The 55,922-nt window shown below is 58.4% G+C and carries 56 protein-coding genes and 2 pseudogenes (2 of these 58 cut by a window edge); 23 read left to right on the plus strand and 35 right to left on the minus strand.

Annotated elements, in window-relative coordinates:
• Both ACA071_RS12865 and ACA071_RS12870 read right to left on the minus strand, forming a co-directional pair.
• Positions 1-397, minus strand: the beginning of a protein-coding gene (locus ACA071_RS12865) for a heavy metal sensor histidine kinase (RefSeq protein ID WP_497644692.1). Its footprint begins 1,043 nt before the window's first position; the window shows 397 of its 1,440 coding nt (coding positions 1-397); it begins with the start codon at positions 395-397; its stop codon lies off the left edge, out of view.
• Positions 394-1,068, minus strand: coding sequence for a heavy metal response regulator transcription factor (locus ACA071_RS12870; protein WP_497644693.1), 675 nt, complete (start codon positions 1,066-1,068; stop codon positions 394-396). The genes ACA071_RS12865 and ACA071_RS12870 overlap by 4 nt, the downstream gene beginning before the upstream one ends.
• 548 nt (positions 1,069-1,616) lie before the next feature.
• On the opposite strand from ACA071_RS12870, the gene ACA071_RS12875 reads away from it, so the two are divergent.
• From ACA071_RS12875 to ACA071_RS12895, 5 genes are all read left to right on the plus strand, one after another.
• Positions 1,617-2,768 carry a TolC family protein gene (locus ACA071_RS12875; RefSeq protein ID WP_497645299.1) on the plus strand — a complete coding sequence of 384 codons (1,152 nt, stop codon included), beginning with the start codon at positions 1,617-1,619 and terminating at the stop codon, positions 2,766-2,768.
• Between the two features lie 51 nt (positions 2,769-2,819).
• Complete coding sequence (locus ACA071_RS12880; RefSeq protein ID WP_497644694.1) at positions 2,820-4,031, plus strand: efflux RND transporter periplasmic adaptor subunit; 1,212 nt, start codon at positions 2,820-2,822, stop codon at positions 4,029-4,031.
• 39 nt (positions 4,032-4,070) lie between these two features.
• Positions 4,071-7,229: a CusA/CzcA family heavy metal efflux RND transporter gene (locus ACA071_RS12885; RefSeq protein ID WP_497644695.1), complete on the plus strand. Its 3,159-nt coding sequence runs from the start codon at positions 4,071-4,073 to the stop codon at positions 7,227-7,229.
• Between the two features lie 146 nt (positions 7,230-7,375).
• Complete coding sequence (locus ACA071_RS12890; RefSeq protein WP_497644696.1) at positions 7,376-7,576, plus strand: co-regulatory protein PtrA N-terminal domain-containing protein; 201 nt, start codon at positions 7,376-7,378, stop codon at positions 7,574-7,576.
• Positions 7,577-7,664: 88 nt separating this feature from the next.
• Positions 7,665-7,994 carry a DUF2790 domain-containing protein gene (locus ACA071_RS12895; protein WP_497645300.1) on the plus strand — a complete coding sequence of 110 codons (330 nt, stop codon included), beginning with the start codon at positions 7,665-7,667 and terminating at the stop codon, positions 7,992-7,994.
• A gap of 193 nt (positions 7,995-8,187) precedes the next feature.
• On the opposite strand, the gene ACA071_RS12900 is transcribed toward ACA071_RS12895, so the two are convergent.
• Complete coding sequence (locus ACA071_RS12900) at positions 8,188-9,513, minus strand: OprD family porin (RefSeq protein ID WP_497644697.1); 1,326 nt, start codon at positions 9,511-9,513, stop codon at positions 8,188-8,190.
• Positions 9,514-9,817: 304 nt separating this feature from the next.
• Between ACA071_RS12900 and ACA071_RS12905 the strand changes: the two genes are divergently transcribed.
• Positions 9,818-10,072: a hypothetical protein gene (locus ACA071_RS12905; protein WP_497644698.1), complete on the plus strand. Its 255-nt coding sequence runs from the start codon at positions 9,818-9,820 to the stop codon at positions 10,070-10,072.
• Between the two features lie 6 nt (positions 10,073-10,078).
• Here ACA071_RS12905 and ACA071_RS12910 read toward each other — a convergent pair whose 3' ends face one another.
• Positions 10,079-10,339, minus strand: coding sequence for a hypothetical protein (locus tag ACA071_RS12910; RefSeq protein WP_497644699.1), 261 nt, complete (start codon positions 10,337-10,339; stop codon positions 10,079-10,081).
• Positions 10,340-10,714: 375 nt separating this feature from the next.
• On the opposite strand from ACA071_RS12910, the gene ACA071_RS12915 reads away from it, so the two are divergent.
• Together ACA071_RS12915 and ACA071_RS12920 are read left to right on the plus strand one after the other, a co-directional pair.
• Entirely contained in the window at positions 10,715-11,779 is a 1,065-nt protein-coding gene (locus tag ACA071_RS12915) for a hypothetical protein (protein ID WP_497644700.1), read from the plus strand.
• Between the two features lie 18 nt (positions 11,780-11,797).
• Positions 11,798-12,151: a DUF1428 domain-containing protein gene (locus tag ACA071_RS12920; protein ID WP_497644701.1), complete on the plus strand. Its 354-nt coding sequence runs from the start codon at positions 11,798-11,800 to the stop codon at positions 12,149-12,151.
• Between the two features lie 14 nt (positions 12,152-12,165).
• Here ACA071_RS12920 and ACA071_RS12925 read toward each other — a convergent pair whose 3' ends face one another.
• Positions 12,166-12,360, minus strand: a complete 195-nt coding sequence (locus ACA071_RS12925) for a hypothetical protein (RefSeq protein ID WP_123409727.1) — start codon at positions 12,358-12,360, stop codon at positions 12,166-12,168.
• A gap of 60 nt (positions 12,361-12,420) precedes the next feature.
• Between ACA071_RS12925 and thpR the strand changes: the two genes are divergently transcribed.
• Positions 12,421-12,987, plus strand: coding sequence for an RNA 2',3'-cyclic phosphodiesterase (gene thpR, locus ACA071_RS12930; RefSeq protein WP_497644702.1), 567 nt, complete (start codon positions 12,421-12,423; stop codon positions 12,985-12,987).
• Positions 12,988-13,197: 210 nt separating this feature from the next.
• Here thpR and ACA071_RS12935 read toward each other — a convergent pair whose 3' ends face one another.
• The 5 genes from ACA071_RS12935 to ACA071_RS12955 all read right to left on the minus strand — a co-directional run bounded on the left by ACA071_RS12935 (position 13,198) and on the right by ACA071_RS12955 (position 18,568).
• Positions 13,198-14,295 (minus strand): polyamine ABC transporter substrate-binding protein, encoded by a 1,098-nt coding sequence (locus tag ACA071_RS12935; protein ID WP_497644703.1) that lies wholly within the window; start codon positions 14,293-14,295, stop codon positions 13,198-13,200.
• A gap of 215 nt (positions 14,296-14,510) precedes the next feature.
• On the minus strand, positions 14,511-15,395 hold the full coding sequence (locus ACA071_RS12940; RefSeq protein ID WP_497644704.1) for an ABC transporter permease subunit: 885 nt from the start codon (positions 15,393-15,395) through the stop codon (positions 14,511-14,513).
• On the minus strand, positions 15,392-16,306 hold the full coding sequence (locus tag ACA071_RS12945; RefSeq protein WP_497644705.1) for an ABC transporter permease subunit: 915 nt from the start codon (positions 16,304-16,306) through the stop codon (positions 15,392-15,394). The genes ACA071_RS12940 and ACA071_RS12945 overlap by 4 nt, the downstream gene beginning before the upstream one ends.
• Positions 16,303-17,445: a polyamine ABC transporter ATP-binding protein gene (potA, locus tag ACA071_RS12950; RefSeq protein ID WP_123409722.1), complete on the minus strand. Its 1,143-nt coding sequence runs from the start codon at positions 17,443-17,445 to the stop codon at positions 16,303-16,305. Before potA ends, ACA071_RS12945 begins: the two co-directional genes overlap by 4 nt.
• A gap of 361 nt (positions 17,446-17,806) precedes the next feature.
• The gene (locus ACA071_RS12955; protein ID WP_497644706.1) at positions 17,807-18,568 is read right to left on the minus strand and encodes a gamma-glutamyl-gamma-aminobutyrate hydrolase family protein; all 762 of its coding nucleotides are present in this window, start codon (positions 18,566-18,568) and stop codon (positions 17,807-17,809) included.
• A 280-nt stretch (positions 18,569-18,848) separates the two neighbouring features.
• Between ACA071_RS12955 and ACA071_RS12960 the strand changes: the two genes are divergently transcribed.
• From ACA071_RS12960 to ACA071_RS12980, 5 genes are all read left to right on the plus strand, one after another.
• The gene (locus ACA071_RS12960) at positions 18,849-20,225 is read left to right on the plus strand and encodes a glutamine synthetase family protein (RefSeq protein WP_054051136.1); all 1,377 of its coding nucleotides are present in this window, start codon (positions 18,849-18,851) and stop codon (positions 20,223-20,225) included.
• A 251-nt stretch (positions 20,226-20,476) separates the two neighbouring features.
• Positions 20,477-21,967 (plus strand): aldehyde dehydrogenase, encoded by a 1,491-nt coding sequence (locus tag ACA071_RS12965; RefSeq protein WP_497644707.1) that lies wholly within the window; start codon positions 20,477-20,479, stop codon positions 21,965-21,967.
• 52 nt (positions 21,968-22,019) lie between these two features.
• On the plus strand, positions 22,020-23,306 hold the full coding sequence (locus ACA071_RS12970; protein WP_497644708.1) for an NAD(P)/FAD-dependent oxidoreductase: 1,287 nt from the start codon (positions 22,020-22,022) through the stop codon (positions 23,304-23,306).
• A gap of 416 nt (positions 23,307-23,722) precedes the next feature.
• Positions 23,723-24,271, plus strand: a complete 549-nt coding sequence (locus ACA071_RS12975; protein ID WP_201189038.1) for a cupin domain-containing protein — start codon at positions 23,723-23,725, stop codon at positions 24,269-24,271.
• A gap of 78 nt (positions 24,272-24,349) precedes the next feature.
• A complete protein-coding gene (locus ACA071_RS12980) occupies positions 24,350-24,796 on the plus strand; it encodes an NUDIX hydrolase (RefSeq protein WP_497644709.1) in 447 nt (148 codons plus the stop codon).
• A 118-nt stretch (positions 24,797-24,914) separates the two neighbouring features.
• Here the strand turns inward: ACA071_RS12980 and ACA071_RS12985 are convergent, their stop codons facing one another.
• The 13 genes and pseudogenes from ACA071_RS12985 to ACA071_RS13045 all read right to left on the minus strand — a co-directional run bounded on the left by ACA071_RS12985 (position 24,915) and on the right by ACA071_RS13045 (position 35,799).
• On the minus strand, positions 24,915-25,442 hold the full coding sequence (locus ACA071_RS12985; protein ID WP_497644710.1) for a hypothetical protein: 528 nt from the start codon (positions 25,440-25,442) through the stop codon (positions 24,915-24,917).
• 164 nt (positions 25,443-25,606) lie between these two features.
• Positions 25,607-27,259, minus strand: a complete 1,653-nt coding sequence (locus ACA071_RS12990; protein WP_497644711.1) for a hypothetical protein — start codon at positions 27,257-27,259, stop codon at positions 25,607-25,609.
• Between the two features lie 568 nt (positions 27,260-27,827).
• Positions 27,828-28,340, minus strand: a complete 513-nt coding sequence (locus ACA071_RS12995; RefSeq protein WP_133835971.1) for a hypothetical protein — start codon at positions 28,338-28,340, stop codon at positions 27,828-27,830.
• On the minus strand, positions 28,340-29,635 hold the full coding sequence (locus tag ACA071_RS13000) for an ATP-binding protein (protein ID WP_133835972.1): 1,296 nt from the start codon (positions 29,633-29,635) through the stop codon (positions 28,340-28,342). The genes ACA071_RS12995 and ACA071_RS13000 overlap by 1 nt, the downstream gene beginning before the upstream one ends.
• 341 nt (positions 29,636-29,976) lie before the next feature.
• A complete protein-coding gene (locus tag ACA071_RS13005) occupies positions 29,977-30,267 on the minus strand; it encodes a fructose-bisphosphate aldolase (RefSeq protein ID WP_497644712.1) in 291 nt (96 codons plus the stop codon).
• Positions 30,268-30,827: 560 nt separating this feature from the next.
• A complete protein-coding gene (locus ACA071_RS13010; RefSeq protein WP_163914171.1) occupies positions 30,828-31,028 on the minus strand; it encodes a PLDc N-terminal domain-containing protein in 201 nt (66 codons plus the stop codon).
• A gap of 59 nt (positions 31,029-31,087) precedes the next feature.
• Positions 31,088-31,291 (minus strand): hypothetical protein, encoded by a 204-nt coding sequence (locus ACA071_RS13015; RefSeq protein WP_497644713.1) that lies wholly within the window; start codon positions 31,289-31,291, stop codon positions 31,088-31,090.
• Positions 31,292-31,422: 131 nt separating this feature from the next.
• Positions 31,423-33,129: an amidase gene (locus tag ACA071_RS13020; protein ID WP_497644714.1), complete on the minus strand. Its 1,707-nt coding sequence runs from the start codon at positions 33,127-33,129 to the stop codon at positions 31,423-31,425.
• Positions 33,130-33,255: 126 nt separating this feature from the next.
• Positions 33,256-33,714 carry a metallophosphoesterase family protein gene (locus tag ACA071_RS13025; protein WP_497644715.1) on the minus strand — a complete coding sequence of 153 codons (459 nt, stop codon included), beginning with the start codon at positions 33,712-33,714 and terminating at the stop codon, positions 33,256-33,258.
• Positions 33,711-34,205, minus strand: a complete 495-nt coding sequence (locus ACA071_RS13030; RefSeq protein WP_497644716.1) for a PaaI family thioesterase — start codon at positions 34,203-34,205, stop codon at positions 33,711-33,713. Before ACA071_RS13030 ends, ACA071_RS13025 begins: the two co-directional genes overlap by 4 nt.
• 43 nt (positions 34,206-34,248) lie before the next feature.
• Positions 34,249-35,096 (minus strand): annotated as a pseudogene (locus tag ACA071_RS13035) (GGDEF domain-containing protein).
• A gap of 253 nt (positions 35,097-35,349) precedes the next feature.
• Positions 35,350-35,583, minus strand: a complete 234-nt coding sequence (locus ACA071_RS13040) for a hypothetical protein (protein WP_497644717.1) — start codon at positions 35,581-35,583, stop codon at positions 35,350-35,352.
• A gap of 18 nt (positions 35,584-35,601) precedes the next feature.
• Positions 35,602-35,799, minus strand: coding sequence for a DUF1737 domain-containing protein (locus ACA071_RS13045; RefSeq protein ID WP_497644718.1), 198 nt, complete (start codon positions 35,797-35,799; stop codon positions 35,602-35,604).
• Positions 35,800-35,982: 183 nt separating this feature from the next.
• Here ACA071_RS13045 and ACA071_RS13050 point away from each other — a divergent pair, with 183 nt between their 5' ends.
• Positions 35,983-36,330 carry a hypothetical protein gene (locus ACA071_RS13050; protein ID WP_497644719.1) on the plus strand — a complete coding sequence of 116 codons (348 nt, stop codon included), beginning with the start codon at positions 35,983-35,985 and terminating at the stop codon, positions 36,328-36,330.
• Positions 36,331-36,340: 10 nt separating this feature from the next.
• Positions 36,341-36,976: pseudogene (locus tag ACA071_RS13055) on the plus strand (LysR substrate-binding domain-containing protein); the annotation flags it as partial.
• A 210-nt stretch (positions 36,977-37,186) separates the two neighbouring features.
• On the opposite strand, the gene ACA071_RS13060 reads toward ACA071_RS13055, so the two are convergent.
• A complete protein-coding gene (locus ACA071_RS13060; RefSeq protein ID WP_497644720.1) occupies positions 37,187-37,435 on the minus strand; it encodes a hypothetical protein in 249 nt (82 codons plus the stop codon).
• A gap of 227 nt (positions 37,436-37,662) precedes the next feature.
• Here ACA071_RS13060 and ACA071_RS13065 point away from each other — a divergent pair, with 227 nt between their 5' ends.
• On the plus strand, positions 37,663-39,582 hold the full coding sequence (locus tag ACA071_RS13065) for a tyrosine-protein phosphatase (protein WP_497644721.1): 1,920 nt from the start codon (positions 37,663-37,665) through the stop codon (positions 39,580-39,582).
• Positions 39,583-39,632: 50 nt separating this feature from the next.
• Here the strand turns inward: ACA071_RS13065 and ACA071_RS13070 are convergent, their stop codons facing one another.
• On the minus strand, positions 39,633-40,568 hold the full coding sequence (locus tag ACA071_RS13070) for a helix-turn-helix transcriptional regulator (RefSeq protein WP_497645301.1): 936 nt from the start codon (positions 40,566-40,568) through the stop codon (positions 39,633-39,635).
• 180 nt (positions 40,569-40,748) lie between these two features.
• On the opposite strand from ACA071_RS13070, the gene ACA071_RS13075 reads away from it, so the two are divergent.
• Positions 40,749-41,141 carry a GFA family protein gene (locus ACA071_RS13075; protein ID WP_497644722.1) on the plus strand — a complete coding sequence of 131 codons (393 nt, stop codon included), beginning with the start codon at positions 40,749-40,751 and terminating at the stop codon, positions 41,139-41,141.
• Positions 41,142-41,155: 14 nt separating this feature from the next.
• Here the strand turns inward: ACA071_RS13075 and ACA071_RS13080 are convergent, their stop codons facing one another.
• From ACA071_RS13080 to ACA071_RS13090, 3 genes are all read right to left on the minus strand, one after another.
• A complete protein-coding gene (locus tag ACA071_RS13080; protein ID WP_497644723.1) occupies positions 41,156-41,839 on the minus strand; it encodes a hypothetical protein in 684 nt (227 codons plus the stop codon).
• 13 nt (positions 41,840-41,852) lie between these two features.
• Complete coding sequence (locus ACA071_RS13085; RefSeq protein ID WP_497644724.1) at positions 41,853-42,677, minus strand: suppressor of fused domain protein; 825 nt, start codon at positions 42,675-42,677, stop codon at positions 41,853-41,855.
• 81 nt (positions 42,678-42,758) lie between these two features.
• Positions 42,759-43,763 (minus strand): LacI family DNA-binding transcriptional regulator, encoded by a 1,005-nt coding sequence (locus ACA071_RS13090; protein WP_497645302.1) that lies wholly within the window; start codon positions 43,761-43,763, stop codon positions 42,759-42,761.
• Positions 43,764-43,943: 180 nt separating this feature from the next.
• Here ACA071_RS13090 and ACA071_RS13095 point away from each other — a divergent pair, with 180 nt between their 5' ends.
• The 3 genes from ACA071_RS13095 to ACA071_RS13105 are packed head-to-tail and all read left to right on the plus strand — an operon-like array spanning position 43,944 to position 47,499.
• Positions 43,944-45,110, plus strand: a complete 1,167-nt coding sequence (locus ACA071_RS13095) for a Gfo/Idh/MocA family protein (RefSeq protein WP_497644725.1) — start codon at positions 43,944-43,946, stop codon at positions 45,108-45,110.
• Positions 45,107-46,210: a sugar phosphate isomerase/epimerase family protein gene (locus ACA071_RS13100; protein WP_497644726.1), complete on the plus strand. Its 1,104-nt coding sequence runs from the start codon at positions 45,107-45,109 to the stop codon at positions 46,208-46,210. Before ACA071_RS13095 ends, ACA071_RS13100 begins: the two co-directional genes overlap by 4 nt.
• A gap of 56 nt (positions 46,211-46,266) precedes the next feature.
• Complete coding sequence (locus tag ACA071_RS13105) at positions 46,267-47,499, plus strand: nucleoside permease (RefSeq protein WP_497644727.1); 1,233 nt, start codon at positions 46,267-46,269, stop codon at positions 47,497-47,499.
• Positions 47,500-47,567: 68 nt separating this feature from the next.
• Here ACA071_RS13105 and ACA071_RS13110 read toward each other — a convergent pair whose 3' ends face one another.
• Positions 47,568-48,404 carry an NAD(P)H-binding protein gene (locus tag ACA071_RS13110; RefSeq protein ID WP_497644728.1) on the minus strand — a complete coding sequence of 279 codons (837 nt, stop codon included), beginning with the start codon at positions 48,402-48,404 and terminating at the stop codon, positions 47,568-47,570.
• 156 nt (positions 48,405-48,560) lie between these two features.
• Here ACA071_RS13110 and ACA071_RS13115 point away from each other — a divergent pair, with 156 nt between their 5' ends.
• Positions 48,561-49,247, plus strand: coding sequence for a TetR/AcrR family transcriptional regulator (locus ACA071_RS13115; protein ID WP_497644729.1), 687 nt, complete (start codon positions 48,561-48,563; stop codon positions 49,245-49,247).
• Here ACA071_RS13115 and yghU read toward each other — a convergent pair.
• From yghU to ACA071_RS13130, 3 genes are all read right to left on the minus strand, one after another.
• Positions 49,244-50,083, minus strand: a complete 840-nt coding sequence (gene yghU / locus ACA071_RS13120; RefSeq protein WP_497644730.1) for a glutathione-dependent disulfide-bond oxidoreductase — start codon at positions 50,081-50,083, stop codon at positions 49,244-49,246. The genes ACA071_RS13115 and yghU overlap by 4 nt on opposite strands.
• Before the next feature lie 71 nt (positions 50,084-50,154).
• A complete protein-coding gene (locus tag ACA071_RS13125) occupies positions 50,155-50,826 on the minus strand; it encodes a class I SAM-dependent methyltransferase (protein WP_497644731.1) in 672 nt (223 codons plus the stop codon).
• Positions 50,827-50,920: 94 nt separating this feature from the next.
• Positions 50,921-52,336 carry a purine-cytosine permease family protein gene (locus ACA071_RS13130; protein WP_497644732.1) on the minus strand — a complete coding sequence of 472 codons (1,416 nt, stop codon included), beginning with the start codon at positions 52,334-52,336 and terminating at the stop codon, positions 50,921-50,923.
• Between the two features lie 356 nt (positions 52,337-52,692).
• Here ACA071_RS13130 and ACA071_RS13135 point away from each other — a divergent pair, with 356 nt between their 5' ends.
• Positions 52,693-53,604 (plus strand): LysR family transcriptional regulator, encoded by a 912-nt coding sequence (locus tag ACA071_RS13135; protein ID WP_497644733.1) that lies wholly within the window; start codon positions 52,693-52,695, stop codon positions 53,602-53,604.
• Positions 53,605-53,620: 16 nt separating this feature from the next.
• Here ACA071_RS13135 and argE read toward each other — a convergent pair whose 3' ends face one another.
• The 3 genes from argE to ACA071_RS13150 form a co-directional block, all read right to left on the minus strand.
• Complete coding sequence (gene argE, locus ACA071_RS13140) at positions 53,621-54,769, minus strand: acetylornithine deacetylase (RefSeq protein ID WP_497644734.1); 1,149 nt, start codon at positions 54,767-54,769, stop codon at positions 53,621-53,623.
• Positions 54,766-55,443, minus strand: a complete 678-nt coding sequence (locus ACA071_RS13145; RefSeq protein WP_497644735.1) for a DUF1028 domain-containing protein — start codon at positions 55,441-55,443, stop codon at positions 54,766-54,768. The genes argE and ACA071_RS13145 overlap by 4 nt, the downstream gene beginning before the upstream one ends.
• A gap of 215 nt (positions 55,444-55,658) precedes the next feature.
• Positions 55,659-55,922, minus strand: the 3' portion of a protein-coding gene (locus ACA071_RS13150; protein WP_497644736.1) for a RidA family protein. Its footprint extends 153 nt past the window's final position; 264 of the gene's 417 nt are visible here — the last part of the coding sequence; its start codon lies off the right edge, out of view; the stop codon is at positions 55,659-55,661.

Here is a 55,922-nt window from a genome sequence, read left to right on the forward strand (position 1 = left end):
AATGCCGGCCCTGATCATCGGTGCTTTTGGAGTACGACAGTTTGTCGATGGCGGCCCCTGCCGCCTTCAACTCCACCCTTGGGTCTGCGAGCCCCGTACCGAATTTCAGCAGCGGTGAGCGTAGATTCTCCAGGTCATACAGGGTCAGGTTGAGGTTGTCGTGGCCCATCACTTGATCGAGCAACGCGTGCGGTTCGGTGTTGATATCGGCGGGTTTTTCATAGCTCGACAGGCTGTGCTCGACCTGTTGCATTTTCGCGTCAAGGCTGCCTTTTGACAGCGTTTCCAGCTCATGGCTGAGGGCAATAAACGCCAGCACCGCCAGCAACACCACCAGCAACGCCCCCAGAATACTCACGGTCAAACCCAGTCGCATCGACAGGCTCGCCGGCTTCATTCCCGGGCCTCCAGCACATAACCAACGCCGCGCAGGGTATGGATCAACTTGTTATCGAACGGATCGTCGATCTTGGCCCTCAACCGACGAATTGAAACCTCGACCACGTTGGTGTCGCAGTCGAAATTCATGTCCCAGACCAGCGAAATGATCTGCGTGCGTGACAGCACCTCGCCCGACTGACGCATCAGCAGGTGCAGCAGGGCAAACTCCTTGGTCGTCAGGTCGATGCGCTGCTCGCCACGAAACGCCCGATGGCGGCCCTGATCGAGTTCCAGGTCGGCGACTTTCAACACCTGCGGCACCGGAATGTGCTCGCTGCGGCGCATCAGGGTCCGCACCCGGGCCAGCAGTTCCGGAAACTCGAATGGCTTGACCAGATAATCATCGGCGCCCAGGTCCAGGCCGCGGATCTTGTCCGCCAGACGCCCGCGAGCGGTCAGCATCATGACCCGGGTGTTGCTGCTTTGGCGCAGGTGCTCAAGCACACCCCAGCCATCAAGTTGCGGCATATTGACGTCAAGTATCACCAAGTCGTAGACCTGTTGACGCGCCAGATGAAGTCCATCGGCACCATTACCTGCACGGTCAACTACATAGCCACTTTCAGTCAGTCCCTGATGCAAGTATTCGGCAGTTTTAAGCTCGTCCTCGACTACAAGGATTCGCATGGCATGTCACCCTTTTAATGAACAAAAATAATGGAATGATTCAGAAAAGTTAGTCTTTGTTTTAGGGTTTTCTGAGCGAATGAAGAGGGCATTTGAAATACGTTGCTGATCGTCACCGTAAAGCCTGTAGCTGCTTCAGGGTCAAGCGAAAGCCTTGTTCTTGAGGTGTTTGCGACAACATGTCGCATGAGTCTGGGCGGTTTGCAGGGTTGTGAAGTTTCGACAAGTGCTGTTCGGCAGATAAGTGTCTGGCATTTGTTTCTTCATATTGCTTGTGTGGTTATTCGAATTTCTACCCGAGCCATGTTAATGCAAAAAATACAGCTGAAACGCTGGATAACGTATTTGTAATGTTGCAGTCACCTTGTTGATAGCTGCACAACTCTACATTGATGCCATTGAATTATTAGTGCTTTAAAGGAAGTCTGAAAGTGCGTTGGCATCGAACGTTAATAGTTCCCTTGAATATCTCCGCAATCCTCGGTTTAAGTTGCTTGCTCTCATGGACGGGCACCGTTGCCGCGGCTTCGTCCACGCCGGCGCTGACCATGGATCAAGCCCTGCAAACGGCATTTGCCAATAACCCCGATCTGGCGGCGGCGCAGTGGGACATCGGCATCGCCCAGGGCGATCGACAGCAAGCGGGGTTGATCCCCAACCCCGAAGTGTCCTGGGAGGCGGAAGACACCCGGCGCAACTCGCGCACCACCACGGTGATGATCAATCAACCCATCGAGCTGGGCGGTAAACGCGGGGCCAGGATCGACGTTGCCAGTCGCGCCCAGGACGCGGCGGGCATCGAGTTGGAGCGCAAGCGCAACGTGTTGCGGGCCGATGTCATCCAGGCGTTCTACAGTGCCTCGACGGCGCAGCAACGGCTGTCGCTGTCGCGCCAGTCGCTGGAGCTCGCGGAACGCGGCGTACGGGTGGCTCAAGGGCGCATCGACAGTGGCAAGTCATCGCCGGTGGAAGGGACGCGCGCCGAAGTCCAACGCTCGGAAGTGCGCCTGGAATTGCGGCGGGCTGAACGCGACGAGGCCAGTGCCTGGCAGCGACTTGCGCAGGTCATGGGCGCGCCGTTGCCGACCTTTGTCAGCGTCGCCGATACCGGGCGCTCGATGCCCGAAGTGCCGCCAGCTACACGGCTGCTGGCACGCATCGAAGACACCGCCGAACTGCGTCTGGCCAAGCTGCAGATCGATCAGCGCGAAGCGTCCCTGGGTCTGGAGAAGGCGCAGCGGATTCCGGACCTCACGGTAAGCGTGGGCAGCCAATACAGTGAGCTGGAGCGCGAGCGGGTCAACGTCGTCGGGCTGTCGATGCCGATCCCGCTGTTCAACCGCAATCAGGGCAACATTCTCGCCGCCGCGCGCCGCACCGATCAGGCCCGGGACCTGCGCAATGCCAGTGAGCTGCGCTTGCGCACGGAGATCCAGACCACTCTGGATCAATGGCTGACCGCCAACACCGAAATCCAGTCGTTCGACCGCTCCATCCTGCCGGCTGCGCAAAGTGCAGTGGATACCGCGACCCGTGGTTTCGAGATGGGCAAGTTCAACTTCCTCGACGTGCTCGATGCCCAGCGCACCTTGATCAGCGCGCGTTCGCAGTACATCCAGGCCATCGCTGAGGCGACCGATGCCTGGTCGCGTATTGAACGCATTTTCGGCGATGTCGAGGCGCTCACGCGCCCCCGTTGATTTCATCTTTTTTTATCGCTGCCCGGCCAACGGGACGGCGCAGGAGTCTCCATGGAAAAAAAACAGCTGTTTGTCACCGCACTGACCCTCGCGGTGGGCATCGGCCTTGGTTCGTTCTGGCTGGGCAGTGTGTCGTCGTCGACGGCTATTGCTCAGACTCAGGATGAACAGGGCCACGACGATCACGCCGGCGAAGGGCAAGCGAAAGCCTCACACGCTGAAGGCGAAACCGAAGAAGGGCACCTGGCTCTCAACGCCGAGCAGATCGCCTCGGCCGGTATTCAACTGGCCGAAGCCAAGGCCCGGGACATCAGCCTTTCATTGCCATTTCCGGGTGAAATCCGCTTCGACGAAGACCACACCGCGCACGTGGTGCCTCGCGTGCCCGGTGTCGTCGAGTCGGTGCACGTCAACCTTGGGCAATCGGTGAAAAAAGGTCAGCTGCTGGCGGTGATTGCCAGCCAACAAATCTCTGATCAACGCAGTGAGCAGGCCGCCGCCCAGCGTCGTCTGGAATTGGCGCGCACCACCTACCAGCGGGAACGGCAGTTATGGCAGGACAAGATCTCGGCCGAACAGGATTTCCTGCAAGCGCGCCAGGCCCTGCAAGAAGCTGAAATCGCCCTCGGCAACGCCCGACAGAAAATCAGCGTGCTCAGCGGCAGCTCGGTGGCCAGCGGCGGCAATCGCTATGAGCTGCGGGCGCCGTTCGACGGTGTGGTGGTGGAAAAACACTTGGGTCTGGGGGAGGTCGTCAGCGAAACCACCAACGCCTTCACGCTCTCGGATTTGTCGCGGGTGTGGGTGACTTTCGGTGTTTCGCCGAAGGATCTGAACAAGGTGCTGGTGGGCAAATCGGTGACGGTCAGCGCCTCGGAACTGAATGCCGAAGTGACGGGCACCGTGGCCTACGTCGGCAGCTTGCTCGGCGAGCAAACCCGCACCGCCACGGTCCGCGTGACCCTGGCCAACCCGCAAGGCGCCTGGCGCCCGGGCCTGTTCGTGACCGTGCGGGTGGACACCGAAACCCGCCAGACCCAAGTTGCCGTGCCGGAAGCGGCGCTGCAAACGGTCGAGGACAAACCCACGGTATTCGTGCGCACTGCCGACGGCTTTCAGGCGCAGCCGGTGGTGGTCGGCAGCCGTGCCGCCGGCCTGGTCGAGATCACTGAAGGCCTGGCGCCGGGTGTGCAAGTCGCGACGGCCGGCAGCTTCATTCTCAAATCGGAACTGGGTAAAGCCTCGGCCGAGCACGCTCACTAATGACGCCCACCGACCCGCCATTGCCACGAGAAGGTCCTCATGTTTGAACGCCTGATCCAATTCTCCATCGAGCAGCGCATCATCGTGCTGCTCGCGGTGCTGCTCATGGCCGGCCTCGGCATCGCCAGCTATCAGAAGCTGCCGATCGACGCCGTGCCCGACATCACCAACGTGCAAGTGCAAATCAACACCGGAGCGGCGGGTTTTTCACCGCTGGAAACCGAACAGCGCATCACATTCCCCATCGAAACCGCCATGGCCGGTTTGCCGGCACTGGAGCAGACCCGCTCGCTGTCGCGTTCGGGTCTGTCGCAAGTCACGGTGATCTTCAAGGAAGGCACCGACCTGTTCTTCGCCCGGCAATTGGTCAACGAACGGTTACAGGTGGCCAAGGAGCAACTGCCCGAAGGGGTGGAGGCGGTCATGGGGCCGATCTCCACCGGGCTCGGGGAGATTTTCCTCTGGACCGTCGAGGCCGAGGAGGGCGCGCTTAAAGAGGATGGCAGCCCTTACACGCCAACCGATTTGCGGGTGATCCAGGACTGGATCATCAAGCCGCAGTTGCGCAACGTGCCGGGCGTGGCCGAGATCAACACCATCGGCGGTTTCGCCAAGGAATACCAGATTGCGCCCGATCCGAAACGCCTGGCGGCCTATAAGCTGACCTTGACCGACTTGGTAACCGCGCTGGAGCGCAACAACGCCAACGTCGGCGCCGGTTACATCGAACGCAGCGGCGAGCAGTTGCTGATCCGCGCACCGGGCCAGGTCGCGACCACCGACGACATCGCCAATATTGTCATGGCCAACGTCGATGGCACGCCGATCCGCATCAAGAACGTCGCGACCGTAGACATCGGACGCGAATTACGCACCGGCGCCGCCACCGAAAACGGCCGTGAAGTGGTGCTCGGCACGGTGTTCATGTTGATCGGCGAAAACAGCCGCACGGTGTCCCAGGCAGTGGCCGGCAAGCTTGAACAGATCAACCGCTCGCTGCCCAAAGGCGTGGTTGCGGTGACCGTGTACGACCGCACCCACCTGGTGGACAAGGCGATCGCCACGGTGAAGAAAAACCTGGTGGAAGGGGCGATCCTGGTGATCGCGATTCTGTTCCTGTTCCTGGGCAACATTCGCGCCGCGCTAATCACGGCGATGGTGATTCCGCTGGCCATGCTCTTCACCTTCACCGGCATGTTCACCAACAAAGTCAGCGCCAACCTGATGAGTTTGGGCGCGCTGGACTTCGGCATCATCGTCGACGGCGCGGTGGTGATTGTCGAAAACGCCATCCGCCGCCTGGCCCATGCCCAGCAACACCACGGGCGCATCCTCACTCGCTCAGAACGCTTTCACGAAGTGTTCGCGGCAGCCAGGGAAGCACGCCGACCGCTGATTTTCGGCCAGTTGATCATCATGGTCGTCTACCTGCCGATTTTTGCCCTCACCGGCGTCGAAGGGAAAATGTTCCACCCGATGGCGTTTACCGTGGTAATCGCCTTGCTCGGCGCGATGCTGTTGTCGGTGACCTTTGTCCCGGCGGCGATTGCGATGTTTGTGACCGGCAAGGTCAAGGAAGAAGAGAACATCATCATGCGCGGCGCCCGGCGGATCTACGCGCCAGCGCTGGCGTGGGTCATGGGCCATCGCTCGATCGCGTTCGGTCTGGCATTGGCCGTGATTGCGCTGTCGGGCGTGGTCGCCAGCCGCATGGGCAGCGAGTTTGTGCCCAGCCTCAGCGAAGGTGATTTCGCCCTGCAAGCCTTGCGCGTACCGGGCACCAGCCTGACGCAATCGGTGGACATGCAGCAGCGCCTGGAAAAACGCGTGCTGGAAAAAGTCCCTGAAGTGCAGCGCATGTTCGCTCGCACCGGGACTGCGGAAATTGCCTCGGACCCGATGCCGCCAAACATCTCTGACAGCTATGTGATGCTCAAACCCAAGGATCAATGGCCGGACCCGAGCAAGTCCCGGGAGGCGCTGATTGCCGATATCCAGGCTGCCGCGGCGACCATGCCGGGCAGCAACTACGAACTGTCCCAGCCGATTCAGTTGCGTTTCAACGAGCTGATCTCTGGCGTGCGCAGTGACGTCGCGGTCAAGGTCTTTGGCGATGACATGGCGGTGCTCAACAGCACTGCGGCGAGAATTGCCGCGTCGATGCAGCAGGTCAACGGCGCTTCCGAGGTCAAGGTCGAACAGACCACCGGGCTGCCGGTGCTGACCATCAATATCGACCGCGACAAAGCCGCCCGTTACGGCCTGAACGTGGGCGATGTGCAAGACACCATCGCGGTGGCAGTCGGCGGGCGTCAGGCCGGGACGCTGTATGAGGGCGACCGTCGGTTCGACATGGTGGTGCGTTTGTCCGATGCCATGCGCAAGGACGTCGAAGGCTTGTCGACACTGCTGATCCCGGTGCCGGCGCTGCTCAATGGCAGTGCCGATCAGATTGGCTTTATCGCGCTGTCGGAAGTGGCGACGCTTGACCTGGTGCTGGGGCCGAACCAGGTCAGTCGCGAGAACGGCAAGCGGCTGGTGATCGTCAGCTCCAATGTGCGCGGGCGGGATATCGGTTCATTTGTCCAGGAAGCCAGCCAAGCCATTGACCAGCAAGTGCAAATCCCGGCCGGTTACTGGACCAGTTGGGGTGGGCAGTTCGAGCAGCTGCAATCGGCGGCCAAACGCTTGCAAATCGTGGTGCCGGTGGCCTTGCTGCTAGTGTTCGCGTTGTTGTTCATGATGTTTAACAACCTCAAGGACGGCTTGTTGGTGTTCACCGGGATTCCGTTCGCGTTGACCGGCGGGGTCATGGCGTTGTGGTTGCGGGATATTCCGCTGTCGATCTCGGCGGGGGTTGGCTTCATTGCCTTGTCCGGGGTGGCGGTGCTCAACGGTCTGGTGATGATCGCGTTCATCCGCAATCTGCGGGAGGAGGGGCGCTCGCTGAGCAGTGCGATCAATGAAGGGGCACTGACGCGGCTGCGTCCGGTGTTGATGACGGCTCTGGTGGCCTCGCTCGGGTTTATTCCGATGGCATTGGCCACCGGGACCGGAGCGGAGGTGCAGCGGCCACTGGCGACCGTGGTGATCGGCGGGATCCTGTCCTCGACAGCGCTGACGTTGCTGATATTGCCTGCGCTTTATCATTGGGCGCACCGTCGGGAGGAGGATGAAGTTACACCGGTTACTGAATAAATTGATGATTAAAAAGGCCCGCGATTGATAGTCAATGGCGGGCTTTTTTATACCGGCCTACATAACGGATATGTAATGTTGGCGCCACCGTCTCGATAGGTTCGGATTGATACCCTGACTGCGTCATTTATAGATGAGGTGTCAGAATGAAACTTGCTCAAGTAAGTGCACTGTTAGGTGCGTTGGTTGTTTCTTCCGTTGCATTGGCCGAAGGCGGTGGCGACAGGACGTTCGAACGCATGATGGTGGCGAATGACCGCGCTGTGGAGGCGTTTGCGGCCAATCAGGCGAAGAGCGATCCGGTGGTGGTAAATGAAGCCAAGGATGATAAAACCCAAGAAATGTAATCGTGCTGAATATGAACAAGCCCGTCATCGATTGTCGATGGTGGGCTTTTTTATCGGTTGGTTTTTATTGTTTTTCGAGGTGTCGGGTATGAAGTTTATTAATGTCATTAGTTGTATCGGGTTGCTGGCCATGTCTTCAAGCGTGTTGGCAGAAGGGGGCGGCGACCGGGCCTTTGACAAGATGATGAGCGCCAACACGCAAGCCATGGCGCAGTACGCCGTCAGCCAGGGCAAGCAGGCGCCGGTGGTGACCGCGTTTGAATACGGGATGAAGCTGGACGTGGTCAAAGTCGTGAGTGTGGTGCGCCCTGAAAAGCGTTGTGCTGTGGTGCCGGCGGCGATGACTTATGAAGACTCGCAAGGGCAGCTTAATACGGTCAAGTACGCGGTGGCGGGGGAGTGTCGCCAGCGCGGCTAATGTCTGTCGCCATATCCTCTGTGGGAGATTCCCTGTTTGGGGGGAAGTCTCCAAACATGGAATCTCCCACAGGTTATTTGCCAAATTGCAGGCAAAAAAAGGCGTCCCGAAGGACGCCAAAAAAATTCACCTCTTCCAAAGGAGCAAGGAGCTTCTAAAGGTGAATGTGGAGATTCAACTGAGCAGCAGGGCCTTACAGAATCGCTAGCGGGTATTCGACAATCACCCGAACTTCATCCAGGTCTGACTCGAACGCGGTGGCGCGGGTATTGGCTTGGCGCAGGCGCAGGGACATGTCTTTCAACGAGCCGGTCTGCACCACGTATTTCACCTCGATATTGCGCTCCCAGCGTTTCTGGTCGGTCAGCGGATTGCCGTCGGCATCACGGCGCATGTACACCGCATTCGCATTGGAGTAATCGGCGTCGGAGCCACGACCGTAACGGGTCATGAACGACAAGCCAGGCACACCATACGGGCTCATGTCGAGGTCATAGCGAACCATCCAGGAGCGTTCTTTCGGCGAGTTGAAGTCGCTGTACTGGATCGAGTTGTCGAGAAAGATCGAGTCCGACTGGCGCAGATAATCAAAGTCGTCATTGCCGTTATTGCGTTGGTGAGACAGTGCCAGCGAGTGGGCGCCATACTTCACGCCAATCCGCCCGCTCCAGATGTTGTTGTCGAACTTGCCGAGCAACTGCTTGCCCTCGTCGACGGCTTTGTAATAGTTCAAGCCGCCAAACACCGAGAGCTCATCCGACAACGAATAATTCAGCGCGGTGCCCCCGTAGTATTGATTCCAGGCGTCTTTGAGGCGGCTGGAATAAAGGCTGAAACTGACATTCTTGTTCAGCGCGTAGTCACCGCCAAAGTAGCCAACCCACGGCGAATTGACCGGGCCGGCATAGAACGTCGCAAAGTTATCGCGCAGGTTGCTGGAGACCGGCTGGCTCATGGCGTGCAGCCGGCCGCCCTGAACGGTCAAGCCTTCAAGGCTGGTATTGGTCGCGGTCACGCCCCGGAAACTTTCCGGCAGCAGTCGGGAATCACCGGCCGCCACCACCGGGTTGGAAGGGAATACATCACCGACTTTCACCACCGTATCAAAGGCCCGCACTTTCGCCGCGCCACCGACTTTGGTGTACTCATCGCGCGCTTCGCCGTCGCTATTGACGGGCAATACATCGAACGAACTGCGGCCACCATTGCGCCCATCGCCGGTATCAAGCTTGAGCCCGATCATGGCGAACGCATCGACGCCGACACCCACAGTCCCCTGGGTAAACCCGGATTCGAACTTACTGATAATCGCGTGTGACCAGGCCTCGGAATAGCCATTGCCGGTTGGACTTGACTGGCCATTGCGGTGGTCACGATTGAAGTAGTAGTTGCGGTTGAGCACGGTCAGGCTGCTGTCTTCAACAAATCCTCCGGTCTTTTCCTCAGCCACTACCAGGGACGGCCCGGAACTGACAAGCATCGCTAAAGCAGCCATCGAATATTTTGTAGGGTTAACCATCAATCACTCCTTGGTTTCGGCAGAACTGAAACGTTCTTCGGCTTGGTTTTATTTTTCTACGCAAGGGGATTGCCCGTGCGTAAGAGCGCCGAGTGACATCGTTGCAATCTGGAGATAACGGGGAGGTGATGGCGGAATTACAATTTTGTTAGCTGGGGAATGGCTCTGTGAAATGACGCTGAAGTGGATCTGGCGGTAGGGCCATTGAGGCCATAGGATTCTCACACACCCTGATCAACTGGCCAGTTGTTAGATCCCGCTCAAAAAAGTCAGGAGCGTTTTCCTTAACCGAAAACGAATAAACATGAAGTTAAAAAAATCGTATCCGGCTGCCTGGCAATTGACCGCCGTGATGATATCGGCTGCGCTGTTATCCGGCTGTGAGCCTCCCACCCGGGCGGACTTTATCAAGTACCCGACCCTGCGGCAGAAGTGGGCGATAACCTGCGATGCCCGCAATAATGCGGCTGAAGCCAACGTGCAGGGCTGCGAGAACTTGCGGCAGTGGCAAAGCGCTAACCAGCAGCCCGGTTGGATGAATCAGAACCTGGGCAAGTAACGCCAGTTAGAAGGTGAACTGGCGCGATGGCTGTTGGGCCATTTCTGTGTCGAGCAAGTGCTCGACCAGCACATCATTCAAAAAACGGAACTGATCATTGAGCCCAACCACTTCGTTACTGAAGTGGTTGGCGGCTGCCGGCATCAGCAAGTCTTCGAACTGTTTGTCGAACACCAGTGCGATCTCTTTGCGCGAGACCACCTGCTGCGAATAGTAGTTGGTGCCGAATACCGGGAAACTCACGGCCAGGGTAACGATGCGGATCATGATGGGTGCTCCTCGGTTTGGCCGATGTCCAGGAAAAAACGCGAAAACAGGGTCAGCGTGACGGCGGTCAGGGCCAGGCAGGTCAGGAGATGGATCAACATGATGTGCCCCTCCGATGCGGGGTTTGCGTTGGGTATGGGGCGATCCTGCGCCGGACGGTTTTTTTGCGGAAGGCATTCGTTACGATGGTGCATATCAACAGGAATGATGGTGAAGGTTTTTTCATCGTTCTTGCGGGCCTCTTCGCGGGCAAGCCTCGCTCCTACAGATTGATGAGCACCAGACGAACGGCCAAAACCCTCAACCTATACTCAACTCAATAGTCTTATAAGCACCGGGCATTTCGTCCGGGAGCGACTGTAGGACACCGCGATCTTGAACCTGCGTTCGCTGATCGTCGTCGTGATGCTGGTGTTGGCGGGATGCGCCACGCCTACGCGTGCCCCGGAAGTGGCGCTGGTGGTGGTTTCGCCGAGTACCTGGCAGCAGGTGGACCGGGAGATCGTCGCCGCGTCGCAATCGGCCACCGAACAGACCAAGATCTACGCGCGCGGTGCCATGGATTACTGGCGAACGCGGGTCTATCAACTGACCGAAGAGAACTTCATTCCCTGGTTCAGCAGTTACTGGACCCAAGAGTGGCTGTCGATGAAGGTCAGTTGGTACACGATCAGTGCTTCGGGCGAGCAGGATGCCTCGGCCAAGCGCCTGGCGGCGTATCTGCTGGAGCAATACCAGCAACGGGTGCTGGCGCCGGTCGCGGTGGAGATCGATCCCGACGCGATTCTCGGCCTGGCCACGGCGTTCTACGTGGACATTCTTCAGGAAGAACTGCAGAAAATCTCCCAGCGTCACGGCATACCGATGGCGCAGCTCAACGGTCGCCTCCAGAAAATCCCCGCCATCGCCCTTGGGCCACCGCCAGCCCGGGACGCCTCGCTCTATCAGGTCGTGCACACCCAGCCGCTGAACACATTGCCGGCCTATGCGGCGCTGATCGACAAGATCCACAAGGCGGGCGGCGACAAGGGTGTGGATTCGACCGACACCGCCATGGCGCCGGTGGCCAAGCGCGCCAGCCAGCGGATGGAGGCCGAGCTGCCCTCGCGCGGGGCCGCCAGTGCGGTGGCGGCGGCGGCGGGCAAACTCGCCGGAGGGTTGATCACCATTGGGGTCGCCGGGATCCGCGCGATTATCCGGGCCAATGACCGGCCGGACAGCGAGGCGCTGATTCGCAGCAGTTTGGGCAATACCTTCGACAAGGCCTGGACGAAACTGGTGCAGAACCCGACGACCGGCGTCATGGCGGGAACGCTGTACATGGCCGCGCAAATCGAGGGCAACCTGGCGGGGAGCGCTGAAGTACCGTCGGTCAGTTCGGGCGGCGGACCGGTCGATTGGAGCCCGGGTGGATCGACTACTCAACAGATCGACCCCTAACCCAGCAGGAGAACGACCATGTCCTACATCGACGGCCTAATCGCCGCAGTCCCCACCGCCAACCGCGAAAAATTCATCAAGCACGCCGAAACCGCCGCCAAAATCTTCAAAGAGGCCGGCGCCCTGAGCATTACCGAATGCTGGGGCGATGACGTGCCAGATGGCAAGCTGACCTCGTTTCCGATGGCGGTGAAACTCAAGGAAGATGAAACCGTGATCTTTTCCTGGATCGTCTGGCCCGACAAGGCCACTCGCGATGCCGGGATGCAGAAGGTCATGGTCGATCCGCGCATGCAACAGGACGTCAATCCGATGCCGTTCGATGGCCAGCGCATGGTCTTTGGCGGTTTCAACATTGTGCTGCAAGCGTAACCACCACCGCGGGATCACTCATGCGCCGGGGTGATCCTGCAACTCTTGCGGTTGCGGATCTCGTTGTCCGTCGGTCGCTCCCGGACGAACTCGAAACGCGGCTCACCTTCGCTATAGTGAACCAGCCAGCCCCATTCCAGCTCGGCCTCGTCCTGACCGGGTTGCGGCGGCATCGCCCACCATGGCTCTTTGCTGATGATCTCTCGCATGGCGCCCTCCGGTTGATTCGGTTGGTTCAACTATAACGTGCATGTCAGGAGGTGCCAGGCGTGAGCGACGAATCCCATGAACCGGTCAAGCGGCTGTTTTTCGCCTTGAACTGCGCTCCCGAGCCGCGCCGGGCGATTGCCCAGTGGCGCAGCGCTCTACAACTGCGCAGCGGACGGCCGGTGCCGGCGGAAAATTTCCATCTGACGTTGAAATTTTTGGGCGCGGTGAGCGTGGCGCAGATTGCCGACCTCTGCACGGCGGCGGCGAATGTGCGCGTGCCAAGTGTGCCGTTGCGGGTGGTGCTGGATCGGCTGGATGTCTGGCGCAAGCACGGAGTTTTGGTACTCGTGCCGCAGGAGGCGCCGCCTGAGTTGCTGCGGCTGGTTTACGCCTTGGAACAGGCGATATTGCCGTTCGGGTGTGAGGATTCGCCGAAGGAGTTTCGACCGCATCTGACTTTGATGCGGGACTATCGATTGCCGGTGCCTGAGTCCGAATCGCCGCCCGAATTTATCCTGCGGGCTGATCGTTTCACACTGTTCGAATCCCACAAGGGCCATTACCGAGCACTGGCCGAATGGCCGCTGGTGTCCCAGGACCAAAAAAAGGCGCCCGAGGGCGCCTGAAATTCACCTTGACCGAGGAGCCAGGTGAGGCCGTTCGCAGGAAGTGCAGCGGTGGTAAGGCGCTGCGTGAACGGAAGAGGGGAGCCACCGATCGTTCCTACGCTCCGCGTGGGAATGCCTCCACGGACACTCCGCGTTCGGCTCTGGAAGGGACGCGGAGCGTCCCGGGCTGCATTCCCACGCAGAGCGTGGGAACGATCGGTGTGTCAGTTATTTACCGAGTTTTACGCGGGTCCAGCCCCGGGTCATCACGCGCTGCACGCCAATCGGCATATCCGGAATCGCATACAACGTCGCCATCACATCCTGCGGCGGGTACGAACCCGGATCGTCACGAATCGCTTCATCCACCAACGGTGTCGCTGCCGCGTTGGCGTTGCTGTAGCCGATGTTGTTGGTGATCTCGGCGATGATGTCCGGGCGCATCAGGAAGTTCATGAACAGGTAGGCGTTGTCGACGTTCGCCGCATCCCGTGGGATGGCGACCATGTCGTAGAAACTGCCGGCGCCTTCTTTCGGGATGCTGTAGTCGATCTTCACCGTGTCGCCGGCTTCCTTGGCGCGGGCCTTGGCCTGCAGCACATCACCGGAGTAACCGACGGCCACGCAGATATTGCCGTTGGCCAGGTCGGAGATGTACTTCGAGGAATGGAAGTACGCCACCGACGGCCGAATTTTCATGAACAGCGCTTCGGCTTCAGCAATCTGCGCCTTGTCCTGGGAATTCACCGGATAGCCCAGATAGTGCAGGGCGGCCGGGAGCATCTCGGTTGGCGAATCAAGGAAACTGATGCCGCAGGCTTTCAGTTTTTCCGCGTTTTCCGGTTTGAACAGCAGGTCCCAGGAATTGGTCGGCGCGTTGGCCCCAAGCACTTCCTTGACCTTCGCCGGGTTGAAACCGATGCCGATCGAGCCCCACATGTACGGGAAGGCGTGAGCGTTATCCGGGTCGCTGGCCGAGGCGTTTTTCAGCAGCACCGGGTTGAGGTTTTTCCAGTTCGGCAGCTTCGATTTGTCCAGCGTCTGATACACGCCCGCCTTGATCTGCTTGGCCAGGAAACTGTTGGACGGCACCACGATGTCGTAGCCGGATTTACCCGCCAGCAGGCGTGCCTCAAGGGTTTCGTTACTGTCGAACACATCGTAGGTCACACGGATCCCGGTCTCGTCTTCGAACTTCTTGACCGTGTCCGGGGCGATGTAATCCGACCAGTTGTAGACGCGCAGAACCTTGTCGTCGGCTTGGGCAACCGTCGCCATGGCACCCAGTAAGGACAGTGTCAGCAGAGTCCTGCCAAACATTTTCATCGGTACAACTCCATTCTTTTTATTCAAATTCGCAAAACAATTGCAGTCTCGGCGCACCCTTGTAGCAGCTGGCGAAGCCTGCGTTCGGCTGCGAAGCAGTCGTAAAACCTGCGAATTCAATCTTCCTGAAAGAACCGCAGAGTCTGAATTCACGACTGCTTCGCAGCCGAACGCAGGCTGCGCCAGCTGCTACAAAGTGTGCGTGTTGCAGGCCCTTAGGCCGTCGCTTCTACCATTTTCTTGTTCTGTGGCTGCCACGATTCGCTGGCCGTCTGGTCCATCGCTTCCTGGATTGCGCGTTTGCGGGTGGCTTCGGCGCGGCGGCTGAAGTACCAGACCATGAACGTCACGATCGAAACGGCGAGCAGAATCAGGCTGGCCACGGCATTGATCTCAGGCTTCACGCCCAGACGCACCGCTGAGAACACTTCCATTGGTAGGGTTGTGGAACCCGGACCCGACACGAAGCTCGCCAGTACCAAATCATCCAGCGACAAGGCAAACGACATCATGCCGCCGGCCGCCAACGATGGCGCAATCATCGGAATGGTGATCAAAAAGAACACCTTCAACGGCCGCGCACCGAGGTCCATGGCCGCCTCTTCAATGGACAGATCCAGCTCACGCAGTCGCGCAGAAACTACCACCGCTACATACGCGGCACAGAACGTCGTGTGCGCAATCCAGATCGTCACCAACCCGCGTTCCTGCGGCCAGCCGATCAACTGCGCCATGGCCACGAACAGCAGCAACAGCGACAGGCCAGTAATCACTTCCGGCATCACCAACGGCGCCGTCACCAAACCACCGAACAGCGTGCGACCCTTGAAGCGGGTCACGCGGGTCAGCACAAACGCCGCCAACGTCCCCAGCGCCACCGCAGCAATTGCGGTGTAGCAGGCGATTTCCAGCGAGCGCACCACCGAGCCCATCAGTTGCGTGTTGTCGAGCAAACCGGCGTACCACTTGACCGACCAGCCGCCCCACACTGTCACCAGTTTCGAGGCGTTGAACGAGTAGATCACCAGGATCAGCATCGGCAGATAGATAAACGACAGGCCGAAAATCAGCATGAACTTTGAAAATCCGAAGCGTTTCATCCCCGTGCCTCCATCTCTTTGGCCTGGCTGCGGTTGAACAGCAGAATCGGCACAATCAGGATCAACAGCATCACCACCGCCAAGGCAGACGCCACCGGCCAGTCGCGGTTATTGAAGAACTCTTGCCACAGCACACGGCCGATCATCAGCGTCTCCGGGCCGCCCAGCAGTTCCGGAATCACGAACTCACCCACCACCGGAATGAACACCAGCATGCAACCGGCGATGATGCCGTTCTTGGCCAGCGGCACGGTGATTTTCCAGAAGTTGTTGAAGTTGCTCGAACCCAGGTCCGACGCGGCTTCCAACAGGCTTTCATCGTGCTTGACCAGGTTGGCGTACAGCGGCAGCACCATGAACGGCAGGTAGGCGTAAACCACCCCGATGTAGACCGCTGTGTTGGTGTTGAGGATCTCGATCGGCGCCGAGGTCAGCCCGGTCCACATCAGGAACGCGTTGAGCAAACCGTTGTTGCTGAGGATGCCCATCCACGCATACACGCGGATCAGGATCGCAGTCCAGGTCGGCATCATGATCAGCAGCATCAGGACGTTTTGCGTTTCCTTTTTGGCCTTGGTAATCGCATAAGCCATCGGGAAGCCGATCACCAGGCACATCACCGTACTGAGCAACGCCACTTTCAGCGAGCCGAGGTACGCCGAGATGTACAACTCATCCTGGGTCAGCAGGCTGTAGTTGCCGAGGTTGAGCAGCAGCTGAAATTTCTGTTCGGCGAAGGTGTAGATCTCCGAGTACGGCGGAATCGCCAGCGCCGCTTCCGAAAAGCTGATCTTCATCACCAAAAAGAACGGCAGCATGAAGAACAGGAACAGCCAGATGAACGGAATGCCGATCACCAATTTGCGCCCGCTGGGGACCAGTCTCAGGAATTGCTGATTGAAGGTTTTCATGAGCGCAGTACCACGCCGCTGTCGTCTTCCCACCACACGTAGACCTGATCGTCCCAGGTCGGACGTGCGCCCCGGCGTTCGGCGTTGGCCATGAACGACTGCACGACTTTGCCGCCGGGCAGTTCGACGTAGAACACCGAGTGGCCGCCGAGGTAGGCGATGTCATGCACTTTGCCTTGGGACCAGTTGTAGCGCTGCTCGGGCTTGAGGGTGCTGACGAGCATTTTTTCCGGGCGGATGGCGTAGGTGATCGACTTGTCCTGCACCGACGTGCTGACGCCGTGACCGACGTAAATCTTCTGCTCCAGGTCGGGGCTGTGGATGATCGCGTGACCTTCCAGATCCTCGACCACGGTGCCGTCGAAGGCGTTCACGTTACCGATGAATTCGCAGACCATGCGGCTGACCGGCGCTTCATAGATGTCCACCGGGCTGCCGATCTGGGCGATCCAACCAAGGTGCATGATCGCGATGCGTTCCGCCATGGTCATGGCTTCTTCCTGGTCGTGGGTCACCATCACGCAGGTCACGCCGACCCGCTCGATGATCTGCACCAGTTCCAGTTGCATCTGCGAACGCAGCTTTTTATCCAGCGCGCCCATGGGTTCGTCGAGCAACAACAGCTTCGGACGCTTGGCCAGGGAGCGGGCGAGGGCGACACGTTGACGCTGGCCGCCGGACAACTGATGGGGTTTGCGTTTGGCGTATTGGGTCATGTGCACCAGGCGCAGCATCTCTTCCACACGGGCGTCGATTTCGCTGGCGGACAACCGATCCTGCTTCAGGCCGAAGGCGATGTTCTGCGCCACCGTCATGTGCGGGAACAGCGCGTAGGACTGGAACATCATGTTGATCGGCCGCTCGTAAGGCGGCATGTCGGTGATGTCGACACCGTCGAGCAAGATCCGGCCTTCGGTCGGGCGCTCGAAGCCGGCGAGCATGCGCAGCAAGGTCGATTTGCCCGAGCCGGAACCACCGAGCAGGGCGAATATTTCGCCCTGGTGGATCTCCAGGGACACATCGTCCACAGCGGTGGTTTCGTCGAACTTCTTGGTCACGCGATCGATTTTCACCAGGACCTTTTTCGGTGCCTGGTGACCTTCAAGAGCCTTCCTGTAAGTGCTGGAGGCATTTGCCATGTGAAACTCCCAACAGGTTTCAGTCGTCGGGCCAACGCGGCCTGACTTAATAGTTGATTGCAAGCCCGGGTCGTACGGTGCCAATCAATTCAAACGCGGTCCCTGTAGGCGCTGCCAAAGGCTGCGATCTTTTGACGTTGCTCTTTAAGATCAAAAGATCGCAGCCTTTAGCAGCGCCTACAGGACGTTGCGCTTGACTCACTGGTGCGTACTGCTCGGGCTTATTCGGCGCCGCCGTCCTGGCTGCCTGGTGGTACTTGTTGTTGTCTTGTTTCGTTTTTTACGCGTGAAGAGGCAGCGCGCGTCGGCGCACCTGCCCGTTCACGGGGGCAGTTAAATCGTTGGATGAGGGTTTAAGTCGTCAGCGTTTTTTACGTAGCGCCGCCCGTTGCCGGCACGCGTCGCCAAACGCCTGGAAAATACTTAAATAAGGAGGATTCGAAAGCACCTGCCATTCCGGGTGCCATTGCACGCCGACGGCGAAGGTTGGGCTGTGGTCCACCGAGATCGCTTCGACCAAACCGTCCGGCGCCACCGCTTCGCAACGCAGGCCCGGCGCCAATCGATCAATGCCTTGGCTATGAATCGAATTGACCATGAACTCGGCAGGCAGCTCCAGCGCTTCGAACACACCACCAGGCTGCACAGTCACCGCGTGAGCCGGTGCGTACTGCACCGCCAACTCCGGATGATCCGCCTCACGGTGATCGAGCATCCCGGGCAGTTCATGCACCTTCTGATGCAGGCTGCCACCGAACGCCACGTTCATTTCCTGAAAGCCGCGACAGATGCCGAGCACCGGCACGCCGGCGGCAATGGCTGCACGCAATAAAGGAAGGGTCGTGGCGTCCCGCGCCGGATCGTGATCGGTGCCGGGGGCGCTGGCGGGACCTTGATAGTGGAAGGGTTCCACATTCGATGGCGAGCCGGTCAGCAACAGACCGTCGAGCTGCGTGAGCAGGTCCTCGATGTCGGTCAGTTCGCCCAGGGAAGGAATGACCACGGGCAGCCCCAGAGCCGCGACGCTGACAGCACGCAAGTACTTGTCGCCGCTGACGTGGTAGGGGTGCAGGCCAATCTGTTTGATGCACGCTGTAACGCCGATCAATGGCTTGAATGCCATTTTTATCACCTCGAAGTTTCACACTTGAACGAGCTTTTCCGGAGCTTAGCCTTGTTGATTTTAATTAACAACTCTCATGTAAAAAATTCTAAACGCCGGTCGTCCGATGCTGAGGGTTTACGCGGCTCTGGCGACCTATCTGGCACTGTTGTGCTCATAAAAGGCCCGAAAATAAAGGTTGAAAGGCCAAGTGTTCGCTATTGACTTCACTTTGCCGTTCGGGTTGACTGGGCTCGCAACACCGTAGTGAACATAATAATTAACAGCTAATAGGTGCATCATGTCGGTCCCCCTGCGTACCGTTCAACTCAACGAAGCAAACGCATTCCTTAAGAAATATCCTGAGGTTTTGTACGTCGACCTTCTGATTGCGGATATGAACGGTGTGGTGCGCGGCAAGCGCATCGAACGCACCAGTCTTCATAAGGTTTACGAAAAAGGCATCAACCTCCCGGCGTCACTCTTTGCCCTGGACATCAACGGTTCTACGGTGGAAAGCACCGGCCTGGGTCTGGACATCGGCGACTCCGATCGAATCTGCTACCCCATCCCTGACACCCTGAGCATCGAGCCTTGGCAGAAGCGCCCGACCGCGCAATTGCTGATGACCATGCACGAACTGGAAGGCCAGCCGTTCTTCGCCGATCCGCGTGAAGTGCTGGCGAATGTGGTGCGCAAATTCGACGACATGGGTCTGACCATCTGCGCGGCGTTTGAACTCGAGTTCTACCTGATCGATCAGGACAACGTGAACGGTCGTCCACAGTCGCCGCGTTCGCCGGTATCGGGCAAGCGTCCGGTTTCAACTCAGGTGTACTTGATCGACGACCTCGACGAGTACGTCGATTGCCTGCAAGACATCCTCGAAGGCGCGAAAGAGCAGGGCATCCCGGCCGACGCCATTGTCAAGGAAAGCGCCCCGGCGCAGTTCGAAGTCAACCTGCATCACGTCAACGACCCGATCAAGGCCTGCGACTACGCGGTGTTGCTCAAGCGTCTGGTGAAGAACATCGCCTACGACCACGAGATGGACACCACGTTTATGGCCAAGCCATATCCGGGTCAGGCGGGCAACGGTTTGCACGTACACATTTCGATTCTCGACAAAGAAGGCAACAACATCTTTGCCAGCGAGGATCCCGAGCAGAACGCCGCACTGCGTCACGCGATCGGCGGTGTGCTCGAGACCCTGCCGGCGCAGATGGCGTTCCTGTGCCCGAACGTCAACTCGTACCGCCGCTTCGGCGCGCAGTTCTACGTACCGAACTCGCCGAGCTGGGGCATCGACAACCGTACCGTTGCGGTGCGTGTGCCGACCGGTTCGGCGGACTCGGTGCGCATCGAGCACCGCGTGGCCGGCGCCGATGCCAACCCGTATCTGTTGATGGCCTCGGTCCTGGCCGGTATTCACCACGGCTTGACCAACGAAATCGAGCCCGGCCCACCGGTCGAAGGCAACAGCTACGAGCAGAACGAGCAAAGCCTGCCGAACAACCTGCGCGATGCACTGCGCGAGCTGGACGACAGCGAAGTCATGGCCAAATACATCGACCCGCTCTACATCGACGTGTTCGTGGCGTGCAAGGAAAGCGAGCTGGCCGAGTTCGAGAACTCCATCTCGGACCTTGAGTACAACTGGTATTTGCACACCGTTTGATGGGCTGACACCAGTCAGTTAGGCGGCAACGAAACCTGTAGCAGCTGGCGAAGCCTGCGTTCGGCTGCGAAGCAGTCGTAAAACCTGAGCGCTGAGCCTTCCTGAAGCACCGCATCGCCTGATTTCACGACTGCTTCGCAGCCGAACGCAGGCTTCGCCAGCTGCTACAAAAGAACGCGCTACGGCTGAGACTGCTTCACTGGCTGGCTTCAATCCAACAACTACTTATTCCTCTGCGTCGAGTCACAACAATGACAAACACTCGCAGCGACTGGGAACAACGCTTCCAGTCCTTATCCATCGAAGGCCGGGCCTTTATCGACGGTCAATACCGCGCAGCACTTAGCGGTGACACCTTCGAATGCATCAGCCCGGTAGACGGCCGCTTCCTGGCCAACGTCGCCAGCACCGACGAGGCCGATGCCAACGCGGCCGTCGCCGTTGCACGGCAGACGTTCGAGTCCGGCATCTGGGCCAAACAAGCCCCGGCCGAGCGCAAACGCATCCTGATCCGCTTCGCCGATCTGATCCTGGCCCATCAGGAAGAACTGGCCCTGCTCGAAACCCTCGACATGGGCAAACCGATCAGCGATTCCATGAACATCGACATCCCGGCGACCGCTAACGCGATCCGCTGGAGCGCCGAAGCCATCGACAAGATCTACGACGAAGTCGCCGCCACGCCCCACGATCAACTCGGCCTCATCACCCGCGAACCGACGGGCGTTGTCGCCGCCATCGTGCCGTGGAACTTCCCGCTGATCATGGCCAGCTGGAAGTTCGCCCCGGCCCTGGCCGCCGGCAACTCGTTCATTCTCAAGCCTTCGGAAAAGTCGCCACTGACCGCGATCCGCATCGCGCAATTGGCGCTGGACGCCGGCATCCCGAAAGGCGTGTTCAACGTCCTGCCGGGCTACGGTCACACCGTCGGCAAAGCGCTGGCGTTGCACATGGACGTCGACGTGCTGGCCTTCACCGGCTCCACTGCGATTGCCAAGCAACTGCTGATTTACGCCGGGCAAAGCAACATGAAACGCGTTTGGCTCGAAGCAGGGGGGAAGAGTCCAAACGTGGTGTTCGCCGACGCGCCGGATTTGCGCGCGGCAGCACAAGCAGCGGCGGGGGCGATTGCCTTCAACCAGGGCGAAGTCTGCACCGCTGGCTCGCGATTGCTGGTGGAGCGTTCGATTCGTGAGCAGTTCATTCCGCTGCTGGTGGAAGCGCTGCAAGCCTGGAAACCGGGGCACGCTCTCGATCCGCAAACCACCGTCGGCGCCGTGGTCGATCAGCGTCAACTGGACAACGTGTTGCGCTACATCCAGATCGGCAAAGACCAGGGCGCGCAACTGATCGCCGGCGGCAGCCGCACCCTCGAAAGCACCGGGGGGCTGTACGTGGAACCGGCGATTTTCGACGGCGTGACCAACGCCATGACCATCGCCCGGGAAGAAATCTTCGGCCCGGTGCTGTCGCTGATCACCTTCGACACCTTCGATGAAGCGCTGTCGATTGCCAACGACAGCATCTTCGGCCTGGCCGCCGGCGTGTGGACCAGCAACCTGAGCAAGGCCCACACCTTCGCCCGTGGCTTGCGCGCCGGTAGCGTCTGGGTCAACCAGTACGACGGCGGCGACATGACCGCACCGTTCGGCGGGTTCAAGCAGTCGGGTAACGGTCGGGACAAATCGCTGCATGCGTTCGACAAATACACCGAACTCAAAGCGACCTGGATCAAGCTCTAACACCTTTACAGCGGCGGTCGCCGGCACGTGCTGGCGGCCATCGGAGAAACGTATGAAACCCACAACACATGTAAACAGCTACTACGCCGCCACCCGCAACTTCACCGGCGAATTCCCGGTGCTTGAAGAACTGGTCGAGTGCGACGTCTGCATCATCGGCGCCGGCTACACCGGTTTGTCCTCGGCGCTGTTCCTCGCCGAAGCCGGCTACAGCGTGACTGTGCTCGAAGCCGCCAAAGTCGGCTTCGGCGCCAGCGGTCGCAACGGCGGCCAACTGGTCAACTCCTACAGCCGCGACGTCGACGTGATCGAAGAACGCTACGGCGACAAAACCGCCGAAGTCCTCGGCAGCATGATCTTCGAAGGCGCCGACATCATCCGTCAGCGCATACAACACTACGACATCCAGTGCGACTACAAGCCGGGCGGCATCTTTGCTGCGCTGAACAAGAAGCAACTCAAAGGCCTGGCCGAGCAGAAAAGCAGCTGGGAACGCTACGGCAACAAAAACCTGAAAATGCTCGACGCGGCGGACATCAAGCGCGAAGTGGGTTGCGACAACTACGTCGGCGGCCTGCTCGACATGCAGGGCGGCCACATCCACCCGCTGAACCTGGCCCTCGGCGAAGCCTCGGCCATCATCGGCCTGGGCGGCAAAATCTACGAACAATCGGCCGCAGTGGAAATCACTTACGGCGAACCGATCACCGTGCGCACCGCCAAAGGCGTGGTCCGCGCCAAGTACCTGCTGATCGCCGGCAACGCCTACCTGCCGCAAGACCTCGACAACCGCGTCACGCGCAAAAGCATGCCGTGCGGCTCGCAAATCGTCGTCACCGAACCGTTGTCCGAGAAGGTTGCGCGCAGCCTGATCAAAAACAACTACTGCGTCGAAGACTGCAACTACCTGCTCGACTACTACCGCCTCACCGCCGACAACCGCTTGCTGTACGGCGGCGGCGTGGTCTACGGCGCCCGCGAACCGGACGACATCGAGCAACTGATCAAACCAAAAATCCTCAAGACCTTCCCGCAACTGAAGGACGTGAAAATCGACTACCGCTGGACCGGCAACTTCCTGCTGACCATGTCCCGCATGCCGCAATTCGGCCGCATCGAGAAAAACGCCTACTACATGCAAGGCTACAGCGGCCACGGCGTCACCTGCTCACACCTGGCCGGCAAACTCATCAGCGAAATGATCCGCGGCGACGCCGAACGCTTCGATGCTTTCGCCTCCCTGCCACACATGCCCATGCTCGGCGGCCGCACCTTCCAGGCGCCGCTTACAGCAATGGGCGCTGCGTACTATGCGTTGCGTGATCGGTTCGGGATCTAGCGTTATCCCCGTAGGAGCAAAGCTTGCTCGCGAAGAGGTCATGCCAGTCGCCATCAATGTCGCCTGACACACCGCCATCGCGAGCAAGCTCAGCTGCTACAAGAGATCTATGTCAGGCACAAACTATGCGCTCGAGCTGGATCAATCTGTAGGAGCAAAGCTTGCTCGCGAAGAAGCCATATCAGCCACCCTGACATTGCCTGACACATCACCATCACTCGCACCGAAACCGAACAGCATCAGCCACATGAACCTTTTTGTTCAGCCGTCTATCGAACCTGCTGAGCAACACGAACAAACGTGATTTAATACCCGCCTTTCACGTTTCTGGGACAGGGAAGCGGTGTTCCTCGCGGCCAAAAGTCGCCCGCCATCCACCCCCATAACCCCTTAAGTAGTTCACACATAAGGCTGTCATGGACACGGGCTCACGACTCAAATTAGTACGCGAAAGCTACAAAATGTCCCAGCGCGAGCTGGCCCGGCGTAGCGGCGTCACCAATGCCACCATCTCCCTGATCGAACAAAATCGCGTCAGCCCCTCCGTCAGCTCCCTCAAGAAACTGCTCGAAGGCATTCCCATGTCCTTGGCGGACTTCTTCACCTTCGACCAGCCACCGCGCGAGCATCAATACGTGTTTCGGGCGAATGAACAGCCGGATCTCGGGCGGCATGGGCTGCGGTTGTTGCTGATTGGCGCTTCAGTGCCGAGTCGGCAGATGCGCTTGTTGCGCGAGCAGTACGCGCCTGGGGCGAGCTCTGGTGAGGAACCTATCGTCCACTCGGAAGGCGAGGAGTGTGGGCTGGTGACGCGCGGGACGGTTGAGTTGACGGTGGATGGGCAGATTAGTGTATTGAATGCTGGGGATGGGTATTACTTCCCGACGACGCTGCCGCATCGGTTTCGCAATATTGGGGCGGATGAGGCAGAAATCATCAGTGCCAACACCCCAGCTAACTTCTGATATCGAAAATGGATACTGACCTGTAGCAACCTTCGTCCGTTGCTACAGGCATTCTTCAAAGTAAATGGACTTTCCTGCATGACTACCCAGCGCATCCGTGCACTTGCACTCTGTGTCTTCCATCACGATGGAAAGGTACTGGTCAACGAATTCTGCGACCCCACCACAAAACAAACCTTCTTCCGGCCGCTCGGCGGAGGTATCGACTTTGGCGAAACCAGCGCCGAAGCCGTTGTGCGAGAGATTCAGGAAGAACTCGGTTTGCCGATAACAGATCTCCGATTGATCGGTACGCTTGAAAGCATCTTTACGTATGCCGGTAAGCCAGGACACGAAATCGTCCAGGTTTACGATGCGAAGTTTGTGGATCGCGCTGTTTACGAATTGCCGTACTTGAGCGCTCAAGAGAGCGATGGCGCTGCGTTTACAGCGAAGTGGCATTCATGCGCAAGCTTTACTGACGAATCGCCGTTGGTGCCTGATGGGCTTTACGATTTGTTGAAAAAAGTCGCATTGCTGGACTGATGCCCATGACAAAAGAAGGTGACAGATCTATTTAAATAAAGATCTGTCATCTTATTTTTCAGCGTCATTTCACAACGACTACAAACTTAACGACCGCGTACTCAACCAGCGCGCGTGATCAAGGCCTCGGCAGTGACAGCCGATCCAGAGCACAGCCGTTGGCCGGTGACTGCCCGGCCTGAAAGAGTCGATCCCCAGAATCCAGATCGACGATGTTGATCTGGCAGCCGCTCAAGACATTTGGGCCGTCGGTGATGCCGCCCTTGATCACATAGCGGGCGCCCGGCATGAACTCAGTGACAAAATCGACCGTGCATCTGCGTTTGCCGCTGGCCCCGCCCTCCAACACCAGGTGAATCGGCTTGCCCGCTTCAATGGCTCGAAAACCTTCAGGTGTCGATGGTGTCGATGGGTATCCACCCCAGACCGAGAACAGTTGCCGAGCGGGTGTCACGGGCACCGACCGGCCGTACTTGCAGGCCATGGTCGGCGCTGCGCTAAGGGTCAGGTAGTTGTGACGGTTGATCATTGCGTCCATTTCGCTGCGAATCTGCGCTTGCGGGGCGTTGGCGGGGGCTTCGTATTGCGGGATTGGCGAGCAGCCGGCGATTAGTAGCAGGAGCGAGCCTAAGTACAGCGGTTTCATGGGCGTTTGTGTCCGTAACGGTTTAAGGTGGGCACTTTAAGACTATTTTTTTGAAAATAAAGATAAATAAACCTATTTTTTATTGGGGGCTCATTAAGTTAATAACAATATATTAATCGAGTGGCGGCTTATATAGCCAGAGAAAGCCGCCTATGAAGTTAAAATTACAAAGCAAGAGCGTTTAGTTCATCCTTATAAGATAGCTTGGGGGAGTACAAGTTATGAAAAGCTCTACCGATAGCACCAGAGAATATTACAAGCTCTGGATTTCGACTGCCTCCCATCAAAATGTGACTCACAGCAATTCCGGGATAAGGGTCAATATAGTAGATTTCTTTTATGCCAAGCTGATATGCTTTTTTTGAGCATAACTCACATGGGCTGGCAGTCGTAAATAGCTTACCGTTTTCAACCCCTCTACCGCCATATTTTGCGATTTGCAGAAAAGCATTTTCTTCGGCATGAAGTGATCTTGTGTGAACTTGATTCGACTTCCCTGTTAGGTTGTTATATTCATCCTTAAAACAATATGAAATATTTCTACCAGTATTAGCAACCTTTACAAATTTTTCATTTCCTTTACTAATTGCGTCGATAAATTGAACGTCGATTTTTTCATACTCTGAGTAAGAGTCTTGAGCATAGCCATTCGTCAGATCAAACCGATTGCGTAGACTGCAAGGAACCTGCCCGAATGGTGTATCGTTCCAGCCAACAGACTGGACCGAAAAGTTAACATCAGTAACAACAGCTCCAACCTGCCTTGAAATACACCCTGAATTTAGCTTGGCAGTATATGCAATTTGCATGCAGCGTTCTAAGGGAGTAGGCGTTACTAATCCAGGTCTGACCATAAGCGCAACGAAAGTTAATAATTGGTCCGCTAGTGAGTTGAAGTTGGAGACCATATTCCCCGAGTCTGGGTTACTTACATGTAGATCCGCTCGTTGCAGGCAGGCTTTAATGTCCTGTTTTACATAAGCCTTTTGATTGGTTGCATCCAGCTTGCCGTACTCTTCATCGTCAACAACGTTTATTTGAGCATCAGTGTACCCAAGTCCACGCAATCGACGTTTTCGCTCGTCATCATTGCAAGAAACAGCCATGAGATAAAAAGAAGAGTATCTATCTTGGAAATATATAGCTTCAAACGGGTTTCTTATTGCATCAATAACAATAAAGGTTTTTTCGCCGTTAGTTCGCGCCTGACGAATCTCTTTAATTATTTTATTGATTCGCTCAGCAAGTGAGAAAAATTTGCCACTAATCACATCGCCAGATGTCACATTACCCGAGTTTCGTAGGTTACTACCAATAAGCTGGAATAACTTTACATAAGGGGCTCCTCCCATCACATCCTTTAATTCTGCGTTTCTTTTTGGTAAGAACTCTGTGTAGAAACTCCGCAAAGAACTGAAGTCGGTAATGAAGGAAAATTCGTTGCGAACTTTTTGAAGAATGTCGATAGCTTTTTGAGATGTGTCATGTTTTAAACCTCCAGAGGTTTCTATAAAAATTCCGGATTCTTCAGTGCTTACTTCAGAAAGCATGAGTAATAAAACCGTGCTGGCTTGTATCGCTACAAAAGGTTCCCAGTTATGTTTGAAACAACTGAGAACTACCTTTTGTTTTCTTTGATTCGTATCTTTAGGGTTGTGCCCTGAAAAAAGAGAATGTCTTATGTCTTCTTGGTTGCTTGAAAGTATATTTGCCACTGTAGAACAACCACTACCAGTACGGCCGGTTAATCCAATGACAACAAAGTCGTCATCATCACCGTAAATTTTTGAAATTGTATCTTGAAAGTAGTTTTCCATTTCATATCCTCATCCATAAATTTTTATTCGGTATGACGCTACACCTTTGGAAATCAAAATGCCACTACAACAAGGTAATCCGCTAATTTTGACGGTGTATCGGTAAAACCGTCTGCCGCGTGGGGTAGCTGCGACTGAATCCTCAGAATGACTCCACTGGCGTTTCGTAGGCATTCTAAGCGATTGCCTCTAGCTGATTGTCATCTGTCACAATTCTCTGAATCGAACCTCCAGATCAACAGCAGGAACTAAATATTATGATCACGTTATAAACGCGCATCAGCGCGGGCCTTACTTAATTCAGAAAATGAGGAAGAAAAATAGATCTGTTCCTTTAATTCCATAAGGTTAGAGCTGGATCACAAGCGGGAGATGGCAATAGCAGTGGGGGATTCTGGAAGAGTTAGTTTAAGACGGCATTAAACAAAAAAGGAAAGCCTGACTTTATTGTCGGGCTTTTCTATAGGAAAAATAATGAATCTGTCCCCTTGCCGAGGTTGATCCGAAAAGGTGAGAGGTTTTGGTGAGGTAAATATGTCACCTTTATTCGGGGTATTAAAGCTAGGCGTCAATAATATTGATGCGCGAATGTATCTGGTTCCATTGCTTTTAAAGCTCGATGGCAAGACCAAATATGAGCGGGCCACTTTTTGTCCCTTTGCTCGTATCCTTTTTTGATTGTCATTGCTACATCGATAATAGAACAGTCCGTCAGTCCAAGTCCTTGTCGAATGTTCTCTTGATAACGTTGGCATAAAGTTGGGAGTGAAGAGAGTTCAATGAATGCATGTTCAGAGTTTCCGCTAGGTACAATGGTAAATGGTGTATTCTTTGTCCAGGCAGATAGGACCATTGTTTTAAAGTTTTCTGCGATAACTCTCTGAGCAGCATGGTTTTGTATATCGACAATATGATTCGCTAGTTCATAAAGGACTCCTAATGGACAGTAAATATCATACGATTTTTTTATTGCGTCTTCAAATAGAGCAACAGCCATTTCGTGCTTTTCCTGAACATGGTCCAAGGGTACTTTAAACAATTCAAGGAGGAAGGAGGTGTCTAGGACGATTATTTTTGCCATTACTTTAATTGCTCCAACCAGCTAAGGGCTTCAGCTTTTTTATTGTCTTCAAAGCCAGGTTTCAAGTGCTTGTCAAATATTGACTTTGTAACTATGTCACCTAAGCCGCTAGCGGATTCAAGTAGATAATCGACTTTCGGGATTTTTAAGAGGCTCACTAGTTTAGAAGTGTCCTCATCAGCATCCCAGTAGCAGACATGTACATTTTTCAGCCATACGCCGTCTAATGAATTCAAACTTGCTGGGTTGTGAGTGGTTAACATTACGTTTAGTTTGCGTCGTGTGACAATTTCTTTTATTGCATTTATCAGGACATGCGCGCGGCTTGGATGAAGGCCGTTATCAAATTCTTCAATGACAACTCTCGATTTTTCACTGATGGTTTCAAGTGCGGTGACCACAGCTATGATTCTGAGCGTTCCATCTGATATCAATCGAGCATCAACTAATCGTTCTCCAAGCTTTATGCCGAAAAGAACATCATTCTGAACTGTACGGGCGAAGTCGAATTTCAAAAATGGTTCTTCTGGTATTTGTCGGACGACCTTTAGAATGTTTTCGAGAGACGCTTTTCCATCCTTAACAAATGTTTCTAACCCATCCAGCACCGCTGAAATATTTGAACCATCTTTAAGGAGGCTATCCTGACCGATTCGTACGTAATTTCGCATTGACTTTGGACTGGGATCAATTACAAAAGATGATTGTAAGTGCTTCTTTATCGCGCCAATTGTACGCACGGCATCAAGCTTGTTGCCTTTGTCGCCACTGGAGTTTTCGGATATCAACTCTTCATAACGAGATATTACTGATCGGTCGCCGTACATTGATTTATGAGGTTTTGTACCTCCTCTAGCGAAGTTATCAAAGCGAACGGTCAATAGTCCGTCTTTGCTCCGCTCCTCGGACATGGCGAGAAATAATTTTCGTTTTCCGACAAAAAGATGTTCGCTGATTACTCTAGGGAACGGATCTACTGATATGACTATCTGGTAATCAAATGCTTGGTTTTTTCCCATGAACTCGATGTTTGCTTTAAATCCTAGCGTAAAGTTTTTTTCACCAAATTTTACGCAGCTATGAATTCCCCCGCGTACCCCGTCAGGTCGCGATAAAGAACTGGGGGAATCTACCAATTCATGTAAAGGTTTACCCGCTGCAACATATGCCAGCAACTCAACGCCTTCTATAAGATTAGATTTTCCGCTCCCGTTTTTACCAATGAGCAATGATAGTGCCGAAAACAGATCTATCTCGGCATATTTATAGTTTTTGAAATTTATAAAATAGTGCATGTGAAAAGTTTCACCTTGGTGTTGATTTTCGATGAAGGTTGACGACGCCGTGAACCTAATAATAGCTGGGTATCGTTTTGGCTGTCACCTCAATACAACCGATATCGCGGTGCGTCACTCATTTTGACGGATTCAAGAGGGGTGTAATCTCTTAACGATTTCTTTTATCAAAATTTGACTTTTGTCTTTGACGGCTACGCTTGGCGTTTTCAGAAATGGGCATTTCGCGAGCTTATCGTTCTGAGTCTCTAATGCGGCGGTGTTTTTGTAGAGGCGAATGTGAAAAAGCCCCTAGAAAGTCGTAACTATGCGCAGTTCTAGAGGCTGAAGCGTGCTTCTTTTTATCTATTCGGCGTATCAAACCCCCGCTGCTCAATCACCCGAAACACATCATGTACATCCCGGATCAGGATCCAGGCGATGTTGGTGACGGTGTTGATGTCGTTTTCGGCGTAGTCGGGGAGGGTGGTGCAGCCCATGAGGTTGAGGTATTTGAGGACGGCGTTGAGGCGTTCGCTGACGCAGTTGTGGAGTTCGCGGAGGGGGGCGTCGTTGTCGATTAGGAGGACGGGGTAGTCGGTGGCGAATTGGGACATGGGGGTGAAACGGCGAGGTGGATTGTTCGTAGTCATAGGATCTGCTCTTCAATTGATTAGAAGTGCCACCTTTCTGCTGCGAAACAAATGGGTGGCAGCTATGTGCGGGTTCGCAGACCGGAGAAGAGACTAAAACCGGCAGACCCGAAGGTCTCCCACACACAGCCGCCATAAAACGTAACGGTGGCGAATTTTGCCACAGTTGTCATTTGACGGTGTGTATCCACTTCTACAGGGCTGCGAAACCCTATCGCCAATTTTTGTTGGTGACGGATCGAATATAGGTGGCCACTTTGGTGCTCGCAACCGGGGTGTAGGACGCCTTTACGGCCATCGTGGTGAAGGGGGTTTGCTGCGTTTGGTGATGAAACCCTTGTGAACCGGGCATTCGGAAATGTCTGAGGAAATCGGGGGCAGGGGATTGGGGTTGCTTCGCTGCTCGGCGGGGGTAAGGTCCCTCGCCACAAAGGGTGTTTTCCTACGTGGTTTTCAGACGTGAAGATCAAAAGATCGCAGCCTTCGGCAGCTCCTACGTGGGTTGCGGCATTCAGAAATGATAAAGCCCCGAATCTTCGGGGCTTTTTGGAGGGCGGCGGTTATTGCGCGCTGTGGGTGCTGTGTTTTGGTCCGGCCAGTGCCCAGGCGATCAGGCCGATCAGGGGCACGAACACGATGACGACGATCCACACGCCTTTGTTGTCGATCTTGCTGCCGCTCTTGATCACTTTGTTGATCGCCCACAATTCAATCACCACCAGTATTGCTGCGAGTGCGATCCAGACGTATTCGATTTGCATTAGCCACCTCCTGAAAGTCATTTCTTTAGGCGGGTGGTGGTGGGCAGGGTTCATTAAATTTACGGGGCGGCGGCGCTTTCTATCAGTTTCCAGGTGATGAACGCGATGATGGGCGACAGCAATACCAGCGCGCCAACCGTGCAGATAAGGCCAAACCAGTAACTGCTTTTGCCGGTGAAACGGCCAAGCGTTATGGTTTTCAGCACCCAGTAACCGACCGGGTAGCAAATGACCTCAAACAGGAAACCCAGCAGCGCTTCCATAGCACTCCCCTATCTAGGTTGGTTCAGGAAGATGGCCGCTCGGATAGCCAGTCAGCACAACGGACGCCTGATCATTGGGCTGGAAAATCCAGCAAAAGGCGGACGCAACCTCGCGTCCGCCTATCATCCTTTTACTTGCGCAATGCCGGCGTACGCGGCGGAATCATCCGCTTGCTTCCGGTCGATTCAAACGCCGAAGCCAAGCGCAGCAACGTCGAATCGTCATACGCCCGACCCGCAAATGTCAGCCCAACCGGCATGCCGATGTCCGCCATCACGCCCATCGGCACAGTCACCGTCGGCACACCCAAATGCCGGATGGCGAGGTTGCCGTTGGCGACCCAAACACCATTGCTCCACGCGATATCCGCCGACGCAGGATTCACATCCGCATCCGCTGGCCCGACATCACCAACTGTCGGGAACAGCACCGCATCAAGCCCAAGCCGATCCATCCAGTGTTCAAGGTCGAGTCGGCGGGTTTGTTCAAGCCCGCGCAGGCCATCGGGCACGGTGCTGATCTGGTCCCACGGTGTAATCCCGCGCTCAGCCATCCGCACATATTCATCCATGCCCGCCGCAAGGTCGCCCTCGCGATTAGGCAACGTCCCCGGGTCATGCGGGAAGATCAGTGGCCCATCCACATCGACCAGGCGATTCAATTTCGGATCGCCATTGGCCTGCAGGAAATCATCAAACGCCCAAGCCGTCAGGTCCCACAACTCATGGTGTTGGAACTCCTTGGACACGATCCCGCGATTGAACACCGTCGGCGCGCCGGGGCGATCACCCTCGCAATTGGACACCAGCGGAAAATCGACTTCGATCACTTCAGCGCCCGCCGCTTCGAGTGCCTGGCGCGCCTGTTTCCAGAGCTCGATCACCGAATCACGGGTGTTGATGCGCTGCCCGGTCGGGCCGCCGATACCCGGCGCTTCAGAGGTGCCGGCTTCAGGATCGGCGTTGATGTACATGCGAGGAATGCCAAGGCGTTTGCCAGCGAGCGCTTCGGGCTTCGCGGCAAGGTCGGCATAGGACGCAGGGCGCACCGAAGCGACGCTCGGAATCGGCACCCACGGTTGCATCCGCCACAGATCGCCGCGTGTGTCGGGGTCTTCCGCAACCACCACGTCGAGCACTTCAAGCAAGTCAGCCATGGTCCGGGCGAAAGGCACGACCACGTCCATGGTCGGGGTCAACGGCCAGTTGCCGCGCACCGAGATGATTCCGCGCGACGGCGTGTAGGCGCACAGGCCATTGTTCGATGCAGGGCCGCGACCGCTGGACCAGGTTTCTTCCGCCAGGCCGAATGCCGCGAAACTGGCAGCGGTGGCCGTGCCAGCACCGTTTGACGAGCCCGAGGCAAAAGGCGCGGTGAGGTAATCAGCGTTGTACGGGCTCTCGGCCCGGCCGTAGACCCCACGCTGCATCCCGCCGTTGGCCATCGGCGGCATATTGGTTTTGCCGAGGCAGATGGCGCCAGCGCCGCGCAGGCGTTCGATGGTGAAGGCATCGCGATAGGCGACAAGGTTGGCGAACGCGGGACTGCCGGACGCGGCGGTCAACCCCTTCACCAGATAACTGTCTTTGGCGGTGTAGGGGATGCCATCGAGCGGACCGAGCGTTTCGCCCTTGGCCCGGCGTGCATCGGACGCCTGCGCTTCGTTCAGCGCCTCTGGGTTGCGCACCACCACGGCGTTGAGGGCGGTGGGGGTGTCGGGGCCGTCGTAGGCCTCGATTCGGGCGAGGTAGGCCTGGACCAGCTCAACCGCCGTGGTCTGGCCCGATTCGAGCGCAGTACGCAGCTCGGCAATGGAAACCTCGGTGACCTCGATCATGCTGTTCTCTCAAAATGGCTGTTCATGGTTGTTCTCATTGCACGGTGTTGCGCGACAGTGTCTGCGCTTTCAACTGGCGCTATTTAACACCAAGCGGGGAGTCGAGGCACGGCGAAGGGCGATCCATCAGTCGAGCAGTGGCACCAGGCGCGGTTCGATGGAATGGGCGAGCACGTCAAGCAGCGCCAGCGTGACCGGCAGTTTGAACCGCCGACGCCCGGCGCTGCCCGGATTCAGGTAAAGCACCTCGCCGCGCCATTCGATGCTCGGTTTGTGCGAATGGCCGGTGATCACCAGCCGGATGCTGTCATCCAGATTGGCTGCAACATCGGCGATGTCGTGCACCAGCAGCACCTTCCAGCCGTTGAGGTCGAAACGCAGGCAATCGGGTAGCTCGTGCGCCCAGGGCGCGTCCAGATCGTTGTTGCCGCGCACGGCATGCACCGGAGCGATAGCGGCCAATTGTGCGAGGATCTCCAGGCTGCCGATGTCGCCTGCGTGAATGATGCGCTCACACCCTTGCAGGGCCGCGATGGCTTCGGGGCGGAGCAGGCCGTGGGTGTCGGAAATGACCCCGGTTTTCATCGGCCGTGCGCTGCGTTCGCCAATTGCCCGGTATCCACCCGCACGAAAATCGAGTCGCCGATCGCGGTAAGCACGTCGCCGGCGTAAACCTCGCAAACCACCCGGGTTTTGCGCCCGACATCGCCCTCGACTTTCGCCCGCAGGGTCAGCGGCACGCCCATGGGCGTCGGTTTGATGAACTTGATCCCGAGATTGCCGGTGACGCAATCGATGCGCGGCAGGCTTCCGGCCTCGCGCTGTTCCGCGCGGTAGTGGTAGGCCATCGCTGTCCAGTTGGAGTGGCAATCGACCAGCATCGCGATCAAGCCGCCGTAGACCAGGTCCGGCCAGCCGCAGTATTTGGCCTCTGGAATGTGCTCGGCGATCACGTGCACGCCGTCTTCATGCCAGACACTCTTGATGTGCAGCCCATGGGGATTGCTGCCGCCGCAGCCGTAGCAAACGCCTTCGGGCGCGGCGCTGTCTTGCAGGGGCGTTTCGAAAGGGGGCATGAGCGGGTCCTCTTGAACAATATGAGCCAGACGTTGGCGGAGTTTAACGCTGAACGCGGTCGGGAATGGATTCGCTACCGGCCACTGTCCGATCAATCAGACGAATGCTGTCGCGTCCGCCGCGCTTGGACGCGTAGAGCGCGGCGTCACCTTGCTCGATCAATGCCGCTAGATTGGCTGGCGGTTGACCGAAGAGGGTGGCGCCGATGCTCAAGGTCACCGGTTCGGGCGTGGTAAAGGTCTGTGCGGCGGTCTGCTGAAATTGCTCGCGCAGGGCGTTGCCCAGGCTGATGACCCGCTCGGTGGAGGCGTTATTGAGCAAGATGATGAACTCATCACCGCCGAGTCGGGCCGCCAGCTGCCGCTTCGGGCAGGAGCGAGCGAATCATCTCGCTCAGTGCGACAAGCAGTCGGTCGCCGGCGGTGTGGCCGGGCAGGACGCAGCTGCACCGCGCCCACGCTCAACGACTTGCCGTGAGGGCGTAGCAGGAAACTGGCCCGCAGCGTCGACAGCGCGACCAACAGTGAGTTGGCCAGCAGCATGACTTTCGACCAGGTAGGCCCGTCCGGCAATAACAGCATGGCCAGCCAGGCGATGAAGATCAGCGACCAGCCACGGGACAGCCGCGTCTGGGTGAAACGCGCAACGCCCAACAGGAACAGGAAGTGGGCGGTCACCAGCAGGCCGTTGGCGAACCAGATACCGATCAGCAAAAAGCCGCTGCTGCGCAGCAGGGCGAGGGCGGAGCCCACGGCGATCGTGGCAAACCCGGCGCTCCAGAACAGCAACGAAGGCTCACGAATACTGCGCCATTCGATCGCCAGGTACAGCGCGGCGGCCGCGGCAAGGGCGACCGAGAGTGTCAACATCGTGGGCGGGTCGAGCGGCATTTCCTGACGGGCCTGGCTGGTTTTTGGAGAGAGACCGCGATTGTATGCGTTTGGCCCGATGCTGGTCACTCAGGCGAACACCCTGTAGCAGCTGCCGAGGCACGAGGCTGCGTTCGGCTGCGAAGCAGTCGTGAAATCAGGCGGCGCGGTGTTTCAGGAAGACCGCGTGTTCAGGTTTTGCGACTGCTTCGCAGCCGAACGCAGCCTCGTGCCTCGGCAGCTGCTACAAGGCGAACGCAGGTTTCGCCATTTGCTACAGCCACGACTCCACGATCCGCCGATCCAGCTCTTCCCAGTCGGCCATGCCTAATACGCGAGTGGTGTTGAGCCCGCGCAAATACCCGCGCAGCTGGTTGGCGACGGCACGCACGGATTCCGAGTCGGGCGCCTGCTCGCGCAGCACGATTTCGTAGTCGACCAGGTATTCGGACACCCGGTCGCGGAATTCAGGCAGAACGGCATCGCGGATCAGATCAAAAGTTCGCACTGCGGACCTCGTTGGTTTTCAGTTAGGAGAGGGGACACTTGCGGGCCAGACGATCGCTTGCGCGACGATCACATGTTCCCCATTAAACGTCACCGCAGGGGAGCCGTGAAGCACGTAACCCATTTTCAGGGCCTCGCTGACGCGGTGGCAGAATGTGGCGTCATCGGGGCCCGTGAGCACTCTGTAAATGGGCAGTCCTTCAGGCGGTAAGCTCATCTATCAATATCCTCGGAAGTTTATTGGCATCGCAGTATTTGGGGGCGTCTGGCAGCATCAGGTGATTCTGGCAGCAACACTGTAATAAATGCTTATATTTTGTGCCCTGACAACCTCGCAAGCGGTCTCAACCTGACTCGACAAGGTCTGTCGACGCTCATCACCCAACGATTGGATTTACGGATGAAACCAACGCTGTCGCTCCTGCGCCACACAAAGAAAATCATTGCCCTGACAACCCTGTCCCTGTTTCTCTCCGGCTGTGTCGGTGTCGTGGTTTCAATGCCAGAAGAGCAAAGTAGCCGTACGCGCTTGATTGAGGAAGAAACCGATAGCGACACCACTCGGGAATGGTGTGGTGTCACGCTCTGGGCGGTCATTGTACCGATCCCCTTGAAATTACCCGTCTGCAAGCTTCACAAAGGACAATCCTTAAGCTCACCGTTTTATGCCTGTGGCCCGTTGATGATCCTGGGACCTATCGTCCATGGGTATGAGGGAAATGCGCTGTGTGGCATGTTTCCCAAGTAGTCATGACAAGGAACTGTTGAACACCCATGACCGGGTGCTCGCGGACTTGCACGGCACCCATTTGGCGGGACGCATTACCCTGGGCGTGCCCGATGAATACGCTGTCCACGTCATCCGCGACATTCTGCCGACATTCGCGGCTGCCTGGCCCAATGTGGTGCTGGAGCTGAGGACGGCGCCAAGCTACGCGCTGCGGGAACAGGTTCAGCATGGCAAGCTTCAGGCCGCTGTGATTGCCCAACCCAAGGGGCAACTGAATGAGAACGCCCAAGTGCTCGTTTCTACCAAGCCTGTCTGGGTGGGGCCGACAACGACAATGCTCGCGCTGACGGACCCGCTGCCACTGGCCGTGCACGCGGCGCAATGCCCTTATCGGCAAGCGATGATGGAGTCGCTCAAGCAAAGCGGTCGCCGGTCGCGGGTGGTGCTGGAAAGCCCGTCCAACCAGGCGGTCAAGGCGTGTGTGGAGGCCGGGTTGGCAGTCAGCCTGATAGACCGCGCGATGGTGACGGAAAACATGCAGATTCTCGACGGTTTGCCCGACATACCGGAGCATGAAGTCGTGTTTATGCGATCGCTGTCGTCACAGGATGATGAGGCGGTGAATCTGTTGGCCCAGGCGATGCAGCAGTACTTTCGGTTGTAGTCAGCGAGCAAGCGGAGTCCGGTGTGCTGTTCGGCTATCGCACAACTGGAGTCGGGCGCATTGGGCTTCAAGTTTTCCGCGATGGCGCTTCGAGGGGGCAACCGACAAGCTGAGGAGGCGTTCGAAACGGCGCAGGGAGACTACCCGCAAGTGCTCGATGCCCAGCGGTTGTTCAGGGTGCCACTTCCTTTGTGATCGAGACCAACGCCGTCACTGTTTCGGTGGTTGTGCCTTGTCCGTCGTTTCGGTCGAAGAGTCTGCTTCTTTTTCCATGGCTTGCGAATCGGCGCCAGAGTTTGAACCTGAAGCCTCCTCGCCCTTCTTATTGGCTTTCTCATCGTTGGATTCAGCGGTGGTTGAGGGGGTAGATTCTGCAGCCGTCTTCTCGGCTGCAAACGCGAAAAGACTGCAGGGCATCAGCAGGCTTGCGAATGTGAGTGCGGCGATTGTTCTGTTCATCGTTTGTATCTTCCATGCGGGGGTATAACGCATTGGAAAAACAGGAATGAAGAAGGTGCTGTGTCACTGACGAGCGGCAGAAGTCGCACGAACCTTTGAATAGGGACAGAAAACGCACCCTACGGCCCCTTCACGCAGGCATTTTCCGCCATCGGCAATTTGTCACATTCAGTCTCACTTCATTGCAGATAGTAGCCAGCCCAACGCGTTTTCAATGAGGCTGCCCCGTGTTTCAACGTCTTCTGTGTTCGCTGTCCGTTTTGAGCCTGTCCATCGCCGCCGCCCAGGCTGCCGAGACCACTTCCCTCGATACTCCACATCTGCGCAGCATTGATAATTTCCGCGATATCGCCGGCACCACCACCGCGTATTCCACGGCCAACGACGGCACGATGCGCAGCGGCGTGTTCTACCGCTCCAATGCGTTGACCCCGTCGGCGGCGGATCTGGCCACGTTGAATGGTCTCGGCATCAAGGCGATCTACGACCTGCGCACGCCGAGTGAGATTGCCGCCACGCCCGACACGCTGCTCACGGGGGCGACCTACGAGAACATCGACATCATCGGCAGCACCACATCCGGCTCGAACATCACCACGGTTTCGTTCAAAAGCGCCGCCGATGCCATCGCCATGATGCAGCAGACCAACCGTGCATTCGTCAGCGATGCGGGGATGCGCGGGCAGTTCACCCGGCTGTTCAATGAACTGGCCAGTGTCGATGGCGCCCAACTGTTCCACTGCACCGCCGGCAAGGACCGGACGGGTTGGACCGCCGCTGTGTTGCAGAGCATCGCCGGCGTCGACAGCGCCACCATCATGAGCAACTACCTGGCGACCAACGACTACACCGCCGCGCGTGTGGCCGCGACCCTGAAGGCGCTGCCGGCGAGTATGGCGGCGGTCTATGCGCCACTGCTCGGGGTCGAGGCCAGCTACTTGCAGGCGGGTTTGGATCAGGTGACCGCGCAATACGGCAGCATGGACAATTACCTCAAGCAAGGCCTGGGTCTGTCCCAGGAAACCCTCTATGTGCTGCGCGGCAAAATGGTCGAATACAACAGCCTGCCGGGCCAGGCCGGCCTGATCGGCAACGCCGCCGCCGGCGCGCAGTTGTTGCAACAGTTGCAGAACAGCCACCTGTCCGGCACTTACAGCGCCTATAACTACTACCTGCAATCAGCCATCGATGCCGGCAGCCTCGGCGGGGTCGAATCCACCGTCGGCGGCCAGGTGCATGCGGACGCCGCCAGTTACCTGTTGCGCCAAGGCGCGATGATCGATCAGGCGGCGGCGCCGTTCAGCAGCGGCACGGACCTCAAGGTCGGCCAATACCGCTTGTGGAGCACCGCGCTGGCGGGCTATCTGGGCACCGACGACTCGTCCCACGCCGCCAGCAGCAACGAGCACAGCCAAGGGTTGATGGTCGGCCTGACCCAGCGCTTCTCCGAACAACTCAGCGCCCATGCCGGCTTCGGCTACAGTCGCGGCAACGTCGGCGGGGCGGGTGGCGAGGCGGATACCGACTTGACCTTTTTCAGCGTGGGCGCGCGTTATGCGCCGGGCGGTCTGGAACGCGGATTATTTGTCGACGCCGACGTAAATGCCGGTTGGCTCGACTACGACAGCAAACGCGACCTCGGCGGCGGACTCGGCTCGGCCAAGGGCGATAGCCATGGCAATCTCAGCGGAGCAAGCCTGGCGCTGGGCTACCGTTTGCCGGTGAGCGGCATGATTCTCGAACCGAGCCTCGGTGTGCGCGTCAGTCATCTGGACGTGTCGGGCTTCCAGGAGAAGGGCAGCGAACTGGCCCTCGATGTCGATGGCTTTCAGGCAACCCGCCGCAGTGCCGTGGCCAACCTGAACGCATCGTTCGCGCCGATGGGCATGGGCGCGTGGAATCTGGTGCCGGGTGTCGAAGTGGGCTACGAGTATGTGCTGGGTGATCACACCGTCGACAGCGAAGGACACTTGCTGGGCCTGGATATTGAACAGCGCGCCGCCTTCGACAACCGCGATCAGTTCAGCGGCGGTGTCAATCTCATGGCCAACCTTGGCGCGCTAAGTGTGGGGGCTGAAGTTGGCGCCAGCGGCGGAGGTGACAGCCACGGCTTCAGCGGCGGTCTCAAGGCCAGTTATCTGTTCTGACCGGCACCAATGGACCTGGCCGCCGCTGTCCGGCGGGCCAGGCCCTGTCTTTAGCGTCGGCTTTTGAGGCCTTTTTTCACATCCGCCGGGCTGACACCGTAGGCGTTCTGGAAATACTGGCAAAACCTGCCGACATTGCTGAACCCGTACCGCAGGGCCGCATCGGTTACGGACGTCGAAACACCCCGAGCAAGATCATCGTAAGCGCGCTCCAGGCGTACCTGCCGCTGATAAGCCACGATCGACATCCCCACAAATCGCTGAAACCCATCCTGCAAAGCACGCTGGCTGACGTTGCTCAATTGCGCGAGCTCCGTGCCGCTGACGAGGTTGTCGGGATGCTCCTGAATGTACTCGACCGCCAGTTTCACATGCCGTGGCGCAATCAGCGGCGCAGGGTGGCGAAGGGCTTGGCTGAAGTTGTGCGGCCAGGCCTCCAGCACCGCGTCCACCAGCATTTCCCGAAGGCGCGAAGGCATCAGTGTGCCGGCGTTGATCAGCAGGTCGAACTCGGTTCCCGTGGCCAGATCAATCAAGGCCTTGATGCCCTGGAACGCCGGGGAATCCAGATCCACCTCTGGCTCGAAAATCACCTTCTTCAAAATCGGCTTGCCCAGCAGCGTCGACAGACGCTCGGTGAGCAACCCACGCCTGATCGAAATCCCGTGCTGCGCATGATTGTCGATAAAACGCATCGAGCGAATATCGGCTTTGTCGATTGCCAGGCCGACGTGGACAACGCCCACCGACTCGGCCCCGTGGTTGAAGATGATTTTGCCGGCGGTAGGGATGACGAAGGTGATTTCGTCAACGGGATCGGGAAAGGCCACCGCGAAGTCGCCACGGTAGTGCATGCGGCGAAAACTCACACCTTCATGCCGGCCGTAGACGCCGCCGATGATGATGTGCCCCGGCGGGGGCGGCGTGTCGGCATAGCGGTTGCCGAACAGTTTCGAGAACAACGCGCCAAAGTCGTCGCAGCGCATGTCGTTGGACCTGAGGATGATTTGCTGGCGTGGCGAGGTTGAGAACACCTTGAGGGGCACCTTGGGCAGGGCAATGGGGGCAGGGCGGGGAAGATAGCAGGCGGACGTGACTGGTTTGTTACGGGGGATGTTTGGGCTATTTTTAACAGGCCCATCGCATGATTTCAGAGGAGACGCAGCATGGACCGATTCACTGGCGGTTGCCTGTGCGGCAATGTCCGGATCGAGGCATCGGGCCGACCCTATCGCGTCGGCCTGTGTCACTGCCTCGACTGCCGCAAGCACCACGGGGCGCTTTTCCACGCCTCGGCGATTTTCCCTCAGGACGCAGTGACGATCGAAGGCGAAACCCGCGACTACGCCGGGCGGTTTTTCTGTCCCCGCTGCGGCTCGTCGGTGTTCAACCGCAGCGCCGACGAAATCGAAGTCAACCTCGGCTGCCTGGACGCGCCCGACCAACTGACGCCCACCTATGAAAGCTGGATCGTGCGTCGCGAGTCCTGGTTGCCGGCGTTTCCGCTCGCGCGACGGTACGCGCATGATCGTGAGGGCACGGGGCGTTTTGAAGAGTGAGCGATGCGCACGCGTCACTGCACCAGGTAAGCGGCCTGTGAATCATGCAGTGGGTGCGCCAGGTTGAGCGCCTGTTTGATGACTCGCAGTTCCTCGCCCGTGAGCCGCTTCCTGCCCATCTCATGGAAGGCGCCACCGGGGTCGATGTGCACTGAAAATAACCCGAACAGCTCGTCGCCGGATTCCTCGAGGATCAATTCCAGGTGCGCCTCGTTTGAGGTATTCGCCGTTAAATAGGTAAATCCTTCAACGAGCGCGCGACCACACCAGTGCAGCTCATCCCATGCCAGAAAATTCCCTTGCTCGCTGCCAATGCCTTGCAGATTCCAGGACGTCGAGCCCTCCCGAGATGCTTGCAGGGCCGGGAGCAATCGTTTGCAGGAGAGGATCTCGAGTTCGTACTTGCGCTCGCCATCTGAAGTGGAATGCGGGGACGCTTGAGCGGCGCCGACGACGTGTGCTTTCAAGAGGTGGCTTTGGGCAATTTCGGAAGGTTGTTCACTCCAGCCATTCAAGTCGGACACGGGCGGGCACCAGATCAGCAGAATGGTTGCACCGGCTTCCAGGCGGTCGTCGCGATCAAAGAACGCGAATGTCTTTTTACCAACGGCCGGCACGATATCGTTGAGGTGGATGACCGGGGCGCTGTAATCAACGCCCGAATCCAGCGACCAGAACCTCGGACGATAGATTTTCATTTGAACCGCTCGGTCATACAACGCTGGCACGCTGCAGGCTGCTCCTATGCCCAACGCCCGCAGCTTTCAGACGGATCACCAGGTCCTCACGCGCCGCGCGTCCACCGGCACGGACGTATTCAAGTTCTGCTCCGGTGATCAGTACCACTGGAACCAGGCTGACCGGCGATAAGGGCATGTCGTCCAGGCGGGTCGGGAAATCTGCTTCCGGGGCGCCCAGCAAGACGCCGGTCGAGTCGTCAGCGGTGATGAAATGTTGGGGAAGTTGATCTTTCATGTGGTGCGACTGGCTGACCCCGGGGCATTCGAGGGATAGCGCGCCGTATTGTTCGAGCTGATGGGTGATTCCTCCCGCATCGGCCACGGTCTTGGCCACGTGTTCCAGCAGCTCGAAGGCCCAACTGCGCTGGAAAGGATTGACCTCACCCAAGGGGCCACGGGCGTGCTCGGGGATATCGGCGGTTTCGATGAACAACTCCATCTCGAAACCATTGCCCATCCCTTCGGCATCATCGAACGGGTCGGACAGGCCTTCAGTGGCGAGGATGATCGAATCGCCACGGCGAACCACCCGGTAGGCCTGGCGGGTCGATGGCCAGTAAGGTCCACCTGACAGGCTGGGACTGATGAAGTAGGCAAGGACATCCTGCTCGACGGTGCCGACCGCGCGCCAGTGACGATCCAGGCACGCCTCGCTGGCTTGTCGAGCGGCCTCATTGGCCGCGTCGAATTCCGCCGAGTGGCTGGGAGTAATCGGCTCGGAGAATGCGTGAGGTGGCTGGACATCCGGGGTTGCAGGGCGTTTCAGTAAATCGAGAAGCTTCTTGAAGAAATTCATGGGCGTTCCGTGCTGGATGTTGGCTTGGCTCTGCCAGTGTCAGCACTCGCCGAACCGGTCGTAGGGGTTAAGTACATTGCCTCAGCGTTCATTGACCACCGCCGTGCTATCGCGCAACGTCACTTCAAACGGTAATACCACGTGCCGCTGTGCAATCGGTTTTTTCTCGATCAGGGCAATCACCATCTCGACGGCTTTCTGGCCGAAGGCTTCGGCGGGTTGGGTGATGGTGGTCAGGGGCGGGTCGCAGTACGCCGCGAACGGGATGTCGTCGAAGCCCACCAATGAAATATCCTCGGGGACCCGCAAACCCTGTTGCTTGATTCGTTTCAACGCGCCGATGGCCATTTCATCGTTTTCGCAGAATAGCGCGGTGGGGCGCTCGGGCAACGCCAGCATCGCGGCGGCACCGTCATGCCCAGCCTTCAAACTGAAATCACCGTGGCAGATCAGGGCCGGGTCGGAGGCGATGCCGGCGTGGCGCAATGCTTCCTGATAGCCGACCACGCGGTCGCGGGTCAGCGGGCTGCTTTTCGGGCCTTTGATCAGGCCGATCCGGCGGTGGCCCAGTTCGATCAAATGCTCGGTCATTGCCCTGGCCGCCGCGCGGTTATCGAGGCTGATGGTGGGATGGCGCCCGCCCTGAATCACCTCGCAGGCATTGACGATGGGCGGTAATTCAGCGTTGGGCAAGGGCGCTTCAAAAGGGTCGTAGGCGCGCAGCTGGATCACGCCGTCGGCCTGATGGGCGTACACCAGCGCGGCGAATTCCCGTTCGATTTCCTCGCGGCCCTGGGTGTCGCACAGCAGCAGTCGATAGCCGGCGGCCTGGGCGGCTTGTTGCGCGCCACTGATCACACGGGCGAAAAAGATATTGGCAATGGCCGGTACCAGAATCACCAGGTTGCCGGTCCGGCGCGAGCGAAACTGCACTGCCATCTGGTTCGGCCGATAGCCAGCCTGTTCCACGGCGGCGGTGACCTTGTCCCGCGTCTCGGGGAGCACGCGCTCAGGCGACTTCAGTGTTCTGGACACCGTGGCCACCGAGACGCCGGCCAGCCGGGCTACTTCACGGATATTGGACAAACTCACCTCGATTTCGAACAGCACGGCCGGCGAGCTTACCGCAGGTCGGCGTTGCGCTGAAATGTCTGGGTTTTTTACCCGGGGGTTTGACACCTTGCCGAACTGGGCCTAAATTTCCGCCACGATGTAACCGGTTACATCATGAGTGTATCCAGCCGCTTAAAACAGAGAAGAGTTGCGATGAATGTGCCAGTGGCAAAAATAAGAATGGGATTTGTCGGGGGCGGCGAGGGTGCTTTCATCGCCAAGGCCCACCGTCAGGCCGCCGGGCTCGACGGCCGTTTTGAGCTGGTATGCGGCGCCTTTAGCCGAGACGCGCAAAACAATCTGAACAGCGGCGCGGCGCTCGGTTTACCTGCATCGCGCTGCTACGGCGACTGGCAGCAGATGATCGAGGCCGAGCGCTTGCTGCCCGCAGAACAGCGCATGGAACTGGTGGTGATCGTCACCCCCAATCACCTGCACGCGCCGGTCGCCAGCCAGGCACTGAAGGCGGGTTTTCACGTGTTCAGCGAAAAACCCGCCGCGCTGAATCTGGCCGAGTTGCTGGCGCTGAAAGAGCAAGTCATTCGCAGCAATCGCCTGTACGGCCTGGCCCACACGTACCTGGGTTACCCGATGGTCTGGCAGGCGCGTGAGATGGTCCGCAGTGGCGTGATCGGCGCGGTGCGCAAGGTCATTGTCGAGTATCCCCAAGGCTGGCTCAGCCAGGATGTGGCCGGGCAGGGCAACAAGCAGGCTGAATGGCGCGATCAGCCGGAATTGTCGGGGTTGGGTGGCTGCATTGGTGATATCGGTACCCATGCCTTTTCCCTCGCGGAGTTCGTCGCCGATCAACCGATCCAGCAACTGTGCGCGATGTTGGGCGTGCACATCCCTGGCCGGCAGCTGGACGATGACGCCTCGATGTTGTTCCAGATGGCCGATGGCGCTAGCGGCGTGTTGATCGCCAGCCAGGTCTGCGCCGGTGAAGAAAACCCGCTGAAGATTCGTGTCTACGGCGACAAGGGTGGACTGGAATGGCGCCAGGAAGAACCCGCCAGCCTGATCCATCGCGCCCTCGATCAACCCTTGCGCATCTTGCGTTCCGGCCTTGGCCAGCCCTGGTTGTGCGCGGCCGCCACCCAACGCATGCGGTTGCCTGCCGGACACCCTGAAGGCTATCTCGAAGCCATGGCCAACCTCTACGGCGATTTTGCCAACGCCATTCGCGGCAAGGTCGTGGGCAACGATGCCCCCGGCGTACCCGGTATCGAGGTGGGGCTGCGCGGCATGGCCTTCATCGAGACGGTGATCGCCAACCATCGCGGCGACGCCAAATGGACCGAACTGGTGTGCACCCCATGACGCTGGAGAATCCTGCCGTGAACGATCAACCCGAAACCATCAAAGGCCTGCGTGGCCCGGGGATTTTCCTCGCGCAGTTCATGTCGGCCGAAGCACCGTTCGACACCTTGACCAACATTGCCCACTGGGCGGCGGCGCAAGGTTACAAAGCCATTCAACTGCCGACCCTCGGTACTCAGTTCATCGACTTGGCGCTCGCCGCCGAAAGTCAGGATTACTGCGACGAATTGAAAGCCGTCTGCGCCCAAGCCGGGGTCGAGATCAGTGAGTTGTCGACGCACCTGCAAGGCCAGTTGGTGGCTGTGCATCCGGCGTTTGACACGCTGTTCGATGACTTCGCACCGGCCCATCTGCGCGGCCAGCCCCAGGCCCGTACCGAGTGGGCCATCGAACAATTGAAGTTGGCCGCACGTGCCAGCCAGCGCTTGGGATTGAAGGCCCACGCGACGTTCTCCGGTGCGCTGCTCTGGCCCTACATTTACCCGTGGCCGCAACGGCCGAGCGGTCTGGTCGAGCAAGGTTTCGCCGAACTGGCCAAGCGCTGGTTGCCGATCCTCGATTGTTTCGAAGAGGCCGGGGTCGATCTGTGCTACGAAATCCACCCCGGCGAAGACCTGCACGACGGCGCCTCGTTCGAGCGCTTTCTGGACGCTGTCGATCATCACCCGCGCGCCGCCATCCTCTACGACCCGAGTCATCTGCTGCTCCAGCAAATGGACTACTTGGGCTTCATCGATCGCTACCACGAGCGGATCCGCATGTTTCACGTCAAGGATGCCGAGTTCCGGCCGGATGCGCGTTCGGGGGTCTATGGCGGTTATCAGGGCTGGGTCGAGCGGCCGGGACGTTTCCGTTCCCTGGGCGATGGCCAGATCGATTTCAAATCGATCTTCAGCAAACTGACTCAATACGACTTCACCGGTTGGGCCGTGCTCGAGTGGGAATGTTGCCTGAAGGATTCCGCGCAGGGTGCCGCCGAAGGGGCGGCGTTTATTGAGCGGCACATGATCAACAAGACGCAAAAGGCCTTCGACGATTTCGCCAGTGTGTCGGCTGACGAAGGTTTCAATCGACGATTGCTGGGGTTGCCCGACGCCTGATCACAGCCCGGTATGGCCCGCTCTCCAACAAGAAAAACAATAAGAAGGTGACTGTTATGACCACGATGACCGCGCGATTGAGCGCCATGATGTTCCTGCAGTTTTTTATCTGGGGTGGCTGGTTCGTCACCCTCGGGACGTTCCTTGCCAGTAACCTGGGCGCCAGCGGTGGGCAGATCGGCATGGCGTTCTCGACCCAATCCTGGGGCGCGATCATCGCGCCTTTTGTGATTGGCTTGATCGCCGACCGATTCTTCAATGCCGAGCGCATCCTCGCCGTGTTGCACCTGATCGGTGCCGTGTTGCTGTACCAGCTCTATCGCGCCCCGGACTTCAGCACGTTTTATCCGTTCGTGCTGGCCTACATGATGATCTACATGCCGACCCTGGCACTGGTCAATTCAGTCGCGTTCCGGCAGATGAGCGACCCGGCCCTGGAGTTTTCCCGCATCCGCGTGTGGGGCACCATTGGCTGGATTGTGGCGGGTGTGGTGATCAGTTTTGTATTCGCCTGGGACTCCCAGGCCGCCATCTCGTCCGGCGGCTTGCGCAATACCTTTTTGATGTCGGCGATAGCCTCCCTTGTGCTCGGGCTCTACAGCTTCACCTTGCCGCGCACTGCACCCCTGAAGCCTGAAGCGGGCAGTGGCGGCCTCAAGCAAATGCTCGGGCTGGATGCCTTGGGTTTGCTGAAGGATCGCAGCTACCTGGTGTTCTTCATCGCCTCCATTTTGATCTGCATTCCGCTGGCGTTTTATTACCAGAATGCCAATCCGTTCCTGGCGGAAATCGGCGTGACCAACCCTACGGCGAAAATGGCCATCGGGCAGGTTTCCGAAGTGCTGTTCATGCTCCTGCTGCCGCTGTTCATTCATCGCTTCGGTATCAAAATCGCGCTGCTGGTGGGGATGCTGGCGTGGGCCTTGCGCTACCTGCTGTTCGCCTACGGCAACAATGGCGACTTGGCGTTCATGCTGTTCACCGGTATCGCCTTGCACGGCATTTGCTACGATTTTTTCTTCGTTTCGGGCCAGATCTACACCGATGCCAAAGCCTCGGAACGCTTCAGAAGTTCCGCCCAAGGCCTGATTACCCTGGCGACCTACGGTCTGGGCATGTTGATTGGCTTCTGGGTAGCAGGGCAGGTGACCGACCACTACGCCTCGGCCAACAGCCATGACTGGACAAGCATCTGGCTGTTTCCGGCAGGCTTTGCGTTGGCGATCTTTTTCTGTTTTTCACTGGCCTTCAAGGGGCGGCAAGCGGCGGTTGTGCAATCGACTGTTTGACGACTGAAGTGACTGATGGCAGCCGATCAAGACGGGCCGCCATCGGTCCCATAGCGGTGAATTGGACGTTATCCTTCGCTGACCCAAACCCCAGTCGCCGCCGTGCGCCGGACATACTCGCTAAAGTCCTGCGCCGGCCGACCCAACGCACGCTGTACGCCATCGGCGACCGCTGTGTTACGGCCATCGAGCACGGTGGTGAACAGGTACAGCACCAGATCGATCACTTCTGCTGGCAGTTCTGCCTGTTCCAACGCTTGGCGATAATCATCCGGCGGTACTGAGGCGAACTGGATTTCGCGCTTTGTCTCACGGGCGATTTCTTCGACGGCTTCGGCAAACGTCAGCGCGCGTGGGCCGGTCAGTTCATAGAGTTGGCGTGAGTGTCCGGGTTGGGTCAGCGCCGCGACGGCGATTTCGGCAATGTCTTCGGCATCGATGAAAGGCTCGGCGATAGTGCCCACGGGGAGGACGAGTTCCCCTTGCTGAATAGGTTCGAAGAAGTGTGCTTCGCTGAAATTCTGGAAAAACCAACTGGCGCGCAGGATGGTCCAGTCGACGCCGCTGTTCTGTACGACCTGTTCGGCCTGTTCTGCTTCGATCTCACCGCGTCCGGACAGCAACACCAGTTTGCTGACGCCGCTGTTGACCGCCTGATCGGTGAATGCCTGAACCGTTTCGAGCGCGCCCGGGACGGCGAGGTCGGGTTGAAATGAAATGTACACCGCGTGAATGCCATCCAGCGCAGCGGCCCATGTGGTTCGATCTTCCCAGTCGAAGGCGGGGCTTGCCGTGCGAGAACCCAGGCGAACGGGCCGGCCGGCAGTTTCCAGTCGTTGGGCAATTCGCCGTCCGGTTTTGCCGGTGGCGCCGAGAATCAGGATGGTTTCTTGTTGGTTTTTCATCGTTTCATCTCCCTCGGGTTAATGTGAGTGACACTCACGTTTAAAAAGATGATAGACCCTCATGTTTTGCTGTCAACGGGCAGAATTGCGGAGCCCGACGGATGGGCGATGCTAAAGTGAGCCTATGTCATGTTCTCGTCCGGGAGAGTTACGCCAGTGCCCAAGAAAACCATCGAAGCCGTCGAACCGCCTGTTGCAGAGCCAGCGCGGCGCAATCCCACGCAGCAGCGCAGCCGTGAGAGGCAGGAGCGGATTCTCGCCGTCGCCACTGATTTGATCGCGAGCAAGGGCAGTGACCAGGTAAAGATGAGTGAGATTGCCGAGCGTTCAGAGATCTCGATCGGTTCGCTGTATCAGTACTTTCCGGACAAGAGCTCGGTGATTCGCACGCTGGCCGAGCGCTACAACGCCGAAAGCCGTCGCTGCATCGAAGAGGCGCTGGGCGCCGTCGAGGACGCGCAAGGACTGCGAACGGCGTATTCCGGGCTGCTCGATTTGTATTACGAGATCGTTCTGGCGACACCGGCCATGCGTGATATCTGGTCCGGGATGCAAGCGGACAAACAGCTCATGGCGCTGGAGTTGCAGGAGAGTCGTGTGGCGGGCGGGTTATTGAGCGATGCGATGCTGCGGGTGTTTCCGGGCAGCGATGCGCGGCAGGTTCGGGAATCTGCGTTTCTGATCTGGCATCTTGGGGAGGCGACCATGCGCCTGGCCGTTTCCTGTTCCCCGGAGGAGGGGCGCGGCTTGGTCGATGCCTTCAGATCCATGTCGTTGCGCGAAATCATGGCGCCGGTGGCCGGATCGAGTGAGCCCGATCCCGCCGCCGGCGAGATCAGCTAAACCAGATCTTCGGCCTGGTGCCGCTCTGGGACTTGGCTCGCCTCGTCGCCCCACGTGCGGTTGACGCGTTGCCCACGGATGACCGCAGGCCGGTTGGCGATCTCCTCGGCCCAGCGCTGCACATGGGTATATTCGTGTGCCGAAAGAAACTCCGCCGCCGAGTACACGTTGTCCCGTACCAGTTGGCCGTACCAGGGCCAGACCGCGATATCGGCGATGGTGTAGCTCTCACCGGCCAAGTAGCGGCTTTCACCGAGACGGCGATCGAGAACATCCAGCTGACGCTTGGCTTCCATCGTGAAGCGATTGATCGGGTACTCAAGCTTATCCGGCGCATAGGCGTAGAAATGCCCGAAGCCGCCGCCCAGGTAGGGCGCCGCACCCATTTGCCAGAACAGCCAGTTGAGGGTCTCGGTGCGTGCGGCCAGATCGGTCGGCAGGAAGGCGCCGAATTTTTCCGCCAGGTACAGCAGGATCGAACCGGACTCAAACACGCGAATCGCGGGCTCCACGCTGCGGTCCAGCAACGCCGGGATCTTCGAATTCGGGTTGATCTCGACAAAGCCGCTGGAGAACTGGTCGCCTTCGCCGATGCGGATCAGCCAGGCGTCGTACTCGGCGTCGGTATGCCCCAGTGCCAGCAACTCCTCGAGGAGGATGGTCACCTTTACGCCATTGGGCGTGGCCAGCGAATGAAGCTGCAACGGATGCTTGCCTAGCGGTAATGCCTTGTCATGGGTCGGCCCGGCAGTCGGGCGGTTGATGCTGGCGAATTGGCCCCCGGACGGCGCGTTATTTTTCCAGACCTTGGGCGGAACGTAGGACGCTTTGCTCATGAGACGAACCTTATCTAGTGTGCTTGCCGTGATCACGTGGATCGCGGATGGACAGTTCGTGGGGACAAGAATCACCCCCGTTGTTCGGCCACCAACAGCAACGACTGCGGCGCAGGGCTTTGCGGATGCTGCGGCTCCTGCAGGCCGGCCAGCCGAAAACCGGCCATGTCCAGCGCATTGAGCCAACTGGACAACGTGCGAAAGTACCACGGCATGGGGCGCCACTGCCCCTTGAACCCGGCGAAGGTCTCTTCCCGCCAGCCATCCTGATAGTCGCCCGCCGCCGCAGCCCACGGATGCAGCGTCTGGATCACCAGCGCGCCGCCAGGGGCGAGCAGGGCGTTCATGGCGGCGAGCAGCGGAATGATGTCCTGATGCAGCAGGGCAAAGTTGGCGCAGATCAAATCAAAGCCGCTGCCAATGTCCACCTTCGCTTCGACCAACTGTTCATAGCTCGCCACATGCACCGGCGAAGACCCCGCCGCCCGCGCCGCCTCGACCAACGTCCCATCGCCATCCACCCCGACCGCCTCGATGCCCCGTTTAGCCAAGGCACGCAACAGCCAACCCTCACCGCAACCCAGATCGAGCACGCGTTCGGGCTGCCGGCCCAGTATCGCCAGCAGGATGGCCTGGTCGGTGACCTGGACACGGCTTTCGAGAGTGCCGGTTCGGATGGCTTCGATCCAGGGCTGGGCGTTGTGGTGCCAGCTTTGGAGAAGGGTGGATTCGGGGCTGGGCATGTTGATGTCCGCAGTGGGTGTCTGGATGCAAGGATAGAAAAAACCCGCAACTCAGTGCGGGTTTTTTTTACGCTTGAAAGATCTGCGTTAGCGCTTACCCGGCGTTTGCCAGTTTCCCCGTCGACAACCGACGCTTGTAAGCACTGTCCCGACTCGCCAACCAGAAATACAACGGCGAAGTCACCAACAACCCCACCACCCAGGACAGATCCGCGCCATTGATGTGCTCGGAAATCGGCCCGACGTACAGCGGCGTGTTCATGAATGGAATCTGCACGATGATCCCGATCGCATAGGCCAACAGCGCCTGCGGGTTGTAGCGGCCATAGATCCCGCCATCGACGTGGAAGATCGAGTCGATGTCGTACTGTCCTTTGTGGATCGCGTAGAAGTCGATCAGGTTGATTGCGGTCCACGGCACCAGCACCACTAGCAGCACCAGCACCATGTCGACGAAGTGGCCGATGAAGTCGGCCGAGGCGCCGACGGCGGCGAAGCAGCAGGCGCCGAGGACGATGACCGAGAGCACGGCGCGGCTCTTGGCGGTGGGGATCCAGCGGTAGGCGAAGGTTTGGATCAGGGTGATCAGCGACAGCACGGCGCCGTAGAGGTTGAGGGCGTTGTGGCTGATGACGCTGAGCAGGAACAGCACCAGCATCAACGGGCCGATGGAGCCGGTGGCGAGTTTGACCGCGTCCATGGTGTCCATACCGACGGGTGTGGCGAGGACGGCGACGGCGCCGAAGATGAACGAGAGGCTGGAGCCGAGCACGGTGCCCAGATATGTCGTCCAGAACGTCGAGGCCACGGGCACGTCGGCCGGCAGGTAGCGCGAGTAGTCGGAGACGTACGGTGCGAAGGCGATCTGCCACAGCGCCGCCAGCGACACGGTGGCCAGCCAGCCGGAGATGTTGAAGCTGCCGCGGGTGAGGAAGTCGGCGGTTTGCACGTGGGTGAAGATGTAGCCGAAGCCGAGCACGATGCCGGCGCCGAGGACCCAGGTGCCGATGCGGTTGAGCACGTGGATGAAGCGGTAGCCGATGATGCCGATGATGCCCGAACCGAGGGCGCCGATGACGATGCCCACCGGTACCGGCACGCTGTCGACCACGCCGTGCAGGGACTTGCCGGCGAGGACGATGTTGGAGGCGAAGAAGCCGATGTACATGACCCCGGCGATCAGCACCACCAGCAGTGCACCGAGGGAGCCGAACTGGGCGCGGCTCTGGATCATCTGCGGGATGCCCATCTGCGGGCCTTGTGCCGAGTGCAGCGCCATCAGCACGCCGCCGACCAGATGCCCGACCAGAATGGCGACGATGCCCCACACCAGGTTCAGGTGAAACAGTTGCACGCCGAGGGCGCCGGTGACGATGGGCAGCGGCGCGATGTTGCCGCCGAACCAGAGGGTGAACAGGTCCCGGACCTTTCCATGGCGATCTTCCGGGGGAACGTAGCCGATCGTGTGTTTCTCGATCAGCGGGGCGGAGGTTGTTGCAGAGGTGACCATGACGAACTCCAAGGCAAAGTGAGTACGTGGACGTACTTCGGTGAGCGCCGCGTGGGCGACGCTTTTCTTGTTGGAGTGATGATGTGCAATGCACCGGGATAGATAAATTAGTAAGTTTGTTGCCTTAAACCTTAAAAAATATATGCCCGGGGTTTGGGTGGGTCCGGTATGTTCTGGGTGGATAAAGGGGCTTTGCGACACCCCGTTGACGGCGCCGCCCCGATCCCCGTAGGAGCTGCCGAAGGCTGCGATCTTTTGATTTTGCTTTTTAAGATCAAGATCAAAAGATCGCAGCCTTCGGCAGCTCCTACGGGGCGGTTTACAGCCATGGTTATTGTGTTTTCTGGAGAGTCCGCATGGCCGCTTACAACCTGCGACAGCTGCGCTATTTCGTCACCACCGCCGAGTGCGGCAGCGTGGCGGAGGCTTCGCGCAAGCTCTACATCGCCCAGCCGTCGGTGTCGACGGCGATCAAGCACTTGGAAGAAAGCTTCGGCGTGCAGTTGTTCATCCGGCATCACGCCCAAGGTGTTTCGCTGACGCCGAGTGGCTCGCGGTTTTACCGCAAGGCGCTGGAGTTGTTGCGGGTCGCGCACGAGTTTGAGCAGAACGCGCTGGCGGACAATGATGTGGTGGCGGGGCAGATCGATATCGGCTGCTTTGAGACCGTTGCGCCGCTGTACCTGCCACGCCTGATTGCCGGTTTCAAAGAGCGCTGGCCGGGAGTGGAAATCCGCATTCGCGATGGCGAACAGCAAGAACTGGTGCAGGCCCTGACCGCCGGCAGCATCGACCTGGCGATGCTCTTTGAGCACGATCTGGACAGCACGATTGAAACAGTGCCGCTGATGCCGCCGCAGCAGCCGTATGCCTTGCTGCCGGCGGACCATCGCTTTGCGCAACAAGCGAAAGTGTCGCTGGACGACCTGGTGTTGGAGCCGATGATTTTGCTCGACGTGGTGCCAAGCCGAACCTATTTCGTGAGCATTTTCGAAGAGCGCGGGCTGACCCCGCACATCGTCTTCAGCTCGCCTTCGATCGAAATGGTGCGGGGTATGGTCGGACGCGGTTTTGGCTTTTCGATTCTGGTGACCAAACCGTTTTCGCCGTACACCTATGACGGGCAAAAACTGGTGTGCATCCCTCTCGCGGAAACGGTGACGGGCTCGGGGTTGTCGGCGGCGTGGCTCAAAAGGTCGCAACTGACCAAACCGGTGCAGTTGTTCGTGGATTATTGCCAGGAAGAATTGGCCCGACTGTACACCTGAACGTCGGGCCTATGACTCAGCAGATCGACGCCAGCATCCGTTGCAGCAGGGCATCGCAGCCGTTCAATTGCTCAACGCTGACAAACTCGTCCGGCTTGTGACCCTGATCCATGCTGCCCGGACCGCAAACCACCGTTGGAATCCCTACCGCATCAAACAGTCCGCCTTCAGTGCCGAACGCCACTGTTCCAAACTCCCGTGAGCCCGAGAACGCAGCGATCAATTCAGCCGCTTCGCTGTGCGCATCAGTCGCCAGACCGGGGTACGCCGACAACTCACTGAAACGGATGGCACTCTGCTCGCTCACGGCGCGCATGCGTGGCAAGACCTGTTGCTCGGCGTAGGCCTGCAGTTCTTGTGCAACCAGACTCGGATCATGTGAGGGCAGGGCACGGACTTCAAAATCAAAACGGCAATCAGCGGGAACGATGTTCAACGCCTTGCCACCGGAAATCACCCCGGTTTGCACGGTGCTGAAGGGCGGGTCGAAACGGGCGTCGTGATGCTCCGGCGCCTTGAGCCGCTGGCCAATCCGGCCCAGTTCACCGATCAGCTCCGCAGCGTATTCAATCGCATTGACCCCCAGCGGCGCGTACGCCGAATGGCAGGCTTCGCCATGAATGTCGCAACGCATCGCCAGTTTGCCTTTATGACCCAACACCGGTTTGAGCTCGGTCGGTTCGCCAATGATGCACAGCATCGGTTTGACCGGGCGCTGTTCCAGCGCTTTGAGCAGCGAGCGAACGCCAAGGCAGCCCACTTCTTCATCGTAGGACAGCGCAATGTGCACCGGCCGTCGCAGCGTGACCTTCACCAGCGACGGCACCAGCGCGAGTACGCAAGCGATGTAGCCTTTCATGTCCGCCGTGCCGCGACCGTACAGCTTGCCGTCGCGTTCGGTGAGTTCGAAGGGCGCAACAGTCCACGGCTGGCCGTCGACGGGCACCACGTCGGTGTGCCCCGACAGCACGATGCCCGGCAGGTCTGCCGGGCCAATGGTTGCGAACAGATTGGCCTTGCTGCGCTGCTCGTTGTAGACCCGTTCGCAAGGCACATCAAAACCGGCAAGGTAGTCGCGGACAAACTCGATCAGGTGCAGGTTGGATTCGCGGCTTGTGGTGTCGAATGCCACCAACGCTTTCAGCAAATCGCGGCTGCTGCTCATCGCTCGTCTCCTGCAACGCCGTAGCCAGGGGATTTGTCCGGGGCCAGGGCGCGGTCGATGTAATCCTGAAGCTGCGGGCGATAGGCGTCCCACAACTGTCCCAATTGACCAATCGGGTCTTCATCGGCCCAATCCACCCGCAGGTTGATGATCGGCCAGGTCAGCTCACCAACCACCACCATGGCCGCCGAATGCACCGGCCCGGCTTCACCGCCCGCCGCGATAGCGGCTTTCATCGCCGCCAGCAAACGATCGGCCAGTTGACCCTCTCCCTGCTCGAACGCCTGCACCATGGCCTCGATCACCGAACGATCCGCCAGCATATTGCCGGCCGCCACGCATTGTTCGCCGGATACGGCGTTGTGGGTACCGAGGGTTTCCGAGCCGCTGAAATGCGCGGTGCGGCCGAGGTGGTCAATCGCGGTGACCTGGCGATATTGGCTGTAGCCGTTGCGGGTCAGGACTTTGTCCAGGGCATCCGCAGGCGCGAGGCCTTGCTCCATGAGGGCAAGGGTTTCCGGGCCGAGGGACGGCAGGGTGATATTTTGCGTCGAGACGGCGCCGACACCGGGCAACAGCCACGGGCAACGGGCGCCGACGGCGATGCTGGAGGAACTGATGGCGATGCCGAGCTGGCCGGTGTCGGGGCAGCGGGCGGTAATGGAGAAGGTCATGGTTTTGCTCCTTGATTAGCCTTGGAGAAGGGGGCACGCAACCTGTAGCAGCTGGCGAAGCCTGCGTTCGGCTGCGTTCGGCTGCGAAGCAGTCGCAAAACCTGAGCGCGCGGTCTTCCTGAAGAAACGCGTCGGCTGATTTCACGACTGCTTCGCAGCCGAACGCAGGCTTCGCCAGCTGCTACATAGAACGGCGTAACTAAGTCTTTCCCTGCTTACTCAGGAATTACCGCAATCACATCAATTTCCATCAACCACTGCGGCTGCCCCAACGCCGACACCACCAAACCGGTCGAGATCGGAAACACCCCTTTGAGCCACTTGCCGACTTCCTGATACACCGGCTCGCGGTAGCGCGGGTCGATCAGGTAGGTAGTGGTTTTCACAATGTGGCTCAGGTCGCTGCCGGCTTCTTCCAGCAGCTGTTTGACGTTACGCATGGCTTGCTCGGTTTGCGCGCGCGGGTCGCCGAGGCCCAC

The sequence above is a fragment of the Pseudomonas sp. LBUM1646 genome (assembly GCF_059716165.1).

What these genes read in the sequence shown, in the direction of transcription:
- ACA071_RS13105 (WP_497644727.1), top strand. Translation starts at nt 46,267, where the DNA reads ATGACCACGATGACCGCGCGATTGAGCGCCATGATGTTCCTGCAGTTT.
- ACA071_RS13060 (WP_497644720.1), bottom strand. Translation starts at nt 37,435, where the DNA reads ATGAACAGAACAATCGCCGCACTCACATTCGCAAGCCTGCTGATGCCC.
- argE (WP_497644734.1), bottom strand. Translation starts at nt 54,769, where the DNA reads ATGAGCAGCAGCCGCGATTTGCTGAAAGCGTTGGTGGCATTCGACACC.
- ACA071_RS12910 (WP_497644699.1), bottom strand. Translation starts at nt 10,339, where the DNA reads ATGATCCGCATCGTTACCCTGGCCGTGAGTTTCCCGGTATTCGGCACC.
- ACA071_RS12985 (WP_497644710.1), bottom strand. Translation starts at nt 25,442, where the DNA reads ATGAAACCGCTGTACTTAGGCTCGCTCCTGCTACTAATCGCCGGCTGC.
- ACA071_RS13025 (WP_497644715.1), bottom strand. Translation starts at nt 33,714, where the DNA reads ATGAAAACCGGGGTCATTTCCGACACCCACGGCCTGCTCCGCCCCGAA.
- ACA071_RS12905 (WP_497644698.1), top strand. Translation starts at nt 9,818, where the DNA reads ATGAAGTTAAAAAAATCGTATCCGGCTGCCTGGCAATTGACCGCCGTG.
- ACA071_RS12880 (WP_497644694.1), top strand. Translation starts at nt 2,820, where the DNA reads ATGGAAAAAAAACAGCTGTTTGTCACCGCACTGACCCTCGCGGTGGGC.
- ACA071_RS12870 (WP_497644693.1), bottom strand. Translation starts at nt 1,068, where the DNA reads ATGCGAATCCTTGTAGTCGAGGACGAGCTTAAAACTGCCGAATACTTG.
- ACA071_RS13070 (WP_497645301.1), bottom strand. Translation starts at nt 40,568, where the DNA reads ATGCGCTGCGACGACTTTGGCGCGTTGTTCTCGAAACTGTTCGGCAAC.
- ACA071_RS13000 (WP_133835972.1), bottom strand. Translation starts at nt 29,635, where the DNA reads ATGCACTATTTTATAAATTTCAAAAACTATAAATATGCCGAGATAGAT.
- ACA071_RS12885 (WP_497644695.1), top strand. Translation starts at nt 4,071, where the DNA reads ATGTTTGAACGCCTGATCCAATTCTCCATCGAGCAGCGCATCATCGTG.
- ACA071_RS13020 (WP_497644714.1), bottom strand. Translation starts at nt 33,129, where the DNA reads ATGATCGAGGTCACCGAGGTTTCCATTGCCGAGCTGCGTACTGCGCTC.
- ACA071_RS12895 (WP_497645300.1), top strand. Translation starts at nt 7,665, where the DNA reads ATGAAGTTTATTAATGTCATTAGTTGTATCGGGTTGCTGGCCATGTCT.
- ACA071_RS13145 (WP_497644735.1), bottom strand. Translation starts at nt 55,443, where the DNA reads ATGACCTTCTCCATTACCGCCCGCTGCCCCGACACCGGCCAGCTCGGC.
- ACA071_RS12875 (WP_497645299.1), top strand. Translation starts at nt 1,617, where the DNA reads ATGGATCAAGCCCTGCAAACGGCATTTGCCAATAACCCCGATCTGGCG.
- ACA071_RS12970 (WP_497644708.1), top strand. Translation starts at nt 22,020, where the DNA reads ATGAAACCCACAACACATGTAAACAGCTACTACGCCGCCACCCGCAAC.
- ACA071_RS12955 (WP_497644706.1), bottom strand. Translation starts at nt 18,568, where the DNA reads ATGGCATTCAAGCCATTGATCGGCGTTACAGCGTGCATCAAACAGATT.
- ACA071_RS13095 (WP_497644725.1), top strand. Translation starts at nt 43,944, where the DNA reads ATGAATGTGCCAGTGGCAAAAATAAGAATGGGATTTGTCGGGGGCGGC.
- ACA071_RS13010 (WP_163914171.1), bottom strand. Translation starts at nt 31,028, where the DNA reads ATGCAAATCGAATACGTCTGGATCGCACTCGCAGCAATACTGGTGGTG.
- ACA071_RS12935 (WP_497644703.1), bottom strand. Translation starts at nt 14,295, where the DNA reads ATGAAAATGTTTGGCAGGACTCTGCTGACACTGTCCTTACTGGGTGCC.
- ACA071_RS13110 (WP_497644728.1), bottom strand. Translation starts at nt 48,404, where the DNA reads ATGAAAAACCAACAAGAAACCATCCTGATTCTCGGCGCCACCGGCAAA.
- ACA071_RS12945 (WP_497644705.1), bottom strand. Translation starts at nt 16,306, where the DNA reads ATGAAAACCTTCAATCAGCAATTCCTGAGACTGGTCCCCAGCGGGCGC.
- ACA071_RS12960 (WP_054051136.1), top strand. Translation starts at nt 18,849, where the DNA reads ATGTCGGTCCCCCTGCGTACCGTTCAACTCAACGAAGCAAACGCATTC.
- ACA071_RS13050 (WP_497644719.1), top strand. Translation starts at nt 35,983, where the DNA reads ATGAAACCAACGCTGTCGCTCCTGCGCCACACAAAGAAAATCATTGCC.
- ACA071_RS13075 (WP_497644722.1), top strand. Translation starts at nt 40,749, where the DNA reads ATGGACCGATTCACTGGCGGTTGCCTGTGCGGCAATGTCCGGATCGAG.
- yghU (WP_497644730.1), bottom strand. Translation starts at nt 50,083, where the DNA reads ATGAGCAAAGCGTCCTACGTTCCGCCCAAGGTCTGGAAAAATAACGCG.
- ACA071_RS12965 (WP_497644707.1), top strand. Translation starts at nt 20,477, where the DNA reads ATGACAAACACTCGCAGCGACTGGGAACAACGCTTCCAGTCCTTATCC.
- ACA071_RS13085 (WP_497644724.1), bottom strand. Translation starts at nt 42,677, where the DNA reads ATGAATTTCTTCAAGAAGCTTCTCGATTTACTGAAACGCCCTGCAACC.
- ACA071_RS12995 (WP_133835971.1), bottom strand. Translation starts at nt 28,340, where the DNA reads ATGGCAAAAATAATCGTCCTAGACACCTCCTTCCTCCTTGAATTGTTT.
- ACA071_RS13005 (WP_497644712.1), bottom strand. Translation starts at nt 30,267, where the DNA reads ATGACTACGAACAATCCACCTCGCCGTTTCACCCCCATGTCCCAATTC.
- ACA071_RS13125 (WP_497644731.1), bottom strand. Translation starts at nt 50,826, where the DNA reads ATGCCCAGCCCCGAATCCACCCTTCTCCAAAGCTGGCACCACAACGCC.
- ACA071_RS13100 (WP_497644726.1), top strand. Translation starts at nt 45,107, where the DNA reads ATGACGCTGGAGAATCCTGCCGTGAACGATCAACCCGAAACCATCAAA.
- ACA071_RS13080 (WP_497644723.1), bottom strand. Translation starts at nt 41,839, where the DNA reads ATGAAAATCTATCGTCCGAGGTTCTGGTCGCTGGATTCGGGCGTTGAT.
- ACA071_RS12900 (WP_497644697.1), bottom strand. Translation starts at nt 9,513, where the DNA reads ATGGTTAACCCTACAAAATATTCGATGGCTGCTTTAGCGATGCTTGTC.
- potA (WP_123409722.1), bottom strand. Translation starts at nt 17,445, where the DNA reads ATGGCAAATGCCTCCAGCACTTACAGGAAGGCTCTTGAAGGTCACCAG.
- ACA071_RS12980 (WP_497644709.1), top strand. Translation starts at nt 24,350, where the DNA reads ATGACTACCCAGCGCATCCGTGCACTTGCACTCTGTGTCTTCCATCAC.
- ACA071_RS12925 (WP_123409727.1), bottom strand. Translation starts at nt 12,360, where the DNA reads ATGCGAGAGATCATCAGCAAAGAGCCATGGTGGGCGATGCCGCCGCAA.
- ACA071_RS13030 (WP_497644716.1), bottom strand. Translation starts at nt 34,205, where the DNA reads ATGCCCCCTTTCGAAACGCCCCTGCAAGACAGCGCCGCGCCCGAAGGC.
- ACA071_RS12890 (WP_497644696.1), top strand. Translation starts at nt 7,376, where the DNA reads ATGAAACTTGCTCAAGTAAGTGCACTGTTAGGTGCGTTGGTTGTTTCT.
- ACA071_RS12990 (WP_497644711.1), bottom strand. Translation starts at nt 27,259, where the DNA reads ATGGAAAACTACTTTCAAGATACAATTTCAAAAATTTACGGTGATGAT.
- ACA071_RS13135 (WP_497644733.1), top strand. Translation starts at nt 52,693, where the DNA reads ATGGCCGCTTACAACCTGCGACAGCTGCGCTATTTCGTCACCACCGCC.
- ACA071_RS12920 (WP_497644701.1), top strand. Translation starts at nt 11,798, where the DNA reads ATGTCCTACATCGACGGCCTAATCGCCGCAGTCCCCACCGCCAACCGC.
- ACA071_RS12940 (WP_497644704.1), bottom strand. Translation starts at nt 15,395, where the DNA reads ATGAAACGCTTCGGATTTTCAAAGTTCATGCTGATTTTCGGCCTGTCG.
- ACA071_RS13015 (WP_497644713.1), bottom strand. Translation starts at nt 31,291, where the DNA reads ATGGAAGCGCTGCTGGGTTTCCTGTTTGAGGTCATTTGCTACCCGGTC.
- ACA071_RS12975 (WP_201189038.1), top strand. Translation starts at nt 23,723, where the DNA reads ATGGACACGGGCTCACGACTCAAATTAGTACGCGAAAGCTACAAAATG.
- ACA071_RS13130 (WP_497644732.1), bottom strand. Translation starts at nt 52,336, where the DNA reads ATGGTCACCTCTGCAACAACCTCCGCCCCGCTGATCGAGAAACACACG.
- ACA071_RS13045 (WP_497644718.1), bottom strand. Translation starts at nt 35,799, where the DNA reads ATGAGCTTACCGCCTGAAGGACTGCCCATTTACAGAGTGCTCACGGGC.